Annotated in this window: 54 protein-coding genes; 42 read left to right on the top strand and 12 right to left on the bottom strand. The window is 59.1% G+C overall.

Annotated features, from left to right (window positions below; genetic code table 11):
- Positions 1-100 precede the first annotated feature (100 nt).
- The 5 genes from K8B33_RS03670 to K8B33_RS03650 form a co-directional block, all read right to left on the bottom strand.
- The gene (locus tag K8B33_RS03670) at positions 101-892 is read right to left on the bottom strand and encodes a class I SAM-dependent methyltransferase (protein ID WP_223423423.1); all 792 of its coding nucleotides are present in this window, start codon (positions 890-892) and stop codon (positions 101-103) included.
- Positions 893-907: 15 nt separating this feature from the next.
- A complete protein-coding gene (locus tag K8B33_RS03665; protein ID WP_223423420.1) occupies positions 908-1,117 on the bottom strand; it encodes a hypothetical protein in 210 nt (69 codons plus the stop codon).
- A gap of 134 nt (positions 1,118-1,251) precedes the next feature.
- Positions 1,252-3,402, bottom strand: coding sequence for a TRAP transporter large permease subunit (locus K8B33_RS03660; protein WP_223423417.1), 2,151 nt, complete (start codon positions 3,400-3,402; stop codon positions 1,252-1,254).
- A gap of 283 nt (positions 3,403-3,685) precedes the next feature.
- Positions 3,686-4,702 (bottom strand): putative solute-binding protein, encoded by a 1,017-nt coding sequence (locus tag K8B33_RS03655; protein ID WP_223423415.1) that lies wholly within the window; start codon positions 4,700-4,702, stop codon positions 3,686-3,688.
- 66 nt (positions 4,703-4,768) lie between these two features.
- Positions 4,769-5,833: a hypothetical protein gene (locus K8B33_RS03650; RefSeq protein WP_223423413.1), complete on the bottom strand. Its 1,065-nt coding sequence runs from the start codon at positions 5,831-5,833 to the stop codon at positions 4,769-4,771.
- Between the two features lie 211 nt (positions 5,834-6,044).
- Between K8B33_RS03650 and K8B33_RS03645 the strand changes: the two genes are divergently transcribed.
- Positions 6,045-7,409: an ABC1 kinase family protein gene (locus K8B33_RS03645; RefSeq protein WP_223423411.1), complete on the top strand. Its 1,365-nt coding sequence runs from the start codon at positions 6,045-6,047 to the stop codon at positions 7,407-7,409.
- A gap of 29 nt (positions 7,410-7,438) precedes the next feature.
- Here K8B33_RS03645 and K8B33_RS03640 read toward each other — a convergent pair whose 3' ends face one another.
- Positions 7,439-8,632 carry a putative solute-binding protein gene (locus K8B33_RS03640; RefSeq protein ID WP_223423408.1) on the bottom strand — a complete coding sequence of 398 codons (1,194 nt, stop codon included), beginning with the start codon at positions 8,630-8,632 and terminating at the stop codon, positions 7,439-7,441.
- Positions 8,633-8,862: 230 nt separating this feature from the next.
- Here K8B33_RS03640 and K8B33_RS03635 point away from each other — a divergent pair, with 230 nt between their 5' ends.
- Entirely contained in the window at positions 8,863-11,451 is a 2,589-nt protein-coding gene (locus tag K8B33_RS03635; protein ID WP_223423406.1) for a penicillin acylase family protein, read from the top strand.
- Between the two features lie 9 nt (positions 11,452-11,460).
- Here the strand turns inward: K8B33_RS03635 and K8B33_RS03630 are convergent, their stop codons facing one another.
- From K8B33_RS03630 to K8B33_RS03610, 5 genes are all read right to left on the bottom strand, one after another.
- Positions 11,461-12,666, bottom strand: coding sequence for a putative solute-binding protein (locus tag K8B33_RS03630; RefSeq protein WP_223423404.1), 1,206 nt, complete (start codon positions 12,664-12,666; stop codon positions 11,461-11,463).
- 159 nt (positions 12,667-12,825) lie between these two features.
- Positions 12,826-13,644, bottom strand: coding sequence for a YciK family oxidoreductase (locus tag K8B33_RS03625; RefSeq protein ID WP_223423401.1), 819 nt, complete (start codon positions 13,642-13,644; stop codon positions 12,826-12,828).
- On the bottom strand, positions 13,641-14,306 hold the full coding sequence (locus tag K8B33_RS03620; protein WP_223423399.1) for an HAD-IA family hydrolase: 666 nt from the start codon (positions 14,304-14,306) through the stop codon (positions 13,641-13,643). Before K8B33_RS03620 ends, K8B33_RS03625 begins: the two co-directional genes overlap by 4 nt.
- Positions 14,307-14,321: 15 nt before the next feature.
- Positions 14,322-15,074, bottom strand: a complete 753-nt coding sequence (gene ubiG / locus K8B33_RS03615; RefSeq protein ID WP_223423397.1) for a bifunctional 2-polyprenyl-6-hydroxyphenol methylase/3-demethylubiquinol 3-O-methyltransferase UbiG — start codon at positions 15,072-15,074, stop codon at positions 14,322-14,324.
- A complete protein-coding gene (locus tag K8B33_RS03610; RefSeq protein WP_223423394.1) occupies positions 15,067-16,389 on the bottom strand; it encodes a TRZ/ATZ family hydrolase in 1,323 nt (440 codons plus the stop codon). Before K8B33_RS03610 ends, ubiG begins: the two co-directional genes overlap by 8 nt.
- Before the next feature lie 160 nt (positions 16,390-16,549).
- Between K8B33_RS03610 and gyrA the strand changes: the two genes are divergently transcribed.
- The 18 genes from gyrA to K8B33_RS03520 all read left to right on the top strand — a co-directional run bounded on the left by gyrA (position 16,550) and on the right by K8B33_RS03520 (position 37,634).
- Positions 16,550-19,237, top strand: a complete 2,688-nt coding sequence (gyrA, locus tag K8B33_RS03605) for a DNA gyrase subunit A (protein WP_223423392.1) — start codon at positions 16,550-16,552, stop codon at positions 19,235-19,237.
- A 118-nt stretch (positions 19,238-19,355) separates the two neighbouring features.
- A complete protein-coding gene (gene serC / locus K8B33_RS03600; RefSeq protein ID WP_223423389.1) occupies positions 19,356-20,435 on the top strand; it encodes a 3-phosphoserine/phosphohydroxythreonine transaminase in 1,080 nt (359 codons plus the stop codon).
- Positions 20,428-21,516: a prephenate dehydratase gene (pheA, locus tag K8B33_RS03595; protein WP_223423387.1), complete on the top strand. Its 1,089-nt coding sequence runs from the start codon at positions 20,428-20,430 to the stop codon at positions 21,514-21,516. Before serC ends, pheA begins: the two co-directional genes overlap by 8 nt.
- A gap of 69 nt (positions 21,517-21,585) precedes the next feature.
- Complete coding sequence (gene hisC, locus K8B33_RS03590; protein ID WP_223423385.1) at positions 21,586-22,683, top strand: histidinol-phosphate transaminase; 1,098 nt, start codon at positions 21,586-21,588, stop codon at positions 22,681-22,683.
- A 9-nt stretch (positions 22,684-22,692) separates the two neighbouring features.
- Complete coding sequence (locus K8B33_RS03585; protein WP_223423383.1) at positions 22,693-24,966, top strand: bifunctional prephenate dehydrogenase/3-phosphoshikimate 1-carboxyvinyltransferase; 2,274 nt, start codon at positions 22,693-22,695, stop codon at positions 24,964-24,966.
- Positions 24,963-25,661: a (d)CMP kinase gene (cmk, locus tag K8B33_RS03580; protein WP_223423380.1), complete on the top strand. Its 699-nt coding sequence runs from the start codon at positions 24,963-24,965 to the stop codon at positions 25,659-25,661. The genes K8B33_RS03585 and cmk overlap by 4 nt, the downstream gene beginning before the upstream one ends.
- 125 nt (positions 25,662-25,786) lie before the next feature.
- Entirely contained in the window at positions 25,787-27,466 is a 1,680-nt protein-coding gene (gene rpsA / locus K8B33_RS03575) for a 30S ribosomal protein S1 (RefSeq protein WP_223423377.1), read from the top strand.
- A 79-nt stretch (positions 27,467-27,545) separates the two neighbouring features.
- Entirely contained in the window at positions 27,546-27,917 is a 372-nt protein-coding gene (ihfB, locus tag K8B33_RS03570) for an integration host factor subunit beta (RefSeq protein ID WP_223423375.1), read from the top strand.
- 35 nt (positions 27,918-27,952) lie between these two features.
- Complete coding sequence (locus K8B33_RS03565) at positions 27,953-28,201, top strand: lipopolysaccharide assembly protein LapA domain-containing protein (protein ID WP_223423372.1); 249 nt, start codon at positions 27,953-27,955, stop codon at positions 28,199-28,201.
- 10 nt (positions 28,202-28,211) lie between these two features.
- On the top strand, positions 28,212-29,375 hold the full coding sequence (locus K8B33_RS03560; RefSeq protein WP_223423370.1) for a lipopolysaccharide assembly protein LapB: 1,164 nt from the start codon (positions 28,212-28,214) through the stop codon (positions 29,373-29,375).
- A gap of 362 nt (positions 29,376-29,737) precedes the next feature.
- Entirely contained in the window at positions 29,738-30,439 is a 702-nt protein-coding gene (gene pyrF, locus K8B33_RS03555; protein WP_223423368.1) for an orotidine-5'-phosphate decarboxylase, read from the top strand.
- 138 nt (positions 30,440-30,577) lie between these two features.
- Entirely contained in the window at positions 30,578-30,874 is a 297-nt protein-coding gene (locus K8B33_RS03550; protein ID WP_223423366.1) for a ComEA family DNA-binding protein, read from the top strand.
- Between the two features lie 436 nt (positions 30,875-31,310).
- Positions 31,311-32,801: a capsule assembly Wzi family protein gene (locus tag K8B33_RS03545; protein WP_223423363.1), complete on the top strand. Its 1,491-nt coding sequence runs from the start codon at positions 31,311-31,313 to the stop codon at positions 32,799-32,801.
- Complete coding sequence (locus tag K8B33_RS03540; protein WP_223423361.1) at positions 32,794-33,930, top strand: polysaccharide export protein; 1,137 nt, start codon at positions 32,794-32,796, stop codon at positions 33,928-33,930. Before K8B33_RS03545 ends, K8B33_RS03540 begins: the two co-directional genes overlap by 8 nt.
- Complete coding sequence (locus K8B33_RS03535) at positions 33,930-34,364, top strand: low molecular weight protein-tyrosine-phosphatase (protein WP_223423359.1); 435 nt, start codon at positions 33,930-33,932, stop codon at positions 34,362-34,364. The genes K8B33_RS03540 and K8B33_RS03535 overlap by 1 nt, the downstream gene beginning before the upstream one ends.
- 12 nt (positions 34,365-34,376) lie before the next feature.
- Positions 34,377-36,584 (top strand): polysaccharide biosynthesis tyrosine autokinase, encoded by a 2,208-nt coding sequence (locus K8B33_RS03530; protein WP_223423357.1) that lies wholly within the window; start codon positions 34,377-34,379, stop codon positions 36,582-36,584.
- 69 nt (positions 36,585-36,653) lie between these two features.
- Positions 36,654-37,166 (top strand): transcription/translation regulatory transformer protein RfaH, encoded by a 513-nt coding sequence (gene rfaH / locus K8B33_RS03525; RefSeq protein ID WP_223423355.1) that lies wholly within the window; start codon positions 36,654-36,656, stop codon positions 37,164-37,166.
- Positions 37,167-37,229: 63 nt separating this feature from the next.
- Positions 37,230-37,634 carry a MarR family EPS-associated transcriptional regulator gene (locus K8B33_RS03520; RefSeq protein WP_223423352.1) on the top strand — a complete coding sequence of 135 codons (405 nt, stop codon included), beginning with the start codon at positions 37,230-37,232 and terminating at the stop codon, positions 37,632-37,634.
- Positions 37,635-37,652: 18 nt separating this feature from the next.
- Here K8B33_RS03520 and K8B33_RS03515 read toward each other — a convergent pair whose 3' ends face one another.
- Entirely contained in the window at positions 37,653-38,438 is a 786-nt protein-coding gene (locus tag K8B33_RS03515; RefSeq protein WP_223423350.1) for a hypothetical protein, read from the bottom strand.
- Positions 38,439-38,621: 183 nt separating this feature from the next.
- On the opposite strand from K8B33_RS03515, the gene K8B33_RS03510 reads away from it, so the two are divergent.
- The 22 genes from K8B33_RS03510 to cysC all read left to right on the top strand — a co-directional run bounded on the left by K8B33_RS03510 (position 38,622) and on the right by cysC (position 57,512).
- The gene (locus tag K8B33_RS03510) at positions 38,622-39,455 is read left to right on the top strand and encodes a sulfotransferase domain-containing protein (protein ID WP_223423348.1); all 834 of its coding nucleotides are present in this window, start codon (positions 38,622-38,624) and stop codon (positions 39,453-39,455) included.
- Between the two features lie 112 nt (positions 39,456-39,567).
- Positions 39,568-39,765 (top strand): helix-turn-helix transcriptional regulator, encoded by a 198-nt coding sequence (locus tag K8B33_RS03505; RefSeq protein ID WP_223423345.1) that lies wholly within the window; start codon positions 39,568-39,570, stop codon positions 39,763-39,765.
- Entirely contained in the window at positions 39,749-40,153 is a 405-nt protein-coding gene (locus tag K8B33_RS03500) for a hypothetical protein (protein WP_223423342.1), read from the top strand. The genes K8B33_RS03505 and K8B33_RS03500 overlap by 17 nt, the downstream gene beginning before the upstream one ends.
- Positions 40,154-40,886: 733 nt before the next feature.
- Positions 40,887-41,186, top strand: a complete 300-nt coding sequence (locus tag K8B33_RS03495; protein WP_223423339.1) for a BrnA antitoxin family protein — start codon at positions 40,887-40,889, stop codon at positions 41,184-41,186.
- 532 nt (positions 41,187-41,718) lie between these two features.
- Positions 41,719-42,960, top strand: coding sequence for a lipopolysaccharide biosynthesis protein (locus tag K8B33_RS03490; RefSeq protein WP_223423337.1), 1,242 nt, complete (start codon positions 41,719-41,721; stop codon positions 42,958-42,960).
- A 10-nt stretch (positions 42,961-42,970) separates the two neighbouring features.
- The gene (locus K8B33_RS03485) at positions 42,971-44,137 is read left to right on the top strand and encodes a glycosyltransferase family 4 protein (RefSeq protein ID WP_223423335.1); all 1,167 of its coding nucleotides are present in this window, start codon (positions 42,971-42,973) and stop codon (positions 44,135-44,137) included.
- Complete coding sequence (locus K8B33_RS03480; protein ID WP_223423333.1) at positions 44,124-45,233, top strand: polysaccharide pyruvyl transferase family protein; 1,110 nt, start codon at positions 44,124-44,126, stop codon at positions 45,231-45,233. Before K8B33_RS03485 ends, K8B33_RS03480 begins: the two co-directional genes overlap by 14 nt.
- Before the next feature lie 14 nt (positions 45,234-45,247).
- Entirely contained in the window at positions 45,248-46,519 is a 1,272-nt protein-coding gene (locus tag K8B33_RS03475; RefSeq protein ID WP_223423330.1) for a hypothetical protein, read from the top strand.
- 5 nt (positions 46,520-46,524) lie between these two features.
- The gene (locus K8B33_RS03470) at positions 46,525-47,466 is read left to right on the top strand and encodes a sulfotransferase domain-containing protein (RefSeq protein WP_223423328.1); all 942 of its coding nucleotides are present in this window, start codon (positions 46,525-46,527) and stop codon (positions 47,464-47,466) included.
- Complete coding sequence (locus K8B33_RS03465) at positions 47,463-48,680, top strand: glycosyltransferase family 4 protein (RefSeq protein WP_223423326.1); 1,218 nt, start codon at positions 47,463-47,465, stop codon at positions 48,678-48,680. Before K8B33_RS03470 ends, K8B33_RS03465 begins: the two co-directional genes overlap by 4 nt.
- Positions 48,681-49,277 carry a sugar transferase gene (locus K8B33_RS03460; protein WP_223423324.1) on the top strand — a complete coding sequence of 199 codons (597 nt, stop codon included), beginning with the start codon at positions 48,681-48,683 and terminating at the stop codon, positions 49,275-49,277.
- A complete protein-coding gene (locus K8B33_RS03455) occupies positions 49,274-49,897 on the top strand; it encodes an acetyltransferase (RefSeq protein ID WP_223423321.1) in 624 nt (207 codons plus the stop codon). Before K8B33_RS03460 ends, K8B33_RS03455 begins: the two co-directional genes overlap by 4 nt.
- A gap of 16 nt (positions 49,898-49,913) precedes the next feature.
- Positions 49,914-51,092 carry a DegT/DnrJ/EryC1/StrS family aminotransferase gene (locus tag K8B33_RS03450; RefSeq protein WP_223423319.1) on the top strand — a complete coding sequence of 393 codons (1,179 nt, stop codon included), beginning with the start codon at positions 49,914-49,916 and terminating at the stop codon, positions 51,090-51,092.
- Between the two features lie 311 nt (positions 51,093-51,403).
- Complete coding sequence (locus tag K8B33_RS03445) at positions 51,404-51,757, top strand: type II toxin-antitoxin system RelE/ParE family toxin (protein ID WP_223423317.1); 354 nt, start codon at positions 51,404-51,406, stop codon at positions 51,755-51,757.
- Position 51,758: 1 nt separating this feature from the next.
- Positions 51,759-52,061 (top strand): helix-turn-helix domain-containing protein, encoded by a 303-nt coding sequence (locus K8B33_RS03440; protein WP_223423313.1) that lies wholly within the window; start codon positions 51,759-51,761, stop codon positions 52,059-52,061.
- Positions 52,033-52,206 carry a hypothetical protein gene (locus K8B33_RS03435; RefSeq protein ID WP_223423311.1) on the top strand — a complete coding sequence of 58 codons (174 nt, stop codon included), beginning with the start codon at positions 52,033-52,035 and terminating at the stop codon, positions 52,204-52,206. The genes K8B33_RS03440 and K8B33_RS03435 overlap by 29 nt, the downstream gene beginning before the upstream one ends.
- 137 nt (positions 52,207-52,343) lie before the next feature.
- Entirely contained in the window at positions 52,344-52,670 is a 327-nt protein-coding gene (locus tag K8B33_RS03430; protein ID WP_223423309.1) for a type II toxin-antitoxin system RelE/ParE family toxin, read from the top strand.
- 2 nt (positions 52,671-52,672) lie between these two features.
- The gene (locus K8B33_RS03425; RefSeq protein ID WP_223423307.1) at positions 52,673-52,999 is read left to right on the top strand and encodes a helix-turn-helix domain-containing transcriptional regulator; all 327 of its coding nucleotides are present in this window, start codon (positions 52,673-52,675) and stop codon (positions 52,997-52,999) included.
- Positions 53,000-53,117: 118 nt separating this feature from the next.
- A complete protein-coding gene (locus K8B33_RS03420; protein ID WP_223423305.1) occupies positions 53,118-54,137 on the top strand; it encodes an NAD-dependent epimerase in 1,020 nt (339 codons plus the stop codon).
- Positions 54,138-54,153: 16 nt separating this feature from the next.
- Positions 54,154-55,116 carry a DHH family phosphoesterase gene (locus tag K8B33_RS03415; RefSeq protein WP_223423303.1) on the top strand — a complete coding sequence of 321 codons (963 nt, stop codon included), beginning with the start codon at positions 54,154-54,156 and terminating at the stop codon, positions 55,114-55,116.
- The gene (locus K8B33_RS03410; RefSeq protein ID WP_223423300.1) at positions 55,113-56,885 is read left to right on the top strand and encodes an SLC13 family permease; all 1,773 of its coding nucleotides are present in this window, start codon (positions 55,113-55,115) and stop codon (positions 56,883-56,885) included. Before K8B33_RS03415 ends, K8B33_RS03410 begins: the two co-directional genes overlap by 4 nt.
- 12 nt (positions 56,886-56,897) lie before the next feature.
- Positions 56,898-57,512 (top strand): adenylyl-sulfate kinase, encoded by a 615-nt coding sequence (cysC, locus tag K8B33_RS03405; protein WP_223423298.1) that lies wholly within the window; start codon positions 56,898-56,900, stop codon positions 57,510-57,512.
- Positions 57,513-57,611 lie beyond the last annotated feature (99 nt).

The raw sequence follows: 57,611 nt of genomic DNA, 5'->3' as shown, positions 1-57,611 counted from the left end.
GTTCGTGCGCTTGGGGGCGCTGGGGGGCGCCCAGCCCCCCATCCGCCCCCCCCCGTAGGGTGTGCTGAGCACAGCGAAGCGCACCACACCCGCCGCAACCTCAGTCCGCTTTCCGCGCCACCTTCACATGCAACGGCCACACCACCCGCCGTGGCACATCGCCCCAGGCGTCCTTTAATACGGGCGCGAAAGCGCCCAGCAGATCCTCACCGGCCTGTGCCGCAGCAATGACCGCCGACCAGGTGCCCAGATACCCCAGCATGTCACGCCAGTGCCAGCGCTGTGACAGCTGCAATACCGGCGTATTCTCCAGCAGCGGCCAGGGCAGCGGCAGGCGCGTATAACCCTCCACCACATGGGCGCGATTGGGGGCCCACCAGGGCGCCAGAGTCTGGTCATGGAAATCCCGGACCAACGCGGCACATCGCTGGTCATCGGGATGATCCGGCAGGGTCAGCAGCCCATAGGTCCACACGGCCAGCAGGCCGCCAGGGCGCAGCGTGCGTCGGGCTTCGTGCATAAAGGCGGCGTGATCAAACCAGTGCAACGCCTGGGCCACCGTCAGCAGATCAAGACAATGATCGGCCAAGGGCAGGGCGCCACTGTCGGCCGCCAGGCGGTGGCAGTTGGCCGGCGGGTCGAGTGTGGCAAGCTGCGCGGGGACGCGATCCGTGGCAATCACCTGCGTGAAGCGGGCCGCCAGTGGCCCGCTGGCCTGGCCGGTGCCGCAGCCACAATCCAGCGCGCGCCCGGTGGCGGGCGAATGGGCGGCGAGCCAGTCAAACAGGGCATCGGGGTAGCGGGGGCGGAATTGCTGATAGGCCGGGGAGCGCCAGTCATCGGGGCTGTGTCGGGCAGTGGCGCGCGGGTCGGTCGTCGTGTGCTCCGGCATGCGCGCCTCCCGGAATCAGTTCAATACCAGCGTATCGACCACGGCGGCGGCCAGGGCGACCAGTGCCACGATACCGGCCAGAAACAACAACAGACCCCAGACAGGCCGGAAGTTGCCGGGAGCGGGTTCATAGGTGCTGTGGTCACGCCGGTTTCGACGCGCTGGGGCCTGGCGCTGCTGCGCCGGGGCAGGGTGCTGTTCTACAGGTTTCTGTTCGTCGGTCATGCGGCTCTTCACTTTCGGTTGCGAGGCTTGAGCGTAGCGCTGGTGGGGGCAATGTTACATGAAAGGCCGCATCAAAGCAGAAACGAAAAACGCCCCTTGCGGGGCGTTTTCGATACGGCCTGGGGTGAGCGGTCTTAGCCGCCTACCGCCACTTTCTTGAACAGCCACTCGTGCAGGCCGTCCCAGGCCAGTGGCAGGAAGGCCACGACCACCAGCGCTGTGAGCATCACTGCAATGGGCAACAGGAACTTCTCATAGCGATCCCAGAAGGACCCGGTGGTGAGCTTGGACTTCTCCACCTCGTCATCACCGACCACCTGCCTGGTAAGCAGGTGGTTTAGCGCAACGGGCGGCGTCAGGTACCCCAGCTCGAAGGCCACCAGCGTGATCATCCAGAAGTGCAATGGATCAATGCCGGCAGCAAAGGCCACCTGGGCAATGGTCGCGTTGACCAGAATCACCGCACCGTAGGGGTCCATGATCATGCCGATGCCGACCAGGGTCACTACCAGAATGGCGGCAGCGATCCAGATGGAGGCGAACTCGGACGGCATGGATTCCATCAGGCCGGTGCGCTCGATGATACCGCCGACGCTCACCGACAGGGCCATCAACATCAGCAGGGCGCCGATGTGGCCGGTGGTTTCGTTGGTGGCCTTGCGCAGGGCAGGCTCAAAACCGGTGGGGCGTGCTTCATTGCCCGAGGTCTTGTCCGCATCCAGTCCCAGTGCTTCGGCGGTCTTCTTCGAGAAGACATATTCATACAGCAGGATCACCAGCAGGATCACCGGCAGAATGATGGGGGCCGAGAACTCATCCAGGCGACGGTCCAGCAGTTGGCCGAAGAACATGATCACCAGCGCCATCAGGATGACATAGGGGATCAGCGGCTTCAGACGACGGATGCTTTCCGGCAGCGCTTCACGGAAGGGCGCGATGCGGGCGGGTTCCTTACGCGCGAACTGCGAGTAGATGAAGAACAGGAATGCGGTCAGGAAGAAGATCTTCACCCCGGAGCCGAACAGTTCGGTGGTGGTCACCTGGTTGTTCAGTGCGGCAATGATCACTACCAGCAGACAGGGTCGCAATACCACACCCATGGAGCCCGACATGGCAGTGGTCGCCAGGGCCATCTGTGGTCGTGCCCCGGCGCGCATCAGCTCGCTGTAGATCACCGCACCCGCCGCGATCACGAAGATCCCGGAGGCACCGGTGTAGGCGGTGGGTACCGCAGTCACCAGCAGCACCACAAAGCACAGCAGTTCCGGCGACATGTTCCAGGGGCGCAACACGTTGAACACCAACTGGGCCATCCGGGTCTGCTTGAGCATCATGCCGATCCAGATATACAGGGCCAGGTTCAGGAACAGCGTGGAGTGCTCCATCATCATGCCCAGGTACACGCTCATGCCGTGGTAGTAGCCATCCAGCATGAAGCGGCTGCCGGCGGTCAGGGACATGAAGCCGTACAGCGGGATGGTCAGCAGGGCCTTGCCGAAATTGCCGCCGGCCTCCAGCCCCGCTGGCCGCTTGGCCAGATGGTAGATGTTGATGGCCGCCAGCACCCCGAACCCGGTAATCCAGATCAGGTTGAGGTTGTAATGGCTGACCGATATGCCCTCCGCAATACTCATCAGCTGTCGCTCGCGATACTGGATCGACGACACGAACAGCATGGTATTGGCCGCCAGCAGGGCGGTGGTGGAGACATAATGATCGCGGACCGTACGCACTGGCCGGATGGCGATGTGGTGCCGGCTGAAGGTGGCTGTGGCCGCACAGATCAGCACCAGCAGAGCAAGCAGGGTGCGCTTGCTCTCCCCGATGCCGGTGATCATGCGCGAGACGCCGACCTCCACGGTCCGGAAGGCGCGCACCCCCGGGGTCACCCGCTCCTCGATCCGCTCAAAGCGGGACCATCGCCCCTGACATACCTGCACTGAGCGCTCGATGGATCGGCGTATCGCGTCCTCGTCGATATCGGTACCGAACATACCGGCCAGCGGGTCGTCGGCTGCATCAGCCTCGCGCTGCTCGACGGTGCGGCGAACCTGTTCGTCGATATCCGGGTTCTTGTCGCAGGTGGGTTCACCGACGACACCGGCACCACGTAGCAGGAAGTATTCTTCCCAGGTGTTCTCACCGACCTTCAGTAGCTGGGAGTGAATGATCTCGCCGGACGCCACAAAGATGGTGATCAGAAGAATAATGAGAGTAGGGAGAGAGGATATCCATTCGCCGACAGAGCGATTGGCTATCTTGAATGAAGGCGACGCTGTAGTCATTGTTCACCCGGTTGTTGTTATCACGGTGCCGGTTATCTGCTCCAGACACCTGATGGTTTGAAAGACCCGGGCGCCAGACTGCCGGCCCGGAATTTCACGTTACTCAAGCGAATCGCTGATTCTATGTGACCTGTGCCCCTCTGCCTACCGTAGAACTGCCATTCAAGGCAGCTTTTCAGTAATTGCATGTCTCTGGAATGTATATCCGGAATACACAGCGGGTAGGCATAGCAATGCGGGGCCGCCTGGGCCCCGCATGAGTGCTGATTACGGCAAACTGTTGTTACTCGCGGCTTTCGCTGCACTCACCACGCGAAGCGTCGAGACGGCAGCGGATGTTGCGCAGCAGTGACATCATGTCTGCGTTATAGACGCCTTGTTGGGTCAGGTCGATACGGGCATCGCGCATCATTTCATCGTAGCTGAGCGTGTCTTCTTCACTGATGCGAATCCAGCGATCGTCGCGCACGTCCTTGTAGGCATTGTCGACGACGGACTGGGCACGGTCGTAGATTTCCTCGAACATGTACTTGCGTGACCAGACAGCAAAGTCTTCCGGCAGCTTGTCATGACGTGCAATCAGCTGAATGGTCAGCTGGCCGAGGGTGTAGTCGACGATGCCGCCGTCTTCGCCCATGCCGCGATACAGTTCCAGCGCCCCGTAGGCCGCCATCGGCGCAAAGCAGATGTCCACGCTGTGGTTGTTGAAACGGCCAGAGAAGTTGGTGATGTCAGACATCACCGGTGACATGCCGACGCGGGAGGCCATGCGCCCTTGGGCCACGTCATATTCCATTACGGCGATGGACTTGCCCGCCAGCGCATTGACGTTGTTGATGCTCTGGTCCTTCACGAACAGGTAGGCGGCGCCCATGGGCGCAATGCCGATGACTTCGTAAGGGCCGTTACGCAGATTGGGCGTAATGCGCGGATTCTCGCTGGCCAGTACCTGAGCCACCATGCGCAGGGCATCGTAGTTGGGCACGGCACCAATGGAGTCCAGGCTGCCGGTGTAGCTGTTCAACTGACGGCCACGGATACCGGTAATGGCTGCCACGTCGCACTGGCCGCCAGTGAGCTCTTCATAAGCGATGTTTTCATCCGTGAAGGCGCGCATTCTGAAGTCGACGCCCTGTCCCAGAGCGGCGGTGCGGTAATCCTGCATCAGGTTATAAATGTCACCGGAGGTGCCGATGATGTCGAACACGCACAACCGCAGTTGGGTGTTGGCACTGGCCTGGGAGGTAACGCCCAGAGCAAGCGCGGCAAGAGCAACGGAGAGAAAACGAGAAAAGCGCATGGTTACTGCCTCCTGATCGACAGCACCCGGAGCAGGGTGCTGCCAAGCATGTTATTAATGTTCAGATTACAACAGGTCATCAATGTCGAAGTCTGGCTGTGAAGATCTTGCGTCGTCCCAGAATGTACCCAGTGCATTGAATGGCGTGCGGCGTCCTGTCGCTTCTGTCCACATGCGGTCAGATACCCCTGTGATCAGGAACTCGGCCAGCGCATCCAGCATGGCGTAGTTCGGATCCAGGTTGTTATTGTTATTGGCAAACTCGCGAATGGAGCGGCGCACACGCTGCTCATCACCGACGCTGTGGGCGGCAATGGCGGCCAAGGCGCTGGGCAGACGTACGCCCTGCTCGAAGCCCATGCGCACGGAGCGATCCATTTCTTTCCAGGGGTCAGCGCCTTCCGGTGCGAACATCGGCAGAATGCTCCACAGTGCGGCGCGGGTACCATTGGGTACGCCCCACCATTTTTCGTTATCCAGGCAGGCGGCGCCGCGCTCTACTTTGGCGGCGATATCCCGCGGGATGCCCAGAGAGGCATCAGAAGCGCCATCATTCAGTACGGCCTGAACGCCGGCGATCTGGCCAACCATCCACACCAGCTCATCGAAGTCCTTGCGCAGACGCGGGCATTTGCCGTTGTCGGCTTCGCCATACTGGGCGGTGACGCGCTGGTACGCCGTGTGGTAGCGCTGTGCGGTGACACGCAGGTAGCGTTTCTGCAGGGCACGCGCATCCTGAGCCTCATTGACGTTGCCATCTTTGAGTGCGCGGCTGTAACGGAGTTCCTGTTCGGTGGCCAGGGCTTCGGTGCAGGAGGCGGCGACCGTAAAGACCAGTGGCGCGAGACGGTCAGGATTGGAGCCGACGGCCTCAAAGGACATCAGCAGCGGGGTCAGGGCTTCACCGGTGGCGCAGCCCATGGCGACGTCGTCATAGGTCAGCAGGTAAGGCACCATTTCGTTGCCGCCGTAGCTGATCAGCACGTCACCGGTGGTCTTGTAGATGATGCCACAGCCTTGAAGCGCAATGACGACCAACGCGAGAGCGGCCAGCCTGACCTGGCCAAACAGATTCTTCATTGCTGGCTTCATAGCGCCAGTCACACCCGGAGTCTCAAAAGAAGACTTCATGCAGCGTTCTCCATGTTATTGTTCTGAATCACCAAGACGGCAACAGTACCGAACGGTCATTATTGGCACAAGCGCCAATTACAAAAAGCAAAGTATGCAATTACAAACGCTTATGGCCGCATAGTAAGCTATACATTAAGGGTGTTCGGCAAGCGTCAATGCCCCGTGATGATAGCCGTCTCTGCATTCGAACATAAGGTGATCCGAGCTGATGAGTAGAAAGACTGAGGTTGAGCAGATGCGTGAGCGGATGGCCGCCCGCCGTGCGGGTTTGAGCCTGGCCCGGGACACCGCGCGCGGTGGCTTTCGGGTGGTGCAGACTGGCGCCGTCCTGCTGCGTGCCGGCGCGAGTTGGCTGCTCGGCCATCGACCGCCGGCGCCAGTGCTACTCCGCGAGACGGTGGAATCCCTCGGCACGACCTATATCAAGCTTGGTCAATTTATCGCCAGCTCGCCGTCCCTGTTCCCGGAAGCCTACGTCGAGGAGTTCCAGAAGTGCCTGGATCGCACACCGGCGCTGCCGTTCCACTATATCCGCGAGACCATCGAAAGTGAGTTGGGCAAGCCTCTGAGTGCGCTCTACAGCCATGTGGATCCGGCGCCGCTGGCCTCGGCGTCTATCGCCCAGGTGCATGCCGCGCGATTGCACACCGGGGAGGATGTGGTTATCAAGGTGCAGAAGCCCGGTGTCAGTACCGTGCTGCTCACCGATTTCAACTTCCTCTACGTGGCTGCGCGTGTTTTCGAGATGCTGACACCGGGCCTGTCCCGTTCCGCGGTCTCTGGCGTGATCGAGGAGTTGCAGGGCTCCATGCTGGAGGAATGTGACTTTCTCAAGGAAGCGCAGAACCTGGAGCGCTTCAACGAATTTCTGTTGATGACGGGCAACACCCGCGCCGTGGCGCCGCGCCCTTATCGCGAACTGAGCACCAAGAAGGTGCTGACCATGGAGCGCTTCCATGGTGTGCCGCTGACCGATCTGGAGGTGCTGCGGCGCCATGTGGATGATCCGGCAGAAACGCTGGTGGCGGCCCTCAATACCTGGTTCTCCAGTCTCATGTTGTGCGATTTCTTCCATGCGGACGTGCACGCCGGCAACCTGATGTTGCTCCACGATGGCCGTATCGGTTTTATTGATTTCGGCATGGTGGGGCGTATTCGCAAGAATACCTGGGAAGCCATGTCCCGTTTTCTGGACGGCATCAGCAACGGCGATCACCGCGCGGTGGCGGAATCCATGATCCAGATTGGCATGACTCGCGATACGGTCAGTGTGGATGCGCTGACCCGTGATCTGGAGCAGTTCCAGTCACGTCTGGAAAATGTGGATCCCGCCAGTCTGCTGGAAGGCAATCGCAATGAGCGCGAGGTCAATCGCCTGCTCATGGATATCGTCAAGATCGGCGAACAGCATGGCATTCGCTTCCCGCGGGAATTTGCGTTGTTGCTGAAACAGTTCCTGTATTTCGACCGCTACATTCAGGCGCTGGCGCCGGAGCTGGATATGTTCTCCGACACGCGTGTCGATATGTTCAGTGGGCTCGAGGGTTTCCCGCCAGTGGATCGGCTTCACTGACGGGCAAGGACCTGTACGGAAAGGCTCAGCTACTCCACCGGATTGGTGCATTCGCCACGGTTGTTATCCAATCGGCAACGAATGCGCCGCTGTAGCGTCAGCATCTCTGCGCTGTAATAGCCTTCCTCCCGCAGTTGCAGGCGCGCATCCTGCATCATGGTTTCGTATTCCTGCTTGTCTTCCTCCGGAATCGCAATCCACCAACGGTCTGGCACCTTGGCGGCTTCTGCATTCAGTTGCGCCATGATTTCTTCATAGCCTTCAAAAAATGCTTCCCGCACCAGCTGCGCAATTTCGTTCGGAAATTTATCTTCCCGCCCGATCAATTGCATGGTGATCTGCGCCAGCGGGTAATCGATGACGCCGCCGTTGGCACCCATGCCGCGATACAGCTCCAGAATTTCATAGGCGATCAGCGGCGCGGGTAACACATCCACGACGCCATTGTTGAACATGTTCGGTGCACTGATCAGATCCGCCGCCACCGGCGTGGCGCCAATCTGCGACACCATGCGCGCCTGGGTCGGATCATATTCCAGTACCGGCACCCGTTTGCCGGCCGCACGCGCCAGTGAGTTGATGGATTTGTCGTTAACGAACACATAGGCGCCACCGGCTGGTGCAATACCCATCACCACATAGCGGTTGCTGACCATCTTGTCGGCCATGCGCGGATCGGCCAGCACTTGCAGCAGTACCTGCATATGTTTGTCGGTGGGCAGGCCGCCGACCGAATCGATGGTGCCGGTGAACTGGTTGAACAGTCGCGCCCGCAAGCCGGTCATCAGTGCGGCATCGCAACGGCCCGAGTGCAGTTCTTCCACCATGACGCCCTCGTTGGTATAGGGCAGCAGTTCTACATCGACACCGAATTCCAGAATGCGCATCCGCTGGTCTTCAGCTGCCTGATAAATGGGGCCGCTGCGCCCGGCAATGTCCCAGATACAGATGCGCCGTTTGACCATGACGCCGTCCGGGAACCCGGACACGCGGCGCATCGCCGCGACCCGTTGTTCCAGAGGCAGCGAGCGATCATAGGCAATGGCGCGCAATTGCTCTGCCATCTCGGGGGTGATCGTCACGCCCGGCGCCAGGCGGTTGAGTTCTTCGCGCTGGGCGGCCGTCATGTCCACGGCGGCAACCTGACCCACGCCGAGCAGGCTGGCGATGCCGACGGTCAACAGCAGGCGTAGCACGCGCCTTGTTCTGGTTATCTGTGTCATGTGTTCTCCCTGGCCTCTGGCGGTACTGCACGAGGTAGTGTGCTCCTTTCTAACAGTGGGCCCCGAAAGCGTACATGACCCGGTAGGACGAGCCGGGTGACTGAAGAGTCAATGGATCTTCTCTGTTTAGGATTTTTGTAAGCCCTGAGGGATTATCGTAGCCGGCCCCTCCCGGTCCCGGCGGTGTCGGAGTAGAACAAGGGATATTCGTAATGATCCGGGGTCGACCTATGCACAGCACCTATACGAACAATAAGGACCTGAACAGTAAAAGTCTGCGGTGGCGCAAGGGGGCAACGGCGGGCTTTCTGGCCAGCACGTTGGCGCTGGCGGCCTGCGGCGGTGACAGCAATCTGCGCGCGCCGGGCTCCGGCGTTGACCCCGAGCTGCCGCCGCCGGCCACTGATTACGACGTCACCATTCGCCGTACCGGTGAGGGCATTCCCCACATCACGGCGGCAAATTTCGCCAGCATGGGTTATGGCTACGGGTATGCCCAGGCGGAAGACAATCTGTGCTTGCTGGCGGAAGACACCCTGACGATCCGTGGGCTGCGTGCCCGTTATCTGGGCGGGGACGGCCGCTACACCATTCCTGCCAACGGTGCGGCGACGACCAATATCGAGGCCGATTTTTTCTGGCGCAGCCTGGCTACCGATGACGCCATTGCGCCGCTGCGTGAGGTCAGTGACCCGGAAGTGCTGGCGGCATCCCGGGGCTTTGTTGACGGTTTCAACCGTTACCGACAGGAGATTCTGGCGGGGCAGCACAGTGGTCGGCATCTGGCCTGTCGCGATGCGGACTGGCTGCTGGCGCTGGAGGAAAACGACATGTATCGCCGTTATTTCCGCCTGGCGGTACTGGCAAGCTCTTCCGTCTTTGTTGACGGCGTTGCCAATGCCGCACCGCCAGCGCTCACCGGCGACATCCCGTTGCCGCTCGACGCGGACGACATCATAGCGCAGCTCACCGAGTTGGCGGGTGGCCTGTTGGATGGCGTGGATAGCCTGCTGCCTTTCCCGCTGGGCGGTGAGCTGCCCTTCGGCAGCAATATGTACGCACTGTCCGGGGAGACCACCCACAACGGTGAATCGATGCTGTTCGGCAACCCGCATTTCCCCTGGGAGAAGACCGAACGGCTGTACATGGCGCATTTGCAAGTCGGTCCTTCGGACGAACGCATCGAGATCATGGGGGCTGCGCTGATCGGCTTGCCGGCGGTGCTGATCGGGTTCAACGACAAGTTCGCCTGGAGTCACACGGTGTCCACGGCATTCCGCTTCAGCTTCTACGAGCTGACGCTGGACCCGCTGGACCCGACGCGCTACCTGTTCGATGGCGAGCTCATCGATATGGAAGCCCGGGATATCACCATTGATGTGCTGGAGCAGGACGGCACGCTGCGTCAGGAGCAGCGCACGCTGTATCACTCCCATTACGGGCCGATGCTGGAATTCGAAGTCTCCGGCGTGCCGATTCTCAGCTGGTCACCGCTGAAGGCCTACACCCTGCGCGACGCTAACGCCGAAAATGATCGCTTGCTGAACCAGTTCTTCCGCTGGAACCGCGCCGGCAGCTTCGAGGAATTTGTCGCGCTGCATGCCAGTGTGCTCGGCACCCCCTGGGTCAATACGATTGCCACCGGTCCCGGCAAGCCTTCCTATTATGGCGATGTGACCGTGGTGCCCAACGTGCCGGACAGCAAGGTGCTCACGTGCCCCACCGCGCTGACGCCGGTATTCGCGTTGTTGCAGCCCGGTTTGCCGATTCTGGACGGCAGTCGCACCGACTGTGCCTGGGACACCGATGACGACGCACCGGCCCCGGGCATTTTCGGCCCCGGCAATCTGCCGAGCCTGACACGCAGCGATTGGGTGCATAACTGCAATGACAGCTACTGGCTGACTCATCCGGAAGAGCCTCTGACCGGTTTTGCTGCCGTCATCGGTGATGAAGAGTCGGCGCGTTCACTGCGCACGCGCCAGTGCATACGCCAGGTCCAGGATCGTCTGGATGGCAGTGACGGCCGCCCCGGTACGACCTTTGACATGCCACTGCTGCAGGACATCGTGCTTGATAGCCGTCTGATGACGGAGCGGCTTGCCCGCGACACCGTGCTCGACAGCTACTGCGCAGTGCCGTTGCCCTTGCTCGGTAGCAGTGGCCCTGTGGATGTTGCGCCGGCGTGTGAGGTGCTTGCTGCCTGGGACGGCACCCATAACCTGGATGCCCGTGGCGGTCATATCTGGCGTGAATTCTGGCGCGGCATCAATCCGTTGCCGCTGGATGTGCCGGGCATGTGGTTGACCCCGTTCAGCGCCAGTGACCCGGTGAACACGCCGGCCGGGCTGAATCCCCTGAGCCCGCTGGTATCAACGGCCTTTGCTGATGGTGTGCAGGCTGCGGTGGATTCCGGCTTTCCGCTGGATGCCCCGATGGGAGATATTCAGTTCTCCGCCATTCATCCTGTCGGTATCTCGTCTTCCGGTGTGCAGGACGCGCGCATTCCGGTGTTTGGCGGGGAAGGGTTCGAGGGCGCCTTTACCATCGCGAGCTCGCGCGGGCCGCTGACAGAGGACGGCTACGCGGTGAACTTTGGCAACAGCTATATTCAGACGGTGACCTGGGATGAGCAGGGCAGGCCGGTGGCAGAAGGGTTTGTGACCTATTCCCAGTCCACCGACCCGGCCTCGCCGTTCTTCCGCAACATGACCGAGGCCTATGCCGACAAAGCGTGGATTCGCTTCCCGTATACGGACGCCGACATCAATGCGGATCCGGCGCTGCAGACCTTGCGCCTGCGCGCCAGCGCACCCTGATCCCGGGGGTTACTCGCGCGGGTCGGAACACTCACTGCGGTCCGGTGCCATACGGCACCGGATGCGCCGTTGCAGTTGCAGCATCTCGCCGTCGTAATAACCCAGATTGCGCAATTCTACCCGCGCATCCTCCATCATCAGTTCGTACTCGAGCCGGTCTGCATGAGGGATTTCGATCCACCATCTGGCCGGTACACGTTCCGCTTCCCGATTCAGAAACGCCATGATGTCGTCATAGGCTTCGTGGGTGGCCTCGCGGATCAGCTGTGCGATTTCGTTGGGGAATTTTGCCCGCCGCCCGATCAGCTGCATGGACAGCTGGGTCAGCGGGTAATCGATAATGCCGCCGTCCGGGTCCAGCCCGCGATACAGTTCCAGCGCTTCATAGGCCACCAGTGGCGCGGCCAGGACATCCACCACACCGTTGTTGAACATACCCGGCGCGCGGGTGATGTCCGCCTGCACCGGCGTGGCGCCCAGGCCGGCGACCATCTGCGCCTGCATGGGATCATAATCCAGGACAACCACACGCTTGCCTGCTGCCTTGCCGAGCGTATTGATCTCGCGATCATTGACGAAAATATGCGCGGCACCGGCGGGGAAGACGCCCAGCACCACATATTCCCCATCAACCATGCGCCCGGCATTGCTGGGATGCTTGAGCACTTCCAACAGGATGCGCATGTGTTCATCCGTGGGCAGGGCGCCAATGGCATCCACCGTGCCAGTGAACTTGTTGAACTGCCGCGCCCGCAGGCCGGTCATCAGCGCCGCATCACAGCGCGCGCTGAGCAGCTCATCTACCATCACGCTTTCGTTGGTATACGGCACCATGTTGATTTGCAAACCGTATTCCGCCGCACGGATACGCTGCTCTTCGGCCGCCGTAAAGATCGGGCCGGCGCGCCCGGCAGGATCCCAGATGCAGATGGTGGTGGACATGCGCTGGTCTTCCGGCAGGCGATCCAGCCCCGACAGTCGGCCAATGGCACGCAGCCGTGCGTCAATGCTCATGTCCGGGTTGTAGGTGATGTCCTGCATCAGCTCGATCAGCTCCGGCGTGATCTCGACGCCGGGGGCCAACTGCTGGAATGCCTGTTTCTGCTCATCGCTCAATTCCGGGCCGCTGCGCTGAGCGCCTTGCGCCAGCGCTGCCCCGAACATCAGGCCGCACAGCGTGATCAACACTGCCATCCACACGGCAATTCGCTTCATAGTCCTTGCTCCGTCGTTCATCCCTGGTGGGTGTGATGGCCGCGGCCATGCTCCAGTGATGGTCCTACCGGGAGGGGGAGTGATCTATGACTGTGAGGTCAGCGCGCGACTGCGGCAGAGTCAACAACGCGTGAAAGCATGCTTGAATAAAGTGGCGCCTCAGGCCTGGGCGTTGAGCGCCAGGCCGGTGACGCCGCGACTGGCCGGGCCGAGCAGATACAGATAGGCCGGGGCCAGGTCTTCCGGCGGGGTGACGCTCATCGCTTCCTCGCCGGGGTAGGCCAGGGCGCGCATGCGCGTTCGGGTGGCGCCGGGGTTGATGCTGTTGACGCGGATTGCCGTGGTGTTTTCCAGCTCATCCGAGAGCACCTGCACCAGCCCCTCGGTGGCAAACTTGCTCACCGCGTAGGCGCCCCAGAAAGCACGGCCCTTGCGGCCGACACTGGAGGAGGTGAACAGCACCGACGCATCCGAGGAAGCCCGCAACAGCGGCAGCATGGCCCGGGTCAGGTAGAAGGCGGCATTCAGGTTCACCTGCATGACGCTGTCCCAGGTGCCATAGCCGTAATTGTCCAGTGGCGTGATATCGCCCAGGATCGAGGCATTGTGGAGAATGCCGTCCAGCCGCCCGAACGTCTCATCCAGCATGCCGGCCAGCTCCTCGAAGTGCGCCGGGATGGCCACTTCCAGATTCACCGGCACTATCGCCGGCGTCGGGTAACCCGCCGCGACAATCTCGTCATACAGGCTTTCCAGTTTGTCCTGCGTGCGTCCGAGCAACACGACTGTGGCCCCGGCGGCAGCCAGCGCCAGTGCGATGGCGCGGCCGATACCTTCACCGGCACCGGTGACCACGATGATGCGGTCATTCAGGATGCCGGGTTCCCACTGATAGGCCAGTGCGGCGGCCTGCGCTGTGGCCAGGTCAATCTTCGGCGTGATCTTCGGCGTGTCAGTGGCGGGGGCTTTTGTGCTCATGAGTGCATATCCTGATCCAGCAGCGGCAACAGTGCGTCCGCAGCGTCTATATAGTAGTCGGCGTGCCAGGCACGCGGGTCTTCATTGGGGTCCAGATAGCCGAACAGGGCGGCTACCGTGGTCATGCCGGCATTGCGGCCGGCTTCGATATCACGCAAATGATCGCCCACATACAGACAGCGCGCCGGGTCCACGCCCACCATGGCCGCCGCTTTCAGCAGACCCTCCGGATCAGGCTTGCGCAGCACCACGTCATCCGGGCAGATCACCGGGCCGACGCGCTCGCTCAGGCCCAGCCCGCGCAATACCGGGGCGGTAAAGCGCGCCGGCTTGTTGGTGACCACGCCCCAGGGGGTGCCGTCGGCGTCCAGCCGCGCCAGCACCTCGGCCATGCCGGGAAACAGGCAAGTGTCCACATCCAGACGCGCCGCGTAGGCATTCAGCAGGGTGTCCAGGGTGTCGGGGAAGGCCGCGTCTTCCGGGACCAGGCCAAAGCCCAGGGTCACCAGCGCCCGTGCCCCGTTGGACACCTGGGTGCGCACCGCCGCGAGACTCTGCGCCGGACGTCCGGCCTCGGCCAGCACCTGGTTCAGCACCACATGAAAATCCGGTGCCGTATCCACCAGTGTTCCGTCCAGATCAAAAAAAACTGCTTGTGCCATCAGTGGCTCACCGTATCAGGGTTTGACTGCATGAATCAGGTAGTTCACCGACACATCCCGGTTCAGCTTGTAGACCTGGGTCAGCGGGTTGTAGGTCATACCCGCCGTGTCACGCACGTCCAGCCCGGCATCCCGGCACCAGGCGGCCAGCTCGGACGGGCGGATCAGCTTGGCGTATTCGTGGGTGCCGCGCGGCAGCAGCCTTAATACGTATTCAGCGCCGACAATGGCGAACAGGAAAGACTTCGGGTTGCGGTTGATGGTGGAGAAAAACAGCTGCGCGCCCGGTTTGGCCAGCGCAGCACAGGCGGCCACCACCGCGGCGGGGTCGGGCACATGCTCCAGCATTTCCAGGCAGGTGACCACGTCGTATTGCCCCGGGCGTTGCGCCGCGATTTCTTCGGCGGCGATGTTCAGGTATTCCACCTCGACGCCGGATTTCTGTGCGTGCAATCGCGCTACGGCCAGCGGCGCCTCGCCCAGATCAATGCCGGTGACCTCGGCGCCGCGCAGAGCCATGCCTTCGGACAGCAGACCGCCGCCGCAGCCGATATCGATGGCGCGTTTTTCCGGCAGCCCGGCGCGCTCGTCAATATAGTTCAGGCGCAGCGGGTTGATATCGTGCAGGGGGCGGAACTCGCTGCTCGGGTCCCACCAGCGCTCGGCCAGGGCCTCGAACTTGGCAATTTCCTGCAGGTCCACATTGCGGGCAGTGTCCTTGTTGACAGTATCCTTGTGTACCGTGTCGCCGGGTTGGATCTCAGCCATTGATCATCTCCTGCCAGTGCTGGGTGTCGCGCAGAATGCGCGCGCTGTTGAGGGTCAGCAGCTGGCGCTCTGCCATCAGGCAGCGGCCTGCTACCCAGTTGTAAGTCACCTGTTCGCGCCCGGCGGCATACACCACCTGAGCGATGGGATCGTACGTGGGGCGGGTTTCCAGCGCCCCCAGATCCACAGCAATAATGTCCGCCTGCTTGCCCGCCACCAGGGAGCCGGTCTGGTGCTCCAGCCCCAGCGCCCTGGCGCCATTCAGAGTGGCCATGGCCAATGCCGCGTCCGCCGGCAGCGCATCAGCCGTACCGGCCACGCCCTTGGCCAGCAGGGCCGCCGTGCGCAGCTCGCCCAGCATGTCCAGGTCGTTGTTGCTGGCGGCGCCGTCGGTGCCCAGCGCCACATTGACGCCGGCGCGGCGCAGCGCCTCCACCCGGCAGAAGCCGCTGGCCAGCTTCAGGTTGGATTCCGGGCAGTGCACCACGTGGGTGCCGCTGGCGCGCAGCTGCTCGATCTCATCGTCATTCAGCTGCGTCATGTGCACGGCCAGCAGGCGCGGGGACAGCAGCCCCAGGCGTGCCAGGCGCGCCAGCGGGCGCTCGCCAGCCTGTTCGGCCGTGGCCACTTCGCCCGCTGTTTCATGCACATGCATCATGATCTGGGCATCCAGTTCCTCGGCCAGCATGGCGACGCGCTGCAAGGGCTCATCGGACACGGTGTAGGGCGCATGGGGGCCAAAGCCGACGGAAATCAGCGGGTCATGGCGCCAGGCATCCGCTGCCTGAGTGGCCAGGCGCAGGTAGTCATCCGGGCCCTGGCCCATGGGGGTGGGGAAATCCAGTAGCGGGCTGAACAGGCTGGCGCGCAGGCCCGCTTCCGAGGCCACCCGGGCGATGGCATCCGGGAAGAAGTACATGTCCGCAAAGCAGGTGGTGCCGCTGCGAATCATTTCGGCGGCGGCCAGGCGCGTGCCATCCGCCACGAACTGCTCGCTGATCCATTTGCCCTCGGCGGGCCAGATATGCTCCTCCAGCCAGGTCATCAGCGGCAGATCATCTGCCAGGCCCCGGAACAGGTTCATGGCCGCGTGGGTATGGGCGTTGATCAATCCGGGCATCAAGAGGTGCTTGTCCAGCCGGATCGTCTCGGTGGCCTGCCAGCGATGGCTGATATCCGCAAACGGCAGGATATCGACGATGCGCGAGCCGCTGATGACGATGGCATGATCGGTCAGCAGGCGTTCCGGGCCCTCTACAGGGGCAATCCAGCTGGCCTGGATGATCAGATCGGCGTGGGCCGGGGCTTGGGGCATGGACACTCCTGATTCCTGGTTGGACTACCGGGGCGGCAGTATAGCGCAACCGCGTGAAAGATTGGGTAGGGGAGGGCCCTACCTGGGGCTCCGGGTTGTGCTATTATTGCCGGCTTAAAACAGGCACCACCCCGTACCAGCGCCATAATAAAGGATTAGCATGACGGATCTCGCCAGAGAAGTTACCCCGGTCAACATCGAAGACGAACTGAAGCAGTCCTACCTGGATTACGCCATGAGCGTCATCGTCGGTCGGGCGTTGCCGGACGTGCGTGACGGCCTCAAGCCGGTGCATCGGCGGGTGCTGTTTGCCATGCACGAGCTCAATAACGACTGGAACAAGGCCTACAAGAAGTCGGCCCGTGTCGTGGGTGACGTGATCGGTAAATACCATCCCCACGGTGACTCTGCGGTATATGACACCATCGTCCGCATGGCGCAGCCGTTTTCCCTGCGTTACATGCTGGTAGACGGGCAGGGCAACTTCGGTTCGGTGGACGGTGATTCCGCCGCTGCCATGCGATATACCGAAGTGCGCATGTCCAAGATCGCCCATGACCTGCTGGCCGATCTCGACAAGGAAACGGTGAACTTCGTCGACAACTACGACGGCACCGAGCGCATTCCCGAAGTGATGCCGACCCGGGTGCCGAACCTGCTGGTGAACGGCTCCTCCGGTATTGCCGTGGGCATGGCCACCAATATCCCGCCGCACAATCTCGGCGAAGTGATTGACGGCTGTCTGGCGCTGATCGACGACGACAGCCTGACCATCGACGACCTGATGGAATACATTCAGGGCCCGGATTTCCCCACCGCCGGCATCATCAACGGGCGTGCCGGGATCATCCAGGCCTACCGTACCGGCCGTGGCCGCATCTACGTGCGCGCCCGGGCCGATATCGAAGACATGGAGAAGGGCAACAAGCAGGCGATCATCATCACCGAGCTGCCCTACATGCTGAACAAGGCGCGGCTGATCGAGAAGATTGCCGAGCTGGTGAAAGAAAAGCGCATCGAAGGCATCACCGAGCTGCGCGACGAATCCGACAAGGATGGCATGCGCGTGGTGATCGAACTGCGTCGCGGTGAGAACGCCGAAGTCGTGCTGAACAACCTGTACGCCCAGACCCAGCTGCAAAGCGTCTTCGGCATCAACATGGTGGCGCTGGCGGATGGCCAGCCGCGCCTGCTGAATCTCAAGCAGATGCTCGAAGCCTTTATTCGTCACCGCCGCGAAGTGGTGACCCGGCGCACCGTGTATGAACTGCGCAAGGCGCGGGAAAAAGGCCACGTGCTGGAAGGTCTGGCGGTGGCGCTGGCAAACATCGACGCCGTGATTGCGCTGATCAAGCAGTCCACCTCCGGGGCGGAAGCCAAGGAAGCGCTGGTGTCCAAAGGCTGGGCGCCGGGCGAAGTCATGACCATGCTGGACCGTGCCGGTGGCGCCGATGCCTGCCGTCCGGACGGGCTGGATGAACACTACGGCCTGCGCGACGGCCTGTATCACCTGTCCCCGGATCAGGCCCAGGCCATCCTGGATCTGCGCCTGCAAAAACTGACCGGCATGGAACAGGAAAAGCTGGTGCTGGATTACCAGGCCCTGCTGGAACTGATTATCGAACTGGGCCGGATTCTGGCCGACCCGGAGCGGCTGTTGGAAGTGATCCGCGAAGAGCTGCGCGCGATTCGCGAAGAATATAACGACCCGCGCCGTTCCGTGATCCAGACCTCCCATCTGGACCTGTCCATGGAAGATCTGATCGCTGAAGAAACCGTGGTGGTCACGCTGTCCAATGGCGGTTACGCCAAGATGCAGCCGATTGATACTTACCGTGCCCAGAAACGTGGCGGGCGCGGCAAGGCTGCCACGGCGGTGAAGGATGAGGATTACGTTGAACATCTGCTGGTGGCCGGCACCCACGATACGCTGTTGTGCTTTACCAGCGCGGGCAAGGTCTACTGGCTGCGGGTGTTTACCCTGCCGCAAGGTGGCCGTGGTTCCCGTGGCAAGCCGATCATCAACCTGATTCCTGCCTTGCAGCCGGATGAGCGCATTACCGCCATCCTGCCCATGGCCAAGGACATGACCAGCAAATATATCTTCATGGCCACCAGCAATGGCACCGTGAAGAAAGTGGACATGGAATCCTTCAGCCGCCCCCGTTCCAACGGCCTGATTGCGATTGAACTGGAAGACGGCAACAGCCTGGTGAATGTGGCCATGACCAGCGGTGAGGAAGACATTCTGCTGGTGGCGGATAACGGCAAGGCCGTGCGCTTCCGCGAGGAAGATGTGCGCCCGATGGGCCGAACCGCACGCGGCGTGCGTGGTATGCGCGTTGCCGCAGGCCAGAAAGTGATTGCCCTGATCGTGCCGGCAGAAGGCGGCCAGGTGCTGACCGCATCGTCCAAAGGCTACGGCAAGCGTACCGATGTGGGTGAGTTCCCGACCAAAGGGCGCGGCACCCAGGGTGTGATCGGCATGATCGTCAACGAACGGAATGGCGCACTGGTGGGTGCGACCCAGGTGTTCGGCGGTGAAGACCTGATGCTGATCTCCAATCAGGGCACACTGGTGCGGACCCGTGTTGATGAAGTCAGCACGCTCAGCCGCAACACCCAGGGCGTGACACTGATTCGCGTCGGCGAAAACGAGCGTCTGGTAGGCGTCGAGCGCATTCCGGAACTGGAAGGCGTGGAAGAAGACGTGGAAGATGAAGGCGTTGATGTCGCGGCGGGCGCTGAAGTCGCTGCGGACGTTGTCGCCGAGCAGACGGACAGCACCGAAACCAGTGCCGACGAGAGCACCGACGACAATGCAGACGACAGCACTGAAGACAAGTAACAGACCGTGCTGATGCAATGGGCCGGGGCAGATGCTCCGGCCTGTTGTGTAAAGGCTTGTTGTGTAAAGAAAGTACTGACCGAGAACCGAGAGATGCGGCGCAGCCGCCTGGGGTGTTATGACGCGTGCCTATAACTTCTGTGCCGGTCCTGCGGCACTGCCTGAAGATGTACTGAAACAGGCCGCCAGCGAGATGCTGGATTTCCACGGTCGCGGTTTGTCGGTCATGGAAATGAGCCATCGCTCTGATGAGTTCGTGCACATCGCCCAGACTGCGGAGCAGGATCTGCGTGATCTGCTCGGCATCAGCGATGATTATGCCGTGTTGTTTCTGCAAGGTGGCGCCAGCCAGCAGTTTGCGATGGTGCCGATGAACCTGATGGGTAACGGCGGCAAGGCCGACTACATCAACACCGGGCAGTGGTCGATCAAGGCGATCAAGGAAGCGCGGCGTTACGGCCAGGTCAATGTCGCGGCCAGCAGTGAAGACACCAACTTCACCACGGTGCCCGCGGAAAATACCTGGCAACTGTCTGACGATGCGGCTTATGTGCACTACACCCCCAATGAAACCATTGGCGGGCTGGAATACTCCTTCGTGCCGGAAACCGACAAACCGCTGGTGGCTGATTTTTCCTCCACCATCCTGTCGCGTCCGCTGGACGTGTCCCGCTTCGGTGTGATCTATGCCGGCGCCCAGAAGAATATCGGGCCCGCAGGGATTACAGTGGTCATCGTGCGCCGTGATCTGCTCGGTCGCGCTGGTGAAAAAGTACCGGCGATGCTGGATTACCGCGTCCACGCTGAAAACGAATCCATGTACAACACGCCACCGACCTACGCCTGGTATCTTGCCGGGCTGGTCTTCAAATGGCTCAAGGCCCAGGGCGGCCTGACCCAGATGGCAGCACTGAATCGCCGCAAGGCAGAAAAGCTGTATCACTATATTGATGAGAGCGGCTTTTACAGCAACCCGGTGGAGCGGCACAGCCGCAGCTGGATGAACGTGCCTTTCGTGCTCGCCAACAGCGAGCTGGACAACACGTTCCTGAAAGGCTCTGAAGGCGCTGGCCTGCTGAACCTCAAGGGGCATCGTAGCGTCGGCGGCATGCGTGCCAGTATTTACAACGCCGTGCCCGAAGCGGCGGTGGACGCCCTGATCGACTACATGAAGGACTTTGCCCAACGCCATGGCTGATGATCTGACTCTCGACCAACTTCGCCAGCATATCGACGCGCTGGATGATCAGTTGCAACAGCTGATCAATCAGCGTGCTCAACTCGCCAGGCAAGTCGCTGATGTGAAGCTGGTGGAAGATGGTAACGCCGTGTTCTATCGGCCTGAGCGCGAGGCGCAGATCCTGCGTCGCGTCAAGGAGCGCAACACCGGCCCGCTGGACGGCGAAACCGTCGCGCGTCTGTTCCGTGAAATCATGTCGGCGTGTCTGGCACTGGAGCAACGCACCAAGGTCGCGTTTCTTGGCCCGGAGGGTACGTTTACCCAACAGGCAGCGCTCAAGCATTTTGGCCACGGCGTTGACACAGTGCCCATGGGGGCCATCGACGAAGTGTTCCGCGAAGTGGAGTCCGGTACCGCCCATTACGGTGTGGTGCCGGTGGAAAACTCCACCGAAGGTGTGGTGAACCACACGCTGGACAGCTTCATGGATTCGTCCCTGAAAATCTGTGGCGAAGTGGAGTTGCGTATCCATCATCATCTGCTGGTGGGCGAGAATACCCAGGAAAAAAGCATTTCCCGTATTTATTCGCACCAGCAGACCCTGGCGCAGTGCCGCAAATGGCTGGACGCGCACATGCCCCACGTCGAGCGCATCGCGGTCAGTTCCAACGCCCAGGCAGCACGCCGCCTGAAGGACGAATGGAACGCAGCGGCCATTGCTGGCGAAACGGCGGCCGAGATCTACGGCCTGAAAGTGCTGCGCAAGAATGTGGAGGACCGGCCTGACAATACGACCCGCTTCATTATTATCGGCCGTCGCGAAACGCCGCCCTCCGGGCAGGACAAGACCAGCATGCTGGTGCGCATGAAGAACCGCCCCGGCGCGCTGTATCACGTGCTCAAGCCGTTCATGGAGCAGGGCGTGGACCTGACCCGGGTCGAGTCACGCCCCTCACGCAGTGGTAACTGGAGTTACGTATTCTTTATCGATTTTGAAGGCCACAAGGACGATGTGTCGGTGCAACGTGTGCTGTCCAGCCTCGAGGATGAAGCGCTGGATATCCGTTTTCTCGGTTCCTATCCGAGAGCGGTCATCTAGCCCCGGAGAAGACAGCCGCCGTTTCCCGCGCATACCAATATCAACAGATTATTGTGGGGCCCGCACGACATGGCAGACTTTATTGCGTTATCCACGGCTGGTGTGCAGCAGCTCAAGCCGTATCAACCCGGCAAGCCCATTGAAGAGCTCGAGCGTGAGCTGGGCATCTCCAATATCGTCAAGCTCGCCAGCAACGAAAACCCGTTGGGCCCCAGCCCCAAGGCCATGGCGGCCGCACGGGCGGCGCTGGACAACATGCACCGTTACCCGGATGGTTCCGGCTACCGCCTGAAGGCGGCGCTGGCGGAGCGGCTGGGCGTGCGCGCTGCGCAGATCAGCCTGGGCAACGGTTCCAACGACGTGCTCGAACTGGTGGCGCGGGGCTGGTTGTGCGCTGACGACGAAGTGGTTTTCAGCCAGCACGCGTTTGCGGTCTACCCGCTGGTGACCATGGCCTGTTCGGCCAGGCCACTGCCCGTACCGGCAAAAAATTACGGGCACGATCTGGAGGCCATGCTGGCCGCCATTACCGAGCGCACCCGCATCGTCTTTATCGCCAACCCGAATAACCCGACCGGCACCTGGGTGACCGCCTCTGCGCTGGACCGTTTTCTGGCGCGCGTGCCCAAGGATGTGCTGGTGGTGCTGGACGAGGCCTATTACGAGTATGTCGAAGAGAGCGCCTACCCCAATGGGGTCACCCGCCTGGCGGCGCACCCGAACCTGATTGTTGCGCGTACCTTCTCCAAGGCCTACGGGCTGTCCGGCTTGCGCGTCGGCTACAGCGTGTCCAGCCTGGATGTGGCGGAGGTGCTCAACCGCGTGCGTCAGCCGTTCAACTGCAACAGCCTGGCGCTGGCAGCGGCAGAGGCGGCGCTGGACGACGTGGACTTCCTCGAACACAGCCGTGATCTCAACACCAGCGGGCTGGCGCAGGTGGCCGAGGGGCTGGAGCAGCTGGGGTTGTCCTACATTCCTTCTGTGGCCAATTTCATCGCCTTCGATTGTGGCCGCGAAGCCATGCCCATCTACGAAGCGCTGTTGCGTGAGGGGGTGATCGTGCGGCCCATCGCGGCCTATGGCATGCCCGACCACCTGCGCGTGTCCATTGGCTTGCCAGAGGAGAACGAGCGCTTCCTCGAGGCGCTGGGCGAGGTGCTGGGATGAGGTGTCCGCATGAGTGATGGTTTCCGCAAAGTCGCGATTATCGGCCTGGGCCTGATTGGTGGCTCACTGGCGGCGGCGCTGCGGGCACGTGGAATGGCCGACAGCATTGTGGCGGGCGGCCGTTCCGCACGGACCCTGGAGCGCGGCCTGGCGCTGGGGTTGATTGATGCCGGGTATCAGAACCTGGCCGAGGCCGTGGAGGGCGCAGACCTGGTATTTGTGGCCGTGCCGGTTTCGGCCATGGCAGACACCTTTGCCGCGATTGCGCCGACGCTGGCGCCGGGGGCGATCATCACCGATGGCGGCAGCGTCAAAGGCGCCGTGATCGAGGCGGCCCGCGCCCAGCTGGGCGCACACCGCTCCCGCTTTGTGCCGGGCCACCCGATTGCCGGCAAAGAGAAAAGCGGTGTCGATGCCGCCGATGCCGCGCTCTACGAGCGGCACCGCGTCATTCTGACCCCGACCCCGGATACCGACCCTGCTGCCACCCTGGTGGTGCGGCAGATGTGGACCCGGGTTGGCGCGGAAGTGCTGACCATGCGCCCGGACGAACACGACCGGGTGCTGGCGGAAACCAGCCACCTGCCGCACCTGCTGGCGTTTTCCCTGGTGGACACGCTGGCCCGGCAGGGCGACTCCACCGAGATCTTCCGGTATGCTGCCGGCGGTTTTCGGGATTTTACCCGCATTGCCTCCAGTGATCCGGTGATGTGGCATGACATCTTTACCGAGAACCGGGAGGCCGTGCTGGCCGCTACCGACCTGTTTGCTGCCGGCCTGGCGCGCTTCCGCGCGGCGGTGGCGGCGGGCGACAGTGATGCCCTGCTGGGCACCATGACCCGCGCCAATACGGCCCGCGCCCGGTTTCTGGCCATGAATGCCCGCACTTCTTATACCCATATACACACCGAGCAATCCATGAGCACTGATTCACACAGCACTGGCGCCCCCGCCAATCCGGTTTTCGTCGTCCAGCCCGGCGGTCAGCTCAGCGGCCAGGCCCGCGTGCCCGGCGACAAATCCATGTCGCACCGCGCCATCATGCTGGGCGCCCTGGCAGAGGGCGTGACGGAAGTGGAAGGCTTTCTGGAAGGCGAAGACGCCCTGGCGACCCTGCAGACCTTCCGTGACCTGGGCGTTGTCATTGAAGGCCCGCACGCGGGCCGGGTGCGCATCCACGGTGTTGGTCTGCACGGTTTGCAGGCACCGTCGCGCAGCCTCTACATGGGCAACTCCGGTACCTCCATGCGGCTGCTGATGGGGCTGCTGGCCGGCCAGCCGTTCGATTGCGAACTGACCGGCGATGCCTCCTTGTCCAAGCGCCCGATGGAGCGCGTGGCACAACCGCTGCGGGACATGGGCGCTGCCGTCAGCACCACGGACAGCGGCGGCAAAGGCACGCCGCCGGTACGCATTCGCGGGGGCAAGCCGCTCAAGGGCATCGATTACAACATGCCGGTGGCTTCTGCTCAGGTGAAATCTGCCATCCTGCTGGCCGGGCTCTATGCCCAGGGGGAAACCCGGGTCACCGAACCCGCGCCAACCCGCGACCACACCGAGCGCATGCTGACCGGCTTTGGCTACCCGGTGCAGCGTGATGGCGCCAGCGTCACCCTGAACGGCGGCGGCACGCTGCGCGCCTGTCAGCTGGATGTGCCAGCGGACATCTCTTCTGCGGCCTTCTTTCTGGTCGCGGCCTCCATCGCGCCGGGCTCCGAGCTGCTGCTGCCCCATGTGGGCATCAACCCGACCCGTACCGGCGTGATCGATATCCTGCGCCTGATGGGCGCCGATATTACCGTGGAGAACGAACGCGACGCGGGCGGCGAGCCGGTGGCAGACCTGCGCGTCAAAAGCGCGCCGTTGAAAGGGATCGTGATTCCCGAAGCCCTGGTGCCACTGGCGATTGACGAGTTTCCGGTGTTGTTCGTGGCGGCAGCCTGCGCCGAGGGCGACACCATCCTGCACGGCGCAGAAGAGCTGCGCGTGAAGGAATCAGACCGTATTCAGGTGATGGCCGACGGCCTGCTGGCGCTGGGCGTGGAGGCCGAGGTGTACCCCGATGGCATCCGCATTCGCGGGGCAGGGCAGGGCAATGCGGCCTTTACCGGTGGCGAGATCCACAGCCACGGCGACCACCGTATTGCCATGAGCTTTGCCATGGCCGCCCTGCGCGCCAGTGGCGAGATACGCATCCACGACTGCGCCAACGTGGCCACCTCATTCCCCGGTTTCGCCGAGCTTGCTGCCCGTGTCGGACTTCAATTGGCGGTGCAGCAATGACACAGACCCAAGCCCAGACCCCGATTCTGGCCATAGACGGGCCCTCGTCCTCCGGCAAAGGCACCGTGGCCCGCATCGTCGCGGGCCGTCTGGGCTGGCATCTGCTGGATTCCGGCGCCCTCTACCGGGTGCTGGGCTTCCACGCGGAGCAGCAGGGCGTGGCGCTGGATGATGCTGAAGCCCTGCAGGCGCTGGCCCAGCGCCTGCCGGTGAGCTTCCGGGAGCAGGGCGGCGACACGCAAGTGTGCCTGAATGGCGAAGATGTGAGCCGGGAGATCCGGGATGAGCGGGTCGGCGAGCTGGCCTCGCGGGTCGCGATCCTGCAACCGGTGCGCGATGCACTGCTGGCGCGCCAGCGGGACTTTGCCGAGGCGCCGGGTCTGGTGGCTGATGGCCGCGACATGGGCACCGTGGTGTTTACCGCTGCCCCCCTCAAGATCTTCCTCACCGCCAGCGCTGAGGAGCGCGGCCGGCGGCGCTATAACCAGTTGAAGGAAAAGGGGTTTGGTGCTACCCTCCCGGCCCTCATTGAGGACATCCGCGCCCGGGATGACCGTGATATGCAGCGTGAGGTGGCGCCGTTGAAGCCCGCCGATGATGCAATCGTGATCGATAGTACAGCAATGACGATCGATGACGTGGTTAACCGGATTCTTGATGAAGCCGCCAGACGAGCGCTCGTCCAGTCGGCGTGAAAAATGATGCGGGTGATCGCCCGTTGGCCGCAAATGCAAACCAGCAAGGCCAATGGTTGATCTGACTTAAAGCTGCCCATGACTGCTGGTTGCCATGGCGAAATACACCTTACAGGTACTCACACATGACCGAAAGTTTTGCTGATCTTTTTGAAGCCAGTCTCCAGGATCTCGATGTTGCCCGTGGCGCGATTATTCGCGGCACCGTTGTCGCCATCGACAGCGACTGGGTAACCGTAAACGCCGGCCTTAAATCCGAAGGGATTATCCCGCGCGAAGAATTCCTCAGTGAAGCCGGCGAGCTCGAAACCGCCGTAGGCGAAGAAGTTGAAGTAGCGGTAGACGCTATCGACGACGGCCTCGGCTTCACCCGTCTGTCCCGTGAAAAAGCCAAGCGCGCTGAAATCTGGACAGATCTGGAAGCTGCCTTCGATAAAGACGAAATCATCAAGGGTCAGATCAGCGGCAAGGTCAAAGGCGGTTTCACCGTCGATATCGGCCTTATCCGCGCCTTCCTGCCAGGCTCCCTGGTGGATATCCGCCCGGTGCGCGACGTTGCTCACCTGGAAGGCAAAGACCTGGATTTCAAGGTCATCAAACTCGATCCGAAACGCAACAACGTGGTGGTTTCCCGCCGCGCGGTCATGGAAGCCGAGCACTCTGCAGAGCGCGAGCAGCTGCTCGAATCCCTGCAGGAAGGCATGGTCGTCAAGGGTATCGTCAAGAACCTCACCGACTACGGCGCGTTTGTCGACCTGGGTGGCATCGACGGCCTGCTGCACATCACCGATATGGCGTGGAAGCGTATCAAGCATCCGAGCGAAATCGTTGAAGTCGGCCAGGAAATCGAAGTCAAGGTACTCAAGTTTGACCGCGACAAGATGCGCGTCTCTCTCGGCCTCAAGCAGCTGGGCGAAGATCCGTGGCACGACATCGTTGGCAAGTACCCGGAAGGTGCTCGCGTCAAGGCCAAGGTCACCAACCTCACCGATTACGGCTGCTTTGCCGAAATCGAAGAGGGTGTGGAAGGTCTGGTCCACGTGTCCGAAATGGACTGGACCAACAAGAACATCCACCCGTCCAAAGTCGTTTCCATTGGCGACGAAGTCGAAGTGATGATTCTGGATATCGACCAGGAGCGTCGTCGTATTTCCCTGGGCATCAAGCAGTGCATGTCCAACCCGTGGGAAGCCTTCGAAACCAACTTCAACAAGGGCGACCGCATTTCCGGCAAGATCAAGTCCATCACTGACTTCGGTATCTTTATCGGTCTGGATGGCGGCATCGACGGCCTGGTGCATCTGTCTGACATCTCCTGGGAAGAAGCAGGCGAAGACGCAGTGCGCAAATTTGCCAAGGGCGACGAGCTGGATACCGTGATTCTCTCCGTGGATGCAGAGCGCGAAAGAATTTCCTTGGGTATCAAGCAGTTGACAGATGATCCGTTTGCTCAGTATGTTGCTGTTAACGAGAAGAACGCGATCGTGACCGGCAAGGTCACTGCGGTTGACGCCAAGACGGTCACCGTAGAACTGGCAGACAACGTCGAAGGCCTGCTGAAAGCCAGCGAAATCAGCCGCGACCGCGTTGAAGATGCCGGTACATTGTTCAAGGTCGGTGACGACGTCGAAGCGAAAATCATCGCTATCGATCGCAAGAACCGTGGCATCAGCCTCTCCATTCGCGCCAAGGACATGGCAGACGAGCGCGAGTCGGTAGAAGAACTGAATGCCAAGCCGGACGCACAATCTCCGAAAACCATCGGTGACCTGATCAAGGCGCAGATGGAAGGTAGCGACCAGTAAGGCCGTCCTCCACGCACCGCATGCTTCGGCGTGCGGTGCGCGGGCAGGACGCCCAGGGGATTTATCAGGGACATTGAGTATGGCGTTAACCAAGTCAGAACTGATCGACCGCATTGCGGCGCGTCAGAAACAACTCTCACCCAAAGATGTCGAGCTGGCCGTCAAGGCGCTGATCGAAGAAATGGCGGATAATCTGTCTGGCGGTGGCCGGATCGAGATTCGCGGCTTCGGCAGTTTTTCTCTGCATTTTCGCGCGCCACGTGTTGGCCGCAATCCCAAGACTGGCGCATCTGTGGAACTCCACGGCAAATATGTGCCGCACTTCAAGCCTGGCAAGGAATTGCGCGACCGCGTCAATCAGGCCATGCAGGATAACCCCGGCCAGATCGCTGGCGAGGGCGATATCCAGACCCTTCAGGAGCATCCCCGGCAGCTTGCTTCCGGAACCTGACACGCTACACTCACAGCAACCCGGATCATAAAAGGATGCGCGCTGTGCGCTGGTTGCTGAATTTTCTGCTCGTCCTTCTCACCCTCACACTGTTGCTGACAGGCATACTGTTTCTGCTCGGTAATCCGCAGCCCGTGGTGCTGGATCTGCTGGTCGTTGCCTGGCAGCCGTCCGCAGCGCTGGGCCAGTGGTTGCTGGCCTTTCTGCTGTGCGGCATTGCTATTGGCCTGCTGGCCGGGCTGGCACTCAGTGGCGCCTTCAGGTTGCGTCGTCAGCGCCGGTGAATAGCCCATCATGAACAGCTCTCCCCTCTGGCTCTTACTGGTCCTGTTTGTGGCCATCGCAGCCGGGTTTTTCCTCGGGCGGCTGGAAAACCGCCGCCGCCGTCGTGTTCGGCGCACGGGGGGCCTGAACTACAGCTTCGGTGACCAGCCGGACCATGCCATCGACGCACTCTTCAGCCATCGTAATGACCGGGACGCCTCGGACCCGGATACGGTGGATACCCACCTGGCCATGGGCCGGCTGTTCCGCAAGCGCGGCGAACTGGACCGCGCCACCCGCATCCATCAGCGCATGCTGGATAACGGCGCCTTGCCGGAGAACGTGCGCGAAGACGTCGAGCTGGAACTGGCCAGGGACTTTCTCGCCGCCGGCTTGCTGGATCGTGCAGAGCACGTACTGCTGCACATGGTGGATGTGGGCAGCCAGCATTCGCCGTTGGCGATGCGCCATCTGATGTCACTGTATGAGCAGGAGCGCGACTGGCACAGCGCCCTGGCGGTGGGCGAGCGCCTGCTGCCCCGGGACAGTACCGTGGCGCCGATCCTGGCCCAGTATTGCTGCGAGCTGGCCGACAGCCTGCGCGGTAACGACGAAACCAACCCCCGGCGGCGCCTGCTGCGCCGCGCCCTGATGTTTGATCCGGGCAATGCCCGTGCCAGCATGCTGAAAGGGCGCCTTGAACTGGCCGCCGGCAATCATGGCAGTGCCCTGCGCGCATTCCGGCGTTTGCGCGGCCAACCGGAATACTTCGAACTGGTGCTGGATGACACCCAGGCCTGCCTCGAGGCCCTGGGGCGCGAGGGTGAGATGCTCGACCTGCTGCTGGATGCGAGCCTGGATCATCCCTCAGGCGCCGTCCTGAGCCGGTTGATCCAGCAATTGAAGGAGCGTGGAGGCCAGGAGGAAGCCAGTCGGTTCCTGGGTCAGTACCTGCAACGTTACCCGTCACTGCACGGCCTCAGCGAAATGATCGCCCTGCAACAGACGCAAGACCCGGCGGGCGAGGGCGCGAATCAACCCCTCGACATCCTGCGTGCCTTGAGCGCCCGCCTGGGCAGCGATATCCCGCGCTACCAATGCACCCAATGCGGCTACAAAGCCCGCAAACTCCACTGGCAATGCCCCGGCTGCAAAAGCTGGTCCACCCTGCGCACGCCACCCGATCCCACCTGATCCCGTAACCCCGTGGCTTCGCTACGGGGTTACGGGGCTTCGGGGCTTCGGAACTACGGAACTACGGGACTACGGGACTACGGGACTACGGGACTACGGGACTACGGGACTACGGGACTACGTAGGGTGTGCTGAGCGTAGCGAAGCGCACCGTTTGCTTCGGTCCACTGCCCATGCCACGGGGGGCGCTGCGGGCTTGCGGTGCGCTTCGCTGCGCTCAGCACACCCTACGCACGCCCTCGCACGCCCACGCTGCGCGCCTTACGTACTCCAAGGTGGGGTACAGGAAAGATGATTTTCAAAGCAGGGTAGGCGACAATCCGCGCCTGACCGCTACCACACGCACTGCCGCAGGATTACTGATGCCCACGTCCCCCATCATCGTCGCCCTGGATTTCCCTGACAGCAGCAGCGCCCTGGCCATGGCGGATCGGCTCGATCCGGCACATGTGCGTGCCAAGGTGGGCAAGGAACTGTTCACCCGCAGTGGCCCGGCCATCGTCGAAGCACTGCATCAGCGCGGCTTCGACGTCTTTCTGGATCTCAAATTCCACGATATCCCCAATACCGTCGCCGGGGCCCTGCGCAGCGCCGCCGAACTGGGCGTGTGGATGACCAACGTGCATGCCAGCGGTGGGCGCCGTATGCTCGAAGCGGCCGCCAACGCCGTGGCCAACAGCCGTCACCGCCCACTGCTGACCGCTGTCACCGTGCTCACCAGCATGGGCCCGGAGGATCTCGCGGAGATCGGGATCACCGTCCCGCCGGCAGAGCAGGTGCGCCGCCTGGCATTGCTCAGCCGTGACAGCGGTATCGACGGTGTTGTGTGCTCCGCCCGGGAGGCCACGATGCTGCGTGATGCCTGCGGCCCGGACTTCAGCCTGGTCACCCCGGGGATTCGCCCGGCGGGCGCTGATGCCGGCGACCAGACTCGTGTCGTTACTCCGGTGGACGCCCGGGACATGGGGGTGAACTACATGGTGATCGGCCGGCCCATCACCCAGGCCCCGGACCCGGCTGCGGCAGTGCAGCAGATCCTTGCCAGCCTTGTGTCGCAGTCGTAGCCAAACACGTACATAACGATCATCTCTGGCTGACAGATTCGGTCGGCAACCTCGCACGGTAACCAGCGCCATTCACCGACATACAGCCCCCGACGCGCTGCCTATGCTCATGTCTCCCAACACAACAAGGAGATCACCATGAACATACTGCAACGCGTCGCACTGCTGGTGCTGCTGGCATTGGGCCTGAGCATGGCGCCTGCCGCCAGCCTCGCCGAACCAGCCCTGCAGGCCCGTCCTGTCGTCAATATCAATCAGGCCTCGGCGGCCGAACTGGCAGAAGCCCTCGAAGGCGTCGGCCTTACCCGGGCAGAGGCAATCGTTGCTGATCGCGAGCAACACGGGCCGTATGCCAGTGCTGAGGACCTTCGTCGTGTCAGCGGCATCGGGCCGGCCACCATTGAGCGAAACAAATCCTATATTCACACTGACTGATTGATGTTTTACGTCTTCCGCGTGTGAAGGTATACCGGAGCAAGTCCATTCACACGCGGGAGGGCGTCAGCCCTTCTCTGAAAGCAAAAGGATGCAAAAGGCTACTTGACGCACACCTCGCTCTTAGGCACCCTCTGCGCGCCACAGACGGTGATTTCGGGCCTCAGGGATGTCGCGGACACGATGTTCGCCAATGCAGCGCAACAGTCCGGTGCAACAAACAGTGCAGTGCAACAAGGTGTCATTGCCTGGTTTTACCATCCCTCCTGTTTTCTCTGTCCCCATATTCTTGTCTCGGGGAACCATGCCCCGACGCAGGGCTCCAAAAAGCCGCACCGTGGGCCTGATCTGTCAGGCTATGGCATAGTTGCTGATCAAGAGATGAGAGCCTCGGCTCACGCATGCGTATTCAGGCCAGGGTAGGGCAGAGCTGATTTTGAAGAAACGGACATGCAAGCGCGCCATCACAAGCCTGACGCTGCTGTTGGGTCTTTTCTCGACCCTTCACAGCCATGCTCGCCCCTGGCTTGAGCCCGGTGACATTCGCGCGCGCCACAGTGTGCAATGGCTTGCTGACCGTGGCTGCCTCAATATTCCTGCCAACACCTGGCCCATCATGTGGTCAGATCTCAGCCCGGCGCTGAGCAATGATGCCCCCGAGCACTGTCGCGACAGCATTGCCTGGCGTTACCTGCGCTTCGAGCGGGACTATCATATGACCGACCAGCCCCGCATCGAGTTGCGGGTTGCGAGCGCCAGCCGCGAACCGCTGCTGCGTGATTTTGGCGGCGGCCCCCGGGAAAAAGCCGAGGTCGGCGCGCGGCTGGAAATCATGACGAACCAGTTGGCCATCGGCCTCGCGCCCACCTATGTGCGTGACCCGCGTGACGGTGACCGCGTGCGTCTGGACGGGTCCTACCTGGCTGGCACAGCGGGCAACTGGGTGCTGGGGGCGGGCGCCATCGACCGCTGGTGGGGCCCCGGCTGGCACAGCGCTGCGCTGCTCTCCAGCAACGCCCGCCCGGTGCCGGGTGTGTGGCTGAACCGGCGCCGCAGCGAGGCGCCGGACTGGATCGGCCTGCGCTGGCTCGGGCCGTGGAATTTCGTTGCCTTCGCCGGGCAGATGGAGTCTGATCGATTCGTCAGCGAGGCAAAATTGATTGGTGCCCGCTTCAGCTTTCGGCCCTGGCAGTATCTGGAAATCGGCCTGATGCGCACCTTCCTGTGGGGCGGTGAAGGGCAGCGTGAATCCTGGAGTTCACTGCGCAACTGTACACTGGGTCAATCCAACGTTTACGGCGACACCGAAAACCCCTGTGACCAGATTGCCGGTGGCGATTTCAGGTTGTCGGTGCCCCTGGGCGGCACGACCCTGGGTTTTTATGGCGAAGTGATCGGTGAGGATGAGGCAGGCTTTTTGCCGTCACAGTTGTTCGGCACCTTCGGGCTGGATGGCGCGACACGTCTGGCAGGTGGCGAGCAGCGCTACTTTCTGGAATTTACCGACACGGTGGCAGGTGTCTTCTCCAGTGAAGAGCGAATGTCGGCCTACGAGCACAGCACATTTCGCACCGGCAATCGCTACAAGGGGCGCACCCTGGGCGCCACCTGGGAATCGAACTCACGTGTGTTTTCCCTGGGAGCAAACCAGTTTTTCCGGAACGGCAGTGATATTTCCGTGACCTACAGCAGGGCAGAGCTGAACAGACTTGATACACTGCGCGGTCGGCCCCCGGAGGCCGGCATTCCGGTGTTTGATGTGCCCTACGTGCAGGAAATCGATATCTATGCCGTGCGCTATCGGCGCCCGCTTCCGGTGGGGCGCCTGACGCTGTCGGGGTATCACACCAGTAAAGAGATCGAGACAGTGACCAGAACCTGGTCGCAAGGGACAGTAATGGCGGCCTGGGAGTTTCGCTTTGATTGACACGACATTGACCAAGACAGGGCGCACCCTGGTGGTGCTGGTGGCACTCGCCGCGCTGAGTGCCTGCACCGTCATACCCGGTTCGCACATTTCTTCATCGGGCAGCAGCCGCTGGTTTGATGGTGACAAGGACCGTGATGCCGTGCCGCCGGACGAAGTGCGCGTCTTCCCGATTCGTCCCGGCCTGGCAGCGCTGAGCCCCGCCGAGGTCGAGCCGACCCTGCCGGAGGTCCTCGAGAACACCGGTCACTACGACTACGTGGTGGGCGCCGGGGACGTGCTGAATATCACGGTATGGGACCATCCTGAGCTGACCATTCCCGCCGGCTCCATGCGCAGCCCCTCGGAGGCTGGTAACTGGGTCCACAACGACGGCACCATCTTTTATCCCTATGTCGGCGTCGTCGAAGTCGCCGGGCTGCGTGTCACGGAAATCCGCGACATGATTACCCGCCGTATCGCCCGGTATATCGAAGACCCGCAGGTGGACGTCACCGTGGCTGCCTTCCGCTCCCAGCGCGTTTACGTGGCGGGCAGCGTGCGTGAACCAGGCGCCTATCCGGTCACCAACGTACCGATGCGCCTGCTGGATGTGGTGAATGCCGCCGGCGGCGTGACCGAAGAGGCGGATTGGCGCAATGTGCAGCTGACCCGCGATGGCCGCGAATACCGGCTGTCACTGCGCGAAGTCTACGAGCGCGGCGATGCCCGCTACAACGTGCTGCTGAAAGCCGGTGATGTAGTGCACGTGGCGCGCGCCGATGACAACAAGGTCTTCCTGCTGGGCGAAGTGCGTAACCCGCAATCCCTGATGATGGGCCGCAACGGCCTGACCCTGGCTGAGGCGCTGTCCGAAGCCGGTGGCATCAATGAGCTGCAGGCGGATGCCACCGGCGTGTTCGTGATGCGCCGCTCGCCGGACGAAGCCGGTGTTATCGACCTGTTCCAGCTGAATGCGAAAGACGCCACAGCCCTGGTGCTGGCCGATGAGTTCGTGCTCAACCCCCGCGATATCATTTATGTGACCGCCGCACCGATTGCCCGCTGGAACCGCATCATCTCGCAGATTATGCCAACCATTCAGGGTGTCTACTTTGCCGCCCGGACCGAGCGGGAGCTGGATCGCTGATGTTCGAGCGTATTCTGGTGGTGTGCGATGGCAATATCTGCCGCAGCCCCACGGCGGCGGCGATGTTGCAGCGTGATCTGCCCGCCGGCAAGACGGTGACCTCCGCCGGATTGGTGGCGCTGGTTGAGCACGACATGGACACCACTGCCCGCGAGGTCGCTGCTGAACACGGACTTGCCTGCCCGCCGCACAGTGCGCGCAAGCTGACCCGTGAGATGTGTCGCGAGGCGGACATGATTCTGGTCATGGAAAACCGTCAATGGGATCGGCTTGCCAGTCTGGCCCCGGAGGCCAGCGGCAAGGCCTTCCTGCTCGGCAAATGGCAGGATAATCAGGAAATACCGGACCCATACAAACGCAGCCGCGAAGTGTATGAACAGGCTTATGAATTGATGACTCAGGGCGTTGCCGCCTGGGTCAGACGACTTGGTTGATCGGAGCACCGCATGACCCAGGATAACCGTCCCGCCAGCACCAGCGCCTCCCGCGCCACAGCGAGCACGGGCGAAGACGAAATTGATCTGACCCGCCTCTGGGCTTTGTTGGTGGACCATCGCTGGCAGATTGCTCTGATTGCTATTATCGCGCTGGTGATGGGGGCAACCTATGCCACGCTGGCAACGCCGATTTATCGTGCTGATGCACTGTTGCAGGTGGAAGCCCGGCAGTCCGGCATGCCGTTGATCGGTGACCTGTCCGAAATGTTCGGCAGTGAAAGTTCTGCGCAGACCGAAATTGAAATCGTGCGTTCGCGCATGGTGCTGGGCAACGCCAGTGACGAGCTGAAAGCGGACATTGATGTGCAACCGGCGGCGGCACCCCTTATCGGTCGCTTTACTGGCCCGAAACCGGCCGACAATCGCATGCTGTTTTCCGGTTGGGCGGATGCGGAACGCCAGCTCTGGATTGATCGCTTCGACGTGCCGGACTGGCTGCGTGGTGAAGAATTCGAGCTGCGGGTGCAGGACGACGGCGGCCTGGTCCTGACGTTGGCAGGCGAGGAAATGCTGCGCGGGCCGGCCGGTCAGACCTTGCGCTCCAGCGACGAGCGCGTCGTGTTGCATGTGGCCGAACTGAATGCGGCACCGGGCGAGCGCTTCAGCCTGACCAAACGCTCCCGCGCCAATGTGATTCGTAATCTGCAGGGCGTGTTGTCGGTGGCGGAGCGCGGCCGCAATACCGGCATCCTGACGTTGAGCATGACCGGCCCAAATCCCGCACGTGTTCAGGCCACCCTGGATGCGGTCGCACGCAATTATCTGATGCAGAACATTCAGCGCCGCTCTGCCGAGGCGGAGAAGAGCCTGGAGTTTCTGGATGAACAGGTCCCGGAAATTCGTGAAGAGCTCGAAGCGGCGGAGAAGCTGCTGAATGAATATCGCCTGGAAAGCGAATCGGTGGACCTGTCGCTGGAAACCAAAGCGGTGCTTGATCAGCTGGTGGAGCTGGAAGCACGCTTGAATGATCTGAAATTCAAGGAAAGCGAAGTGGCACGGCTTTACACCCGTGAACATCCGGCTTACCGCACGTTGCTGGAGCAACGGCGCAGCCTGGAAGAAGAGCGTGAGCGGCTGGATGGTCAGGTACGGAATCTTCCGGAGAAGCAACAGGAAATCCTGCGCCTGATGCGCGATGTCGAACTGAATCAGGAAATCTATCTGCAGCTGCTGAACCGGGCGCAGGAATTGCGCATCCTGAAGGCGGGCACTGTCGGCAACGTGCGGATTATTGACTCGGCGCAGGTTCAGCCTGAGCCAGTGAAGCCAAAGAAGACACTGATCGTTGCGCTCTCGACCCTGCTCGGCCTGATGGGCGGCGTCGGCATGGTGCTGGTGCGCGCCGTCTTCAATCGCGGCATCGAAAGCCCGGAACAACTGGAGCAGGAGGGCATCTCGGTATACGCCACGCTGCCCCTGTCCGAAGACCAGATGAAGAACGAACGCCTGCTGCAACGCATCAGCCGCAGACGGGGCACAACGCCCAAGCGCCATCATCTGTTGGCAGAAACCAACCCGGGTGATCTGACCATCGAGGCCCTCCGCAGTCTGCGCACCAGCCTGCACTTTGCCATGATGGAAGCGGACAACAACGTCCTGATGATTTCCGGCCCCAGCCCCAATGTCGGTAAATCCTTCATCTCCGCCAACCTGGCCATGGTGCTGGCGCAGATCGGCCAGCGGGTGGTGCTGGTGGATGGCGATTTGCGCAAAGGGCACATGCACAAATACTTCACCGGGGAGGCGAAACAGGGCCTGTCCACGTATCTGTCCGGCCAGAACACGCTGGAGGAGGTGCTGACCCCGACCGACGTCGACAATCTGTCTTTCATCTCCCGAGGCGAGATACCGCCGAATCCCGCTGAGTTGCTGATGCATCCGCGCTTCAAGGCGTTGATGGACACCCTGAGCAAGGACTACGACCTGGTGGTGATTGATACACCGCCAGTGCTCGCGGTGACCGACGCTGCGATTATCGGGCAGGTTGCCGGCACCGGCATGGTGGTGGCCCGCTACGGGCACAACTCGGTCAAAGAGATTGATCACACGCTGCGCCGCTTCGAGCAGAATGGCGTGACCATCAAGGGGTGCATCCTCAACGCGGTGGAACGCAAGGCCAGCAACGCGTATTCCTACTACGCGTACGAGTACAAATGATTGCGCCTACACAGGGCCCCATGGCTCTGCTAAATTGAGGTTCGGGCGCAACGGGTTCAAGGAGAGATCATGCAAGCCAAGATGGCACAGACCGGAAGCTGGTTCCTGATTCAGAGCAAACCCCGCCAGGGTACACGGGCCGAACAGAATCTGATTAACCAGGGCTACCGGTGCTACTTCCCCCGGATCTGCGTCGACCGCTTGCGCGGTGGTCGCCGCCAGCAGGTGAGGGAGGCACTGTTTCCCGGCTATCTTTTCGTGTACCTGCGCCCCGGGGCCGACAGCTGGCAACCGATTCGCTCTACCCGCGGCGTGCAACGCCTGGTGACCTTCGACAACAAGCCTGTGCCGGTTGCCGATGACATTATCAACAGTATTCGCGTTCAGATAGATCAGCGAGAAAGCGCCAGGCCGGCGCTGTTCCGTACCGGCGAGATGCTGCGCATTACCCGCGGCCCGTTTGCCGACGTGCAGGCCATTTTCCAGGGTTTCGATGGCGAAGAGCGGGTGGTGGTGCTGCTGGAGCTGATGCATCGACGCCAGCGCCTGGTCATACAGATGGCGGATGTCGCGGCGGGTTGATGGCCTTGCCTGACTGGCCGCTCAATTTGCCATTCTGTGAAAGACCGTGCCAGAATCTGTTCAATGACTGAACAGACAACAAAAACACAGCCCTCCGCCGAGCCATCGGCAACCACACACAGTGCCCTGATATCCGAGGATGCGCACCTGCGCCTGTTGCGCCTGATTGAGGAGGCCCCGGAGCTGTCGCAGCGCGAACTGGCCGAACGGCTGGGTGTCAGCCTCGGCAAAGTGAATTACTGCGTACGTGCGCTGGTGGAAAAAGGCTGGATCAAGGCCGAGAACTTTCGTCGCAGCAACAACAAGAAAGCGTACCTCTACAAGCTCACTCCCGGCGGCATCAAGGAAAAAGCCGCCCTGACGCTGCGCTTCCTGCGCCGCAAGGAAGCCGAGCACGACGCCCTGATCCGTGAAATCGCTGAACTCAGGGCGGAGCTCACGGCAAACCCGGGTCTGAAGCGTGACTGATCAATCACCCCGCCCGGGTCAACCCGCCCAGGCCCGCAAGTAGGCTGCCACAGCGTCCGCCACCCCTTGGCTGGCGACCAGGTTGTCCTTACCGGCATCCCGTAACAGCCCCGGCGTTGGGAGGCCCCCTTCGGACAGCAGCTGTGTGATGGCCTCGCGTACCGGCGCCTTGCCCTGATCGCGGCTGAACCCGAATACCGCGCGACGCTGCTCGCCCCCCTGAATGGACCAGGTTAGCGAGAGCATGGCGGTGAAGAAGGTGCGCCCTGACAGGTCAGCGGCCTGCGCCTGACGAATTTCCTCGGCATCGAATAGTGTCAGGTCGATACCTCGCAAATCCGTCAGCGGCACCTCTGCCAGCACGGCGTTCAGATCGTTCCACGGTATTCCCTTGATGGGGCCCTCGCAGACCTGCTTGTCCGCCCGGCACAACACTATCGTTGCCGGTGACAGCAGCGCGACGCAGCAGGCATGGCGCAAGTTCTCGGGTGGCTTCTTTGCCAGCACAGGCTCACCACGGCGGTTAAGCAGCGCCTGCCCTGATGCATCCAGCCGTTCGGTACCGCGGTAATACATCAGTGGCAGGCAGATCTGGCTGAAGCCGTAGTCGCGCCAGCGCCAACGCCGTAGCGTGGTGCGCAGACCACCAAACAGCACCATCAGTGGCCCCAGCACCCCGAAAAGCAGTGCCCCGGTCAGCCAGAGGCCATGATCAAAACCCAGAAAAAAACCGACAACGAGCAATAGTGCCCAGACGAACACAATACTGCCCAGCAATGGCAGGAAATGACCCAGATACCGCATGACGCCCTCCGTCCCCGTTCAGATCACCCTGAGAGGGACAGCATGCCTGATTTCTGCACACGTCAGCCAATATGCCTTTTCCGGGGGAATAGGGTTATTATGTGCGAGGGCGAGGTTTGGCACCAAAATGTAATGGCGAAATTGTAAATTTCAGCTTGTATTGCTCTTGTAATCGGGGGATCAGTGAAAAGGGCGTTGCGAAAATTTACCCAAGGTATTTTAAAATTGGTGCGGTATGTGACATCCCCGCTCCGAGCCAGGCCGCATGTCATTATTGCCGGGACACAGAAAGGTGGCACAACCAGCCTGTTTGATTACCTTTCCCAGCATCCGGAGATGGCACCCAGCTTCCGAAAAGAGGTGCACTTTTTCGATGGCGGGTTGAACCCGGCGGTGGACCGGTATAAGAAAGGCTTGCGCTGGTACCGTGCCAACTTTCCGCTGGCTGCCGCCGTTGCTGACAAAGTGGTCTATGAAGCCTCGCCGTTATACCTCTTCTCGCCGGTTGCGGCACCGAGAATACAGAAGGCATTTCCAGACACCAAAATTATCATCCTGTTAAGAAACCCTGTTGAGCGCGCCATCTCCCATTATTTCCACCAGAAAAGAAAGGGCCGGGAGACCCGGGAAGCAGACGAGGCCTTGCTGGACAACGAAGATTTCGTGCGCCAGGCGCTCGAATCGGGCGATTTCAAGAATTATGATTTCATCAAGAAATCATACAAGGCGCGGGGCAAGTATTACGAACAGCTCAAGCGCTACTATGAGCTTTTCCCGAGCGAGCAGATACTGGTGCTATCCAGCGAGGAGTTCTTCGCAGAGCCAGACCGCGTGCTGAGCGAGGTGTTTCGATTCTGCGGTGTGAAGGAAGACGTCTCCATTGACAATACCGTCGCCAGAAACGTTGGCGTTAACAGGGAAGCGGTGGACCCTGAGGTTTACGATTATCTTGTAGATTACTTCGCTTCGGAGAAAGACCAGGTGGCTGCTCTCGTTGGCAGACGATTCAACTGGTAAAGGCCTGACCCCAAACCCCCGCCACCCAATCCAATCCGCCAATCACCTGCACCTCCTCACCCAATGCCAAGCAAGCTTTGCATTTTCCGAAAGTGCCAAGTAAGCTTGGCATATGATCAATCACATACGTGCCCTGCGCAAAGCACGCCAACTGACCCAGGCAGAACTGGCCGAGCAGATGGAGGTGTCCCGCAATACGATCAACTCCATCGAAATGGGGCGCTATATCCCGTCGCTGCCACTGGCCCTGGCGCTGGCGCGTTTTTTTGGCAGGCCCGTAGAGGAGGTGTTCGATGATCAGAGCGGCTGAATCCCGCCACGGCAACAAACCCCTGTTGGTGCCCGTAACCGCCCTGGTGCTCGGGGCAATCATGTTTCTGACGGCCTGGCTGGCCGCCGGTGAGCCCGTGGTTGGTCTGGTGATGCTGGGCATCATGCTGGCGTATGCGGCTGTGATGCGCTTCGGCCAGCGCTTCGAGGCCGTGCAGATACTCAGCAACGAACCACCCCTGGACGAACGCCATGCGCAGATCCAACTGCGCGCCGTAGCCACGGCCTATTACATGGTCCTGGTGGTGGCACTGGCCGGAGCACTTTGGGAAGTGTCCCAAAGCCAACCCGGCGCATTCACGCTGATCTGCTCGGTGGGTGGTCTGACGCACATGATCTCCGCGGTGATGTTGCGCCGCAGGGTCTGATCAGATCAGCGTGGTGGTGCGCCGGTGCGCTTCGCTGCGCTCAGCACACCCTACGTATTCCACACGCCCACCCCGTAGGGTGTGCTGAGCCAAAGGCGAAGCGCACCGCACCGCACCGCACCGCACCGCACCGCACCGCACCGCACCGCACCGCACCGCACCGCACCACACCACACCACACCACACCACACCACACCACACCACACCACACCACACCACACCACACCACACCACACCACACCACACCACACCACACCACACCACACCACACCACACCACACCACACCGCGCCGCACCGCACCGCACCGCACCGCACCGCGCCGCACCGCACCACACCGCACCACACCGCGCCGCGCCGCGCCGCACCATCTACCACACCGCCACTTACCGAACGCCCCACCAACTTCAATACACCTACAAATCCTTAATCCCTGGCTGACAGACAGCCATATCCGTCTCTGAGAAGGTATCAATCCGACGCCATACTGTTCCAACAGTATTAGTCTATATTTTGTTCATTTTATGTAGATGCAAAAAACATGGATGTTACGTATGATGAGGACAAGAGTCTCCGGAATACGCTGGAGCTTCGACCTCGTTCATCATTTCGAGTGGGGCTCGGCTCTGATGAGGGAGGACAAGCGGCGTAATTATGGTGAGCCCAGATACGTCGCGATGGGACCGATTTACGAGAGACTTCATGTGCTGGTTTTCCCCCGAGAGGTAAACAGATATGAGCGCCAGAAACCCCGACACTGAGCCCCCCGATGACACCAACCCGGAATGGCAAGACAAGGATTTTGCTGCTGCGCGCCCCGCGGGCGAAATACTGCCCGGTCTGTTCGGCAAGCCTCAGACTGACGCGATGCTGCGCCCGCGTCGAGGTCGCCCCCCGGCCACGCATCGCAAAGAGCAGGTGAGCCTGCGTCTGGATCCGGATGTCATTGAGGCATTCCGCGCCACCGGCCCGGGTTGGCAAACACGGATGAATCAGGCGCTCCGAGACTGGCTGAGCGAACATCACAGGCCCTGATCCAGGAGCATACTGCGAATGGGTGCCCGGTTGGCAGGCACGCGCGAACCGCCCCCAGACCGTAAAATTCCCGCACAAGCGCACCTGGCGCACACCACCAGCCCACCCGGACCGCTACACTCCACTCGCCTTCATTCGGCACCCGAACACACCTCGCACGCCCGTGCAGAGAAGTTGAAGTCCGTCACACTTTCATCCAGACTTCACATTTGTGTTCAACCATTGAACAGATAGGTGGTCTACTCCGTGTCTGCTGTCCCTCACAGGGCATACCGGACCACGGGGCACCCACCCGTATGACGGCCGAAAAGGCCACGCCATCAGGGAAAGGCGACAAATCCTGGGGCGGTAGCGTGTCTGAAGACTCTGCATTGCTGGGCCGGGGTGGCAATTCCCCGGTGGCGACTAAACTTGGCCGTAATGAGTCGTATTTGGTTGCCGTCGCTATAAACTGTGATCAGCTTTCAAGCGGTCAAGAGGCAGTTCCGCTGCTCGCTTCCGCAATTTTTAGCCCGTCCGGATGATACAAAAATTGATCAAAGATATAGCGAGGGTTTTAGGTAGTGGAGTGGGGGCGCAAGCTATATACCTATGCGCGTTGCCGCTAATTGCGAGGCTCTATGGCCCTAGTGAATACGCGCCATATGGCATCTTCGTTGCGCTACTAAACCTTTCTGTTATCGGCCTGACTTTGAAATGGGAGATAGCTTTAGCCTACAAAAAGGAAAGCAAAGAAATAGAGGCATTTGTAAACTCATTTTGGGTGCTGATTCTCTTTGCCACGTTCTTGGGAGCGGGGGCGCTTTCCCTTTCTTTTTTCTTATTAGATCCATATAAGTTTAAGTTTGCTCTTTATATTCTGATAAGTGCAGTAACCCTGGCCATCTATAACTTGCTTGAAATGTACTTGGTAAAGGTTCGGGAGTTTTTGCTCCTTGCCGTGTCAAGATTTTGCAAGGTTATATCATTGGTTGGTCTCCAGCTCCTTATTCCAGCAATAATGGGAGAGTCGTCCTGGGATATGCTTGTGGTATCGCATTTTATTTCAATGTCACTAGGGGTGATTATTCTTTTTCTAATGGGCAGTCGGTCGCGTTTCATAGCAGTAAAAATACTTCCAAGCAGAAGAGTAAATATAAAAGAGTCAATCAGAGAGTTTAAGGCTGAACGCACCCATTTATACTTTAACGCACCGCAAGCCTTCCTGAACTCGCTGTCCAAAACCATGCCCTACTTGGTTCTTCCTGCTGCCGGAGGCGCTTCGATTATAGGTATTTTCTCCATGGCCGATAGGCTCATTAGGGCGCCCTTGAGTGTCGTAAGCAACACGATAAAGCAAGTGGTCACCGTCAGTGCCGGAGTGGACTTGAAGGAAGCATACCTAAACACCAGAAAGATGGTTTTTGCTATAGCCATCGTGTCTCTGCCTCTGCTGATGGTGTCATATATATATATAGACATGTTGGCTGAATGGATATTTGGGCATGATTGGCGGGGGTTGGGAACGGTGATCTGGTACTTATGCCTGTACGCTGTAGGTTCGACTTTGGCATTACCATACTTGGCCATAAACAGGGCTTTAAAATATCATAAAGCTCTGGCGATGTACGAGCTGCTCTCAATGGTGTTGAAGGCTTTGACGCTCGCGCTGGTAGCCTTCAATCTCGGTACACTTGCGGCGATTAAGGTATACGGGGTCCTATGTCTTCTCATTTATCTGACCTTTGCCATTGTCTCGGATTTCGCGGTTGCGAGAAAAATTAAGCTGCAATGAAAGGTAAAGTATGAAACTAGCATATATATTCACTGCCTTCCCTGTTCGCAGTCAGAGTTTTGGAGTTAGCGAGCTAAAGTCCTTGGATAAGGTGGGGTGCCGCGTCGATATATACAGGCAAGAAGATAAGTGGCCAGTCGAGGGTTTCGGTATTGAGGGTCTATCGCTCCAAAAGATCAGGTTAGGTGAGAAGTTAAGGAGTCTGTTCTCTCCGTTATTTATTCTGATGATGCTATTCTCATTAAAGTACAGCAAGAAGCCTGTTGAGCTTATCAGGGCGATTATACTGATTCCTTCGTCGTTGGCTATAGCAAGGAGAATAGTCTCGGAAGAATATGATGTAATCCATTTGTTTTGGGCCCACTACCCCTCCCTTGTTGCGTATGCAATTAAAAATTTGAAAAAGGGAGAAACGAAATTCACTACATTCTGCGGCGCTTACGATATGACAAGTGAGTACGGCTTGTCGAGATGGTCAACAAGCAACGCAAATGCAGTTATCACACATTGCAATGCGAGTCGCGATTATCTCCAGGAGAAATGGGGGGTGAAGTCGGAAGTTTTCTACAGAGGGGTTAATTTACCGGGTAATAACGCACGCACGGTTCCTAAAAGTAAATCCAGGAAAGTGATAGTTGCATCCAGGCTTATTGAGCCTAAGAGAGTTGATTTGGCAATAGATTTCTTTGTTAATCTAAAAAAAGTATGGAAGGATGCAGAGTTGAATATATACGGCGATGGCCCATTGAGAAAAGATCTTGAGATATATGCCAGCAAGCAAGGTCACGCGGGCGACATAAATTTTTTCGGTTACATAAGTCAAGATAAGCTGATAGGAAAGTTCATGGAAAGCTCCGTTATCATCCTTGCCTCAGAAAGTAAGTCAGAAAGACTTCCTAACGTGATAAAAGAAGCAATGATGGTAGGCTGCATCCCTATTTCATCACGAAGCGAAGGGATATCTGAACTTATAGCAGATGGAGAAGATGGCTTTATTGTTGATGCGGATTTGTTTCGGTTTCCTGATGTGGCGAAGAGGGTCGCCCAAGCTATTGATGAAAAGGAGGGTGAAATCAGGACCAGGAGTAGAAATAAAATAGTTTTTTTATTTAACAATGAATTGATAGCAAAGAGGAAGGTTAGACTATGGAAAGAGGTATGTAATGAATCAGCCTGATCGGAGAAAAAATATATGGCTTCATGGGTCATATTTTGGTTCCAATTTCGGTGATCTTCTTCTTGTTAGTGAGGCAAGGAAGTTAATTTCAGAGCAAGGGAATAGTTCGGTAGCCTTACCTTTCTGTGCCCCTTCTTCGCTCCGTGCCATGAATGTCTCTAGAGGATGGGGTGGCCTTATTAGTAGCCCTGAACGAGTGGTATTCTGCGGTGGAGGCTACTTTGGTGAGCCCGGTAAGAGTATAGATGAATGGACTCGCCGGTTCAATTATAGGCATGGTGTTGCTCTTTGGGCTGCGATGGAGAAAGCCAAGAGACCCCCAATAGCAGTGGGTATAGGCTTCGGACCAATATCCGCTACAAAAATTAGGGATAAGGTCGTGAGAGCTTTGAGCGCATGTGAAATATGCCACTTTAGAGACGAAGAGTCATTGCATTATTTCGAGAAGTACGGAGGTCGGGTTTCGGATGGGATGGCTGTAACTACGGATCTTGCGATTGGTTTGCACGGCACGAGCATCGAAAGCCCACAGAAAATTGAGCAGCTTCATCGTAAGGGAGTCAGGGTAGGCCTTATCCACCTTGTCGATAAGTATGAGGAGAAGTCGCACCTGCTCTCAATTATTAGCGCAATGATCGAGCTAATAAAGCAAAAAGGAGATGATTGGCGTTTCTTTGTGATAATGGATGGGAAGGGGCGTGGCTACAGTAAGACGAAGCAGGAAAGAGCAGCGGATTACCTTTTGGAGTCTGCGCTATCATGCGGTCTTGAGGTAGGGAAAATTAATTTTGAAGACTGTGACACAACAATGGCTTACTTGGCTAACGCTGATTATGTACTTACTTCTAAATTGCATGTCGGCATCGTTTCATCGGCATTTGGGAGAAATGTTTGTGCTATTCCTTATCATCCTAAGACGCCAAGGTTCTATAGGCAGATGGATGAGGCTTGGAGGTGTTTCTCGTCCCTCGACTGGAGACCGCAGAGTATTCTTGAGCACGCAAAGAGTGTGCTAGAAAGTAACTGTCCGGTGAAGATTCCTCAGGCTATGCTTGATGCGGCTGATAGGAACAAAGCGGCCCTCTTCTCCATATAGTGTGCGAGATATTCATGGAGATACTCCTTGTAATTTTAGTTTTCTTTTTTTCCATACTCGTGGGCGCACGAGGTGTGGCTCGCGATCACTACAACATGATCGCTATGATTCCGTTCTTAACGGCTGCGTGGGGTATTGTCCCGGCTTATCTGTATATCAACGGCTTCCATGAAGATTTCTTGGGGTATGGATTTCAGAATATTGATATATCGAGACGTGATAACTATGAAGCTAGAATGGCGCTGGTGAAATTATGTTTTATTTGCTTATGTTTTTCTATGTCCGCATTTCTTGTTACGTACTCACGAAATCTAAATCTGAGAAATTCAGTCGCTGATTTGGGTGGCTATAAAGTAAATCTTTTCCCTGTGTTTGTGGCCGTTTTTATATGGCTGGCAAATCTTGCGTATGTCTCGGAATTTTCTCCAAGTGGCTTGGTTAGAATATTTTCGCCAGCATATTTTGAAGACAGAAAATTTTCAAACTACATAGTTCGTGGGATTCACGTATATTTGCCGATTGCAATTGCGACAGTATTTCTGATAGCAAAACGACCGGCTCGCACACCATATATTCTCATTTCTGCTTTAGTCTTTCTAGTGCTTGTAGGGACTGGGCAGAGAAGGGAATTGATAGTTTGGCTTTTTTATTGGGCATTGCTGTCTTCCACTGTTTATGGGAAAACAGTAAATATAAGCATCGTGAAAGCATCATTCATCTCTATGTCTATACTTGTTCTATTCGTAATACTGTGGGCTATAAGAGTTTATGTTACAAACCTGTTCAGAGGGGAGGTTGTCGATCCGTTTTCGATTAGATCACCGGGTCAAGTCCTTTTTGGGAGTGCTGCGAGTGGATTTTCAACATTCCTAATTGTAATGGATTATACTGATCAATTTGGGGTTCAATGGTTCTATTCAATCATCCAGGGTTTGGTTTCTCCCATCCCCAGATTTATGTGGGAAGGCAAGCCAGTTGCTGCGGATGGGATAATTCAGTTGTACTCCGGCATGCGTGCCAGCCCATCCCTGTTTTGGTTTGGGGATTTATATTTTTCCTTTGGAGCGCTCTCCTACTTTTTTGCTTTTCTTTCTCCATTTACTATTTCATTCTTGGCCAAGTCCTCTATGTCGGTTCGCTCGGGAACCCTGTTTCCTGTTGGAATATGGATGTCATCAGGATTTATTACTTTATTTAAGAACGGCATCGGAACTTATCTGGCTAGCAGCCTAATGTTCTTCATATTCTGTGGAACCCTTTTCCTTTTTTCATTGCGTAAGGTATAGCGACTATGGCTATAGACTCCGACGATGAGAGTAAAGTTAAGATTCTTGGTCGCGATTGCTTCTTCATTGGTGTGGGGCCGACGAAAACATGTACTAGCTGGATGGATCAGATGTTCCGGCAGCATCCGGAAGTTGATTTGCCCATGCATGTAAAAGAAACTTTCTTCTTTTCATCAGAAAGCCAAGGCGGGCTTGATCGCTACGAGACCCTTTATGGGGATGCCTCGGGAAAGGTGGCGGGGGAGTTTGGACCCACATACTTCTCAGATAACCGAGCGATTCAGGCAATCAAGAAAATTGACAATGCAAAGATTATAATTAGTTTGAGAGATCCTGTCGAAAGGTCCGTCTCTCACTTTCTTCATAGCTTTGCCAAGGGAAGAGCAAAAAAGATAGATCCTGACTTCTTTAGTAACCCAAATGTTTATAGATCAAGTTTCTATTGTTATTGGGTAAAGAGATGGATTGAGGCAGTGGGAGAGGAAAATGTAATATTGATTGATTCCAGAATGGTGGCCGATTCTTATACTTCTGTTCTTTCGGGAATCTCTTCTTTTATCGGAGTTTCAGATATACCGTGGACGTCGCCCGAGAAGCGGGTTGGCGAGGGTATATCACCGCGGTTCCCGATTTTGTCAAAATTTATGGCTGGTGCGGCCTCTGTATTTCGAAGCTGGGGGTTCCATAAATTCGTCAATTTAATGAAGAAAATTGGTTTGAAGGGTGTGGCATTTAAAAATGGAAAGGTTTCGTTTGAGGAGGCGGGTGTCGATACGAAATTTCTTGAGTTCCTTCGGAATGAATTTGAATCAAGCATAAAGTTTTATTCGGATATCTTCGATGATGGGACGGGTTTTGCTTCTGGAAATAAAGCAAATGCTCTGTTGGATTTAATGTATGAGCAAAGTCCTGATGCCGTGGCCATCCCGGAAAAGGTGTTGCGATGAAAATTATTTACCTGCATCAATACTTTGTGACACCCTCAATGTCTGGAGGTACGAGATCATACGAGATGGCTCGTAGACTGGTTGCCAAGGGCCATGATGTTCATATAATCACTAGTTGGCAAGGTGATACCTCCAGAAAAGGTTGGTCCTCTGAGAAAATTGAGGGTATCAATGTTCATTGGCTGCCCGTCCACTACTCAAACCATATGAGCTATTCCGACCGAATGAAAGCGTTCGCGCGTTTTGCGATGCGTGCAGGCCCGAAGGCTGTGCAGATAGGAGGGGATGTTGTACTAGCGACAAGCACTCCTCTCACAATAGCGTTGCCGGGCGTTTATGCAGCGAGACGTTTAAAGGTTCCCATGGTGTTTGAAGTTCGTGATCTGTGGCCGGAGCTGCCCATTGCAATGGGCGCAATTTCTCATCCTTTGGCTATCTACTTGGCTGGCAAGCTCGAAAGATTCGCTTACTATAATTCAAAGAAGATAGTGGCTCTTTCTCCAGGGATGGCTGAAGGGATAAAAAGAGCGGGGTACCCAGAAAGCGAAATATACGTTATACCCAACAGCTGCGATACTGATTTGTTCAAGAGCAATGATGATTCTGGGGGGGGGTGTTTTTTTTCCTCTCTTATCGGTAGGGAGTGCAAAAAAGTCGTTCTTTATCCTGGAACTTTGGGTCACATAAATGATGTTGGTTATTTGGTTGATATTGCTGCTTCTGTGGTTAATATTGATAGTGAGATTGATTTTTTTGTCATTGGGGATGGTGCTCAGAAAGAGAAAATAATAAATAAGGCGAAAGAGATGGGGGTTCTGGGTGTGAACTTTCATTTGTTTGAAAGCATGCCAAAGAAGGACCTTGTTTCGGCATTCAGAGACGCAAGTATCGTTGCCTCTCTTTTCCTTCCACTTCCGGAAATGGAGTCGAACTCCGCCAATAAATTTTTTGATGCGCTGGCGTCAGGCACCCCAGTGATGATCAACTATAGGGGTTGGCAGAAGGAAATCCTGAAGAATAGCGGCTGTGGACTGGTTCTTGACCGAAATGTTAGTAAATCGGCGCAAGATCTTGTGGATTACTTGGCTGATTCAGAAAGCATGGAAAAGGCGTCAGTGTCGGCATTATCATTGGCTAACGGAGAGTTTAATAGAGATGCCTTGGCCATTCAGTTAGAAGCTGTAATTGTTAGTGCAGTCCAGGAAGGTGTTTGAATGATTAAAAGAAGTATGGATATTCTCGTGAGCGGCCTAGCATTGATAGGCCTGTTTCCGCTTCTGCTTATCGTTGCATTATCGATAGTTATTTTTCTTGGGAAGCCGGTTCTTTTCTGCCAAATTAGACCTGGTCTATCGGGCAGGCCTTTCCGAATGATTAAGTTTCGAACCATGACAGATTTGCGCGATGATAAAGGTTTGTTTCTTCCAGACTCAGAGCGCATTACCCGATTGGGGCGCTTTCTTCGCTCTACGAGCATAGATGAGCTGCCTGAGCTTCTAAATGTTCTCAGAGGAGATATGAGTTTGGTCGGCCCTCGCCCCCTTTTGATGGAGTATCTTCCGCTTTACTCCCCGTCACAAGCCCGCCGACACGAGGTACGACCGGGCGTCACGGGTTGGGCTCAGGTTAACGGCCGGAACGCCATAAGCTGGGAAGAGAAATTCAAGCTGGATGTCTGGTATGTTGATAACCAGTCATTGTGGCTGGATATCAAGATACTGTTCCTGACGGTCAAAAAAGTGCTGGTGCGAGACGGCATATCCGCAGAGGGCGAAGCAACCATGTCAAAGTTTACCGGTAGCAAGGAATGAAGAAGCTTGCGGTGCTTGGCGCCAGCGGCCACGGCAAGGTGGTTGCAGACTGTGCCGAGGAGGCGGGTTGGCAACAGGTGGTGTTCTTCGATGATGCCTGGCCGACCCTCAATGCCAACAGCCATTGGCACGTTCAGGGGGATTCAGCCGCGCTGCTGGCATCCCTGGCGGATTTCGATGGTGTTGTCGTGGCCATTGGCAATAACGCGGCGCGCCATACGCGGATTGCAGAGTTGCTGGACTCTGGGGCGGCGCTGGTGTCACTCCGGCATCCGGCGGCCTCGATCAGCCGGTATGCATCAATAGGCATGGGCGTGGTTGTTTTTGCCGGCGCTGTCGTCAATGCCGACACCATCATAGGTGACGGCGCCATCATCAACACGGGTGCAACGGTGGATCATGATTGTGTGATTGGCCCTGCTGCACATATCAGCCCGGGTGCGAATCTGGCCGGTGGTGTGTCCGTCAGTGAGCGAGCCTGGGTGGGTATCGGTGCGGCGGTCAAACAGTTGGTGAAGATCGGTGCAAATGCCACCGTTGGTGCAGGCGCCGTGGTGGTGCGTGATGTACCGGATGATGCGGTTGTGGTGGGTAACCCGGCGCGGCCGCTTTATCAATGAATTGCGAGATGTAGTGATGTTGAACACCCCCTTTTCCCCATGGCCGTCATTTACCCCGGAAGAAGCTGAGGCCGTGCAGCGCGTATTGCTCTCCAACAAGGTCAACTACTGGACCGGCCAGGAGGGCAGGGCGTTCGAGCGTGAATTTGCAGCCTTTACCGAGTGCGAATACGCCGTGGCAGTGGGCAATGGCACTCTGGCGCTGGATCTGGCACTCAAGGCGCTGGAGATCGGCCCTGGCGATGAGGTGGTGGTGACGCCCCGTACGTTTCTTGCCTCGGCGTCTTCCATTGCCTCTGCCGGGGCCGTGCCGGTGTTTGCGGAGGTGGATGCTGATTCGCAGAACATTACGGCGGCAACGATTGCCGCTGTGTTGTCACCGCGTACCCGCGCGGTGATCTGCGTGCATCTGGCCGGCATGCCCTGCGACATGGACCCGATCATGACGCTGGCCAATGAGCACGGATTGAAAGTGATCGAAGATTGCGCCCAGGCGCATGGGGCCCGTTATCGCGGCAAGCCGGTGGGTAGCATCGGCCATATCGGTGCCTGGTCCTTCTGCCAGGACAAGATCATGAGCACCGGCGGTGAGGGGGGCATGGTCACCACCAATGACCGTGCGCTCTGGTCCCGCATGTGGAGCTACAAGGACCACGGTAAAAGTTGGGAGGCGGTGTACGAGCGCGAGCATCCCCCCGGCTTTCGTTGGTTGCATGAAAGCTTCGGCACCAATTGGCGCCTGACGGAAATGCAGTCGGCCATCGGGCGCATTCAGCTCCAGCGCATGCCCGCCTGGCAGTCTGCTCGCCTGAATAACGCGAACCGCATATGGCAAACCGCAGCAAAGTGCCCGGGCCTGCGTGTGCCTGCGATACCGGCATGGGCCACCCATGCGGCCTACAAGTGCTATGTCTTCGTGGTGCCGGAGAGGCTGGCCGACGGCTGGTCGCGTGACCGCATTCTTCAGGAAATCAGTGCCCGTGGGGTGCCGTGTTTTTCCGGCAGTTGCTCCGAGGTGTACCTGGAGAAGGCCTTTGATGGAACGGGCTTCCGCCCCGAAGCACGTTTGCCCGTCGCTCGCGAACTGGGCGAAACCAGCCTGATGTTCCTGGTGCATCCCACCCTGACCGAAGCGGAAATGGCCCTGACGTGCCGGGTGTTGGAAGCGGTGATGGGGGAGGCTGGGTTGGGGTGAATGGGCTGGTTGTTGGGTTTGGTGCGCTTCGCCTTGCTCAGGACACCCTACGGGGGGCGCAGCCTTATCGTAGGGTGTGCTGAGCAAGGCGAAGCGCACCGAGCCGCACGCATCGGCCCACACCGGCCCACCGCACCGTCCCACCTGAAATCTCACGCCCAACTACGGCATCGGCTGACAAGGATTTCAGCCGGGGCGTACAGCCCGCTTCTATTTAATCGCATAGGCTCATTTGAGATGGAGGTGCGGAAACGCCGCATTATAGCTTGAATACTATATAGGTCTTTTGCTATATTCAGGGATGAAATGGTATGTGGCGTGTGGAGACGACGGACATATTTGATCGTTGGTTTGACCATCTGGATGAAAAAGACAGGGTCAATGTGCTTGCAGGTATGCTGGTGCTGAGCAGAAAAGGGCCGATGTTATCCCGCCCGTATGCAGACACTGTCAAAGGCTCTGAATATTCGAACATGAAAGAATTGCGCATTCAGAGTAAGGGCGTTCCGATCAGGGCATTCTTTGCGTTCGATCCGCAAAGAAGCGCAATTCTACTTTGTGCAGGCAAGAAGAGCGGCCGGAGCAAGCGCTTTTACGATGAGATGATCCTGCTCGCAGATCGAGCATACCGTACGCATTTACGTCAGCTTGATGAAGGTGATTAACATGGCCAGAACATTGAACGAGATTCTGGAATCGGAGAAACCTGAAGTCGTAAGGAAAGCGGGCGAGAAGGCGGATGCCATCATACTGGATATTCATTTGGCAGAAATTCGCACGCTGCTGGCAAAGACGCAGGTAGACGTTGCCCAGGCGCTTGGTGTCAAGCAGCCAACGGTGGCTGGGATGGAGCGCAGCGGCCAGGATCTGCGACTTTCTTCGCTCAAGCGGTATGTAGAGGCATTGGGAGGCAAGGTGTCAGTGGACATCGAGCTGCCCGATGGCGGGCATCACAGTTTCTCACTTTGAAGGTTGTGCGGCGCCTTTGCCCCTCGCCCGCGAACTGGGCGAAACCAGCTTGATGTTCCTGGTGCATCCCACCCTGACCGAAGCGGAAATGGCCTTGACGTGCCGGGTGTTGGAAGCGGTGATGGGGGAGGCGGGGTTGGGATGAATGCGGTATCGGCTGACAGGAATTTCAGCCGGGGCTTACAGCGCTCTATTCGGTAAACACACAAACTGGCTCCCTCATACAGCGCCTTCGGTGGCTGGATATATGGTAACGAATAGGTTACTATCGTAGGGGTGTGAATGTGGATACTGGAAGAGTATCTCGACGCTCAGAAGAGGTCGCCATTTGCCAGTTGGTTCAACAGCTTGCCGGCCACTGAGGCCGCTCGTGTAGCGCATGTGCTGGCGAGGATGGAAGCTGGAAATTTCGGTGACACTAAGTCGGTAGGCGAAGGTGTGCAGGAACGCCGTATTCATACCGGGCCTGGATATCGGGTTTATTTCGCTCATGCATCGGGGCGTGTCGTGTTGTTGCTGGGTGGTGGGTCCAAACGGCGGCAGCGCTGGGACATCACGCAGGCTAAGGCGCGTTGGCGCGACTATATTCAGCGTAGCAGCGGAGAGTAAGCATGGCACTGACGAAGGCATTCCGGGAAACCGTGCGCGCTCGCGCGCAAGACGATGCAGCGTTCCGCAGGGCACTGCTCACTGAGGCGGGAAGCGCTCTCGTGCAGGGCGATGCAGACGGCGCCCGTGCGCTGTTGCGCGACTACATCAATGCCACCATGGGCTTTGAAGCACTCGCCCACGCCAGCGGCATTGCTGTGAAAAGCCTGCATCGTATGTTTGGCGCCCAGGGTAACCCCACATTGGGCAACCTCACGCGGGTGCTCCAGGTGCTTAATGAACAAGAGGGCATTATGCCGGATGTCTCGGCCCGGCCGATTGAGGCTTGATCCGTTGGGGAGCTCCGGTGTGTATCGGGGTGAGGCCCAAGCATGTGCTGTATGATCTCAAGTATGTTCTGCCGAGAACGACGGTGGACCTGCGCCTTTAATGAAGACTGAGGGCAACATGAAAATTCTGGTTACCGGCAACGCCGGCTTCATCGGCTTCCACACGGCGCGGCGCTTGCTGGAGCGGGGCGACAGTGTCGTTGGCTTCGATGTGGTCAATGACTATTACGATGTGGCCATCAAGGAAGCCCGGCTGAAGATTCTGGAAGAGACTGCGGCACGCACTGGCAGTGAGTATGCCTTTGTGCGGCAGGATCTGGCGGATCAGCAGGCGGTGAATGCGGCCTTTGCCGAGCACAAGCCGGATCGGGTGATCCACCTGGCGGCACAGGCGGGGGTGCGGTATTCCATTGAAAATCCCCATGCCTATGTACAAAGCAATCTGGTGGCGTTTACCAATATTCTGGAGGCGTGCCGCCAGGGCGGGATTGAGCATCTGACCTATGCCAGCACCAGCAGCGTGTATGGCGCCAACACCAAAATGCCGTTCTGCGAACATGACAGTGTGAATCATCCGCTGCAGTTCTATGCCGCCACCAAGAAAGCCAACGAACTGATGGCGCATAGCTACAGTCATCTGTTCCGGCTGCCCACCACCGGGCTGCGTTTCTTCACGGTCTACGGGCCCTGGGGCCGGCCGGATATGGCGTTGTTCCTGTTCACCCGCAAGATTCTGGCGGGGGAGCCGATTCCGGTCTTCAATCACGGCAATCACACCCGTGATTTCACCTATGTGGACGACATCGTCGAGGGGGTTATCCGCGCCAGTGACGACATCGCCCAGCCGAATCCGGACTGGAACAGTGATACACCGGACCCGGCGACCAGTAGCGCGCCGTACCGGCTCTTCAATATCGGCAATAACAACCCGGTGAAGCTGTCGACCTATATCGAGGCATTGGAAGAGGCGCTGGGCAAAGAAGCCATCAAGGAACTGCTGCCACTGCAACCCGGTGATGTGCCGGACACCTACGCAGACTCGTCTGCGCTGGAGCAGGCGGTGGGCTACAAGCCTGCCACCCCGGTCAAAGAGGGCGTGGCGAACTTCGTTGCGTGGTACAAGACTTTCTACAGCTAACACTTCTGGGAAACACATGCATTTTGATATTTTCAACGGCGATGCCGACGGCCTGTGCGCATTGGTGCAGTTGCGCCTGGCGGAACCGAAAGACAGCACGCTGATTACCGGGGTGAAGCGCGATCTGGCGCTGGTGCAGCAGGTGCCTTTGCGTGAGGCCAGTGGCGTGACGGTGCTGGATGTGAACTTCGCGAGTAACCGGGATGCGGTGCAGGCGCTGCTGGCGCAGGATGTGCCGGTGTTTTATGTGGATCACCACAACCCCGGTGGTGACTTGCCGGTGCATCCGCAGTTTCAGGCGATTATCGAAACCGAGGCGACGGTGTGCACCAGCTTGCTGGTGGACCGGCATCTGGGTGGGCGGTATCCGGGCTGGGCTGTTGCGGCAGCGTTCGGCGATAATATGCGCGCGGTGGCGTTGGCGCGTGGCCAGCAGGCGGGCTTCAGTGAGGCCTATAGCGCGCAGCTGGAATCCCTGGGGGTGTGCCTGAATTACAATGGTTATGGTGCGTCGGTGGAGGATCTGCATTTTCATCCGGCGGATCTGTATCGGCGCTTGGTGGCGTTTGAGTCGCCGTCGGCGTTCATGACGGAGGACCGTGACACCTGGGAGCACCTGGCGGAAGGGTATCAGCAGGACATGACCCGTGGCCGTGAGGCGGCGCCGTATTACCAGGATGAACGGGTGTCTGTGATCTGCCTGCCGAATGCGGCCTGGGCACGGCGTGTCAGTGGCGTGCTGGGCAATGAGCTGGCCAATGCGGCGCCGGGCCGGGCGCATGCGGTGGTGACGCATACGCCGGGCGGCGATCTGGCGGTGAGCATTCGTGCGCCGTTGGAGAAGCCGGAAGGCGCGGATGTGTTGGCGAAGCGGTTTCCCACCGGGGGTGGGCGCAAAGGGGCGGCAGGGGTTAATGTGCTGCCGGTGGCGCAGTTGGATGCATTTGTGGCAGCGATGCGTGAGGTGTGGGGCTTTTGACCTTCGATATCGCACTGACATTGCTTGTTGTAGCCGGCGTACTGGGCATGCTGGCCAGCAATCGCGTGCCGGCGGATATGGCCATGATGGCGGCGCTGGTCGTGGTGGTGCTGGCCGGGGTGATTTCGCCGGCGGAGGCGCTGCTGGGCTTCGCCAACACGGGCCTGATGACGGTGGCGGCCCTGTATGTGGTGGCGGCGGCATTGCGGGATACCGGGGCGATTTACTGGCTGGCGCATCGCTTTCTCGGGCAGCCACGTTCGCCGGGCAGGGCGTTGGGGCGGGTAGTCGCGCCCACCGCCCTGCTCAGTGCCTTCCTCAATAACACCACGGTCGTGGCGATGATGATCCCGGCGGTGCAGGAGTGGGCGCAGCGCCTGAAGGTGTCGCCGTCGCGGCTGCTGCTGCCCCTGAGCTATGCCGCCATTCTGGGGGGCACCTGTACGCTGATTGGCACCAGTACCAATCTGGTGGTGGACGGTCTGGCCCAGAAGGCCGGGCTGCCGGGCTTCCGCATCTTTGATCTGGCATGGGTCGGTGTGCCGCTGTTGCTGATTGCCGGGACCTATCTGGTGCTGGTGGGGTACCGCCTGCTGCCGGAGCGTGAAGGCATCATGGAGCAGCTGGAAAACGCGCGGGAATACCGGGTGGAGATGCGCTTGCCGGAAAAAAGCCCCTTGGCGGGCAAGAGCATTCGTGACGCCGGTCTGCGTAATCTGACCCACGGCTACCTGACGGAAATCATTCGCGGCGACAAGCTGTTCACCGCTGTGGCGCCGGATATGGAGCTGCATGAGGGTGACTATCTGGTGTTTGTCGGGGCGCCGGAATGTGCCCGTGAGCTGCAGCGTATCAATGGCCTGAAGACCGCCAATGGCGGGGTCGACAAGCTCAAACTGCGCAATCACCAGCGCTGTCTGGTGGAAGTGGTACTGGGGCGGGAATTCCCCGGCCTCGGCAAGACGGTGCGCCAGAGCGAATTTCGCACGGTCTACCAGGCTGCGATCCTGAGTGTCAGCCGCAATGGTGAGCGCATGAGCGGCAAGGTGGGCGACATCGAGTTGCGCATGGGCGATACGCTGTTGCTGGAAACCGGGCATGCCTTTGTGGAGCAGTACCGCTATCGGCGTGACTTCATGCTGGTGAGCCCGTTGCAGGATTCGGCGCCGCCGGATTTCCGCAAGGCGCCGTTGGCGGTCACTATTCTGGTGGGCATGGTGACGTTGAACGTGGTCGGCTGGCTGTCGGTGCTGGAATCGGTGTTTGTCGCCTGTGGCCTGTTGATTGGTACACGGTGTGTCACGGTCAACCGGGCGCGCCTGATGGTGAGTGTGAACCTGCCGGTGCTGGTAGTGATCGCGGCGTCGTTTGCGCTGGGTGCGGCCATGACCGAGAGCGGGGCGGCGGCCTGGGTGGTGGGGCTGGTGTTTGGTAATGTGGGCGCCTCGCCCTGGCTGGCGCTGGCACTCGTTTATCTGATGACGGTGGTGTTTACCGAACTGATCACCAACAATGCCGCAGCGGTGCTGATGTTTCCGATTGCGCTGGGGGTGGCGGAGTTCTGTGGCGTCAGCCCGATGCCGTTTGTGGTGGCGGTGATGTTTGCGGCGTCGGCGAGTTTCATTACGCCGCTGGGGTATCAGACCAATCTGATGGTGATGGGCCCGGGCGGTTACCGGTTCATGGATTACGTGCGGGTGGGGGCGCCGTTGAGTCTGATTGCGGCGGTTGTCGCGCTGACGCTGATCCCGCTGGTCTGGTCTTTTTGAGGATGATATGCGATGAGTAGCCCTTACGAGCAACGTGATAACGACAGTCCCGTCGAGGTGGTCTGGCACGCCAGTGGCGTGAGCAAGGCCGACCGGGCAAAGCTGAAAGGTCAGCAGGCGCGTTGCCTGTGGCTCACTGGCCTGTCCGGGTCCGGCAAATCGACCCTGGCGAACGCGCTGGAAGTGGCGCTGGCGGCGCAGGGGCGGCATACCTATCTGCTGGATGGTGACAATGTGCGCCATGGTCTGAACAAGGACCTGGGCATGACGGACGAGGACCGCACCGAGAATATTCGCCGGGTCGGTGAATTGTCGAAGCTGCTGGTGGATGCCGGGTTGATTGTCATCAGCGCGTTTATCTCGCCGTTCCGCTCAGACCGGGAGGCCGCGCGTGCGCTGTTTGAGCCGGGGGAGTTTATCGAAGTGTATGTGAACGCTCCGCTGGCGGCCTGTGAGCAGCGTGATCCGAAAGGGCTGTATCAGAAGGCCCGAGAGGGTTTGATCAAGGACTTCACCGGTATCGATAGCCCTTATGAGGCACCTGAAGCGCCGGAGATTACGGTCGATACGGCGGCGGATGATCTGGACACCTGTGTGCGTAAAGTGCTGGCAGCGGTGTGTAATTGATGGAGGTAGTGGTGGCGTTGGGAGCGGTGGTGGGGGGGGGGGGGGGGGGAGGACCAAAAAAAGAAAGCCGCCCCCCGCCCGGGGGGGGGGGCCCGGCCC

It is taken from the genome of Alcanivorax limicola, assembly GCF_019931215.1.
In the GTDB taxonomy this organism is placed as follows: domain Bacteria; phylum Pseudomonadota; class Gammaproteobacteria; order Pseudomonadales; family Alcanivoracaceae; genus Isoalcanivorax; species Isoalcanivorax limicola.
The sequence above is the reverse complement of the archived record's forward strand: the minus strand, read 5'-3'. Positions and strand labels throughout refer to the sequence as shown.

Coding starts and splice junctions, on each gene's coding strand:
- K8B33_RS03425 (WP_223423307.1), top strand. CDS start 52,673: ATGGCACTGACGAAGGCATTCCGGGAAACCGTGCGCGCTCGCGCGCAA.
- K8B33_RS03470 (WP_223423328.1), top strand. CDS start 46,525: ATGGCTATAGACTCCGACGATGAGAGTAAAGTTAAGATTCTTGGTCGC.
- pyrF (WP_223423368.1), top strand. CDS start 29,738: ATGCCCACGTCCCCCATCATCGTCGCCCTGGATTTCCCTGACAGCAGC.
- K8B33_RS03520 (WP_223423352.1), top strand. CDS start 37,230: ATGACTGAACAGACAACAAAAACACAGCCCTCCGCCGAGCCATCGGCA.
- K8B33_RS03480 (WP_223423333.1), top strand. CDS start 44,124: ATGAATCAGCCTGATCGGAGAAAAAATATATGGCTTCATGGGTCATAT.
- K8B33_RS03420 (WP_223423305.1), top strand. CDS start 53,118: ATGAAAATTCTGGTTACCGGCAACGCCGGCTTCATCGGCTTCCACACG.
- K8B33_RS03645 (WP_223423411.1), top strand. CDS start 6,045: ATGAGTAGAAAGACTGAGGTTGAGCAGATGCGTGAGCGGATGGCCGCC.
- K8B33_RS03660 (WP_223423417.1), bottom strand. CDS start 3,402: ATGACTACAGCGTCGCCTTCATTCAAGATAGCCAATCGCTCTGTCGGC.
- K8B33_RS03515 (WP_223423350.1), bottom strand. CDS start 38,438: ATGCGGTATCTGGGTCATTTCCTGCCATTGCTGGGCAGTATTGTGTTC.
- K8B33_RS03665 (WP_223423420.1), bottom strand. CDS start 1,117: ATGACCGACGAACAGAAACCTGTAGAACAGCACCCTGCCCCGGCGCAG.
- K8B33_RS03500 (WP_223423342.1), top strand. CDS start 39,749: ATGATCAGAGCGGCTGAATCCCGCCACGGCAACAAACCCCTGTTGGTG.
- K8B33_RS03435 (WP_223423311.1), top strand. CDS start 52,033: ATGGCGGGCATCACAGTTTCTCACTTTGAAGGTTGTGCGGCGCCTTTG.
- K8B33_RS03445 (WP_223423317.1), top strand. CDS start 51,404: ATGTGGCGTGTGGAGACGACGGACATATTTGATCGTTGGTTTGACCAT.
- pheA (WP_223423387.1), top strand. CDS start 20,428: ATGGCTGATGATCTGACTCTCGACCAACTTCGCCAGCATATCGACGCG.
- K8B33_RS03455 (WP_223423321.1), top strand. CDS start 49,274: ATGAAGAAGCTTGCGGTGCTTGGCGCCAGCGGCCACGGCAAGGTGGTT.
- cysC (WP_223423298.1), top strand. CDS start 56,898: ATGAGTAGCCCTTACGAGCAACGTGATAACGACAGTCCCGTCGAGGTG.
- K8B33_RS03585 (WP_223423383.1), top strand. CDS start 22,693: ATGAGTGATGGTTTCCGCAAAGTCGCGATTATCGGCCTGGGCCTGATT.
- gyrA (WP_223423392.1), top strand. CDS start 16,550: ATGACGGATCTCGCCAGAGAAGTTACCCCGGTCAACATCGAAGACGAA.
- K8B33_RS03485 (WP_223423335.1), top strand. CDS start 42,971: ATGAAACTAGCATATATATTCACTGCCTTCCCTGTTCGCAGTCAGAGT.
- K8B33_RS03635 (WP_223423406.1), top strand. CDS start 8,863: ATGCACAGCACCTATACGAACAATAAGGACCTGAACAGTAAAAGTCTG.
- ihfB (WP_223423375.1), top strand. CDS start 27,546: ATGGCGTTAACCAAGTCAGAACTGATCGACCGCATTGCGGCGCGTCAG.
- K8B33_RS03650 (WP_223423413.1), bottom strand. CDS start 5,833: ATGAAGTCTTCTTTTGAGACTCCGGGTGTGACTGGCGCTATGAAGCCA.
- ubiG (WP_223423397.1), bottom strand. CDS start 15,074: ATGGCTGAGATCCAACCCGGCGACACGGTACACAAGGATACTGTCAAC.
- K8B33_RS03460 (WP_223423324.1), top strand. CDS start 48,681: ATGATTAAAAGAAGTATGGATATTCTCGTGAGCGGCCTAGCATTGATA.
- K8B33_RS03670 (WP_223423423.1), bottom strand. CDS start 892: ATGCCGGAGCACACGACGACCGACCCGCGCGCCACTGCCCGACACAGC.
- K8B33_RS03565 (WP_223423372.1), top strand. CDS start 27,953: ATGCGCGCTGTGCGCTGGTTGCTGAATTTTCTGCTCGTCCTTCTCACC.
- K8B33_RS03505 (WP_223423345.1), top strand. CDS start 39,568: ATGATCAATCACATACGTGCCCTGCGCAAAGCACGCCAACTGACCCAG.
- K8B33_RS03625 (WP_223423401.1), bottom strand. CDS start 13,644: ATGAGCACAAAAGCCCCCGCCACTGACACGCCGAAGATCACGCCGAAG.
- K8B33_RS03620 (WP_223423399.1), bottom strand. CDS start 14,306: ATGGCACAAGCAGTTTTTTTTGATCTGGACGGAACACTGGTGGATACG.
- K8B33_RS03475 (WP_223423330.1), top strand. CDS start 45,248: ATGGAGATACTCCTTGTAATTTTAGTTTTCTTTTTTTCCATACTCGTG.
- K8B33_RS03535 (WP_223423359.1), top strand. CDS start 33,930: ATGTTCGAGCGTATTCTGGTGGTGTGCGATGGCAATATCTGCCGCAGC.
- K8B33_RS03610 (WP_223423394.1), bottom strand. CDS start 16,389: ATGCCCCAAGCCCCGGCCCACGCCGATCTGATCATCCAGGCCAGCTGG.
- serC (WP_223423389.1), top strand. CDS start 19,356: ATGACGCGTGCCTATAACTTCTGTGCCGGTCCTGCGGCACTGCCTGAA.
- K8B33_RS03530 (WP_223423357.1), top strand. CDS start 34,377: ATGACCCAGGATAACCGTCCCGCCAGCACCAGCGCCTCCCGCGCCACA.
- K8B33_RS03465 (WP_223423326.1), top strand. CDS start 47,463: ATGAAAATTATTTACCTGCATCAATACTTTGTGACACCCTCAATGTCT.
- K8B33_RS03430 (WP_223423309.1), top strand. CDS start 52,344: ATGTGGATACTGGAAGAGTATCTCGACGCTCAGAAGAGGTCGCCATTT.
- K8B33_RS03630 (WP_223423404.1), bottom strand. CDS start 12,666: ATGAAGCGAATTGCCGTGTGGATGGCAGTGTTGATCACGCTGTGCGGC.
- rfaH (WP_223423355.1), top strand. CDS start 36,654: ATGCAAGCCAAGATGGCACAGACCGGAAGCTGGTTCCTGATTCAGAGC.
- rpsA (WP_223423377.1), top strand. CDS start 25,787: ATGACCGAAAGTTTTGCTGATCTTTTTGAAGCCAGTCTCCAGGATCTC.
- hisC (WP_223423385.1), top strand. CDS start 21,586: ATGGCAGACTTTATTGCGTTATCCACGGCTGGTGTGCAGCAGCTCAAG.
- K8B33_RS03495 (WP_223423339.1), top strand. CDS start 40,887: ATGAGCGCCAGAAACCCCGACACTGAGCCCCCCGATGACACCAACCCG.
- K8B33_RS03440 (WP_223423313.1), top strand. CDS start 51,759: ATGGCCAGAACATTGAACGAGATTCTGGAATCGGAGAAACCTGAAGTC.
- K8B33_RS03450 (WP_223423319.1), top strand. CDS start 49,914: ATGTTGAACACCCCCTTTTCCCCATGGCCGTCATTTACCCCGGAAGAA.
- K8B33_RS03550 (WP_223423366.1), top strand. CDS start 30,578: ATGAACATACTGCAACGCGTCGCACTGCTGGTGCTGCTGGCATTGGGC.
- K8B33_RS03415 (WP_223423303.1), top strand. CDS start 54,154: ATGCATTTTGATATTTTCAACGGCGATGCCGACGGCCTGTGCGCATTG.
- cmk (WP_223423380.1), top strand. CDS start 24,963: ATGACACAGACCCAAGCCCAGACCCCGATTCTGGCCATAGACGGGCCC.
- K8B33_RS03655 (WP_223423415.1), bottom strand. CDS start 4,702: ATGCGCTTTTCTCGTTTTCTCTCCGTTGCTCTTGCCGCGCTTGCTCTG.
- K8B33_RS03640 (WP_223423408.1), bottom strand. CDS start 8,632: ATGACACAGATAACCAGAACAAGGCGCGTGCTACGCCTGCTGTTGACC.
- K8B33_RS03560 (WP_223423370.1), top strand. CDS start 28,212: ATGAACAGCTCTCCCCTCTGGCTCTTACTGGTCCTGTTTGTGGCCATC.